This is a genomic window from Rothia sp. P5764, from assembly GCF_048512965.1.
Lineage (GTDB): Bacteria > Actinomycetota > Actinomycetes > Actinomycetales > Micrococcaceae > Rothia.
Genome location: NZ_JBLXXQ010000006.1, coordinates 1 through 57671 on the forward strand (window position 1 = coordinate 1; position 57671 = coordinate 57671).

At 53.4% G+C, this 57671-nt stretch carries 46 protein-coding genes (1 of these 46 running past the window's edge); 22 read left to right on the forward strand and 24 right to left on the reverse strand.

What is annotated here, in order from left to right:
* Window positions 1-172: 172 nt before the first annotated feature.
* The 7 genes from ACN08Y_RS08780 to glf form a co-directional block, all read right to left on the reverse strand.
* Window positions 173-1108 (reverse strand): type II secretion system F family protein, encoded by a 936-nt coding sequence (locus ACN08Y_RS08780; protein ID WP_419110610.1) that lies wholly within the window; start codon window positions 1106-1108, stop codon window positions 173-175.
* Complete coding sequence (locus ACN08Y_RS08785) at window positions 1105-1959, reverse strand: type II secretion system F family protein (RefSeq protein ID WP_419112434.1); 855 nt, start codon at window positions 1957-1959, stop codon at window positions 1105-1107. Before ACN08Y_RS08785 ends, ACN08Y_RS08780 begins: the two co-directional genes overlap by 4 nt.
* Window positions 1959-3200, reverse strand: coding sequence for a CpaF family protein (locus tag ACN08Y_RS08790; protein WP_419112435.1), 1242 nt, complete (start codon window positions 3198-3200; stop codon window positions 1959-1961). The genes ACN08Y_RS08785 and ACN08Y_RS08790 overlap by 1 nt, the downstream gene beginning before the upstream one ends.
* 318 nt (window positions 3201-3518) lie before the next feature.
* Window positions 3519-4274 (reverse strand): ABC transporter ATP-binding protein, encoded by a 756-nt coding sequence (locus tag ACN08Y_RS08795; protein ID WP_419112436.1) that lies wholly within the window; start codon window positions 4272-4274, stop codon window positions 3519-3521.
* Between the two features lie 26 nt (window positions 4275-4300).
* A complete protein-coding gene (locus ACN08Y_RS08800; RefSeq protein WP_419104283.1) occupies window positions 4301-5182 on the reverse strand; it encodes an ABC transporter permease in 882 nt (293 codons plus the stop codon).
* Window positions 5179-7167 carry a glycosyltransferase gene (locus tag ACN08Y_RS08805; RefSeq protein ID WP_419112437.1) on the reverse strand — a complete coding sequence of 663 codons (1989 nt, stop codon included), beginning with the start codon at window positions 7165-7167 and terminating at the stop codon, window positions 5179-5181. Before ACN08Y_RS08805 ends, ACN08Y_RS08800 begins: the two co-directional genes overlap by 4 nt.
* A 9-nt stretch (window positions 7168-7176) precedes the next feature.
* Complete coding sequence (glf, locus tag ACN08Y_RS08810) at window positions 7177-8364, reverse strand: UDP-galactopyranose mutase (protein ID WP_419104281.1); 1188 nt, start codon at window positions 8362-8364, stop codon at window positions 7177-7179.
* 731 nt (window positions 8365-9095) lie between these two features.
* On the opposite strand from glf, the gene ACN08Y_RS08815 reads away from it, so the two are divergent.
* Window positions 9096-12353 (forward strand): FtsK/SpoIIIE domain-containing protein, encoded by a 3258-nt coding sequence (locus ACN08Y_RS08815; protein WP_419112438.1) that lies wholly within the window; start codon window positions 9096-9098, stop codon window positions 12351-12353.
* Here ACN08Y_RS08815 and ACN08Y_RS08820 read toward each other — a convergent pair.
* The gene (locus ACN08Y_RS08820) at window positions 12340-12618 is read right to left on the reverse strand and encodes a hypothetical protein (RefSeq protein WP_419104279.1); all 279 of its coding nucleotides are present in this window, start codon (window positions 12616-12618) and stop codon (window positions 12340-12342) included. The genes ACN08Y_RS08815 and ACN08Y_RS08820 overlap by 14 nt on opposite strands.
* Window positions 12619-13003: 385 nt before the next feature.
* Between ACN08Y_RS08820 and ACN08Y_RS08825 the strand changes: the two genes are divergently transcribed.
* Complete coding sequence (locus tag ACN08Y_RS08825; protein ID WP_135013289.1) at window positions 13004-13252, forward strand: WhiB family transcriptional regulator; 249 nt, start codon at window positions 13004-13006, stop codon at window positions 13250-13252.
* 68 nt (window positions 13253-13320) lie between these two features.
* On the opposite strand, the gene ACN08Y_RS08830 is transcribed toward ACN08Y_RS08825, so the two are convergent.
* The 3 genes from ACN08Y_RS08830 to ACN08Y_RS08840 are packed head-to-tail and all read right to left on the reverse strand — an operon-like array spanning window position 13321 to window position 16913.
* Window positions 13321-14862: a sensor histidine kinase gene (locus tag ACN08Y_RS08830; protein ID WP_419104278.1), complete on the reverse strand. Its 1542-nt coding sequence runs from the start codon at window positions 14860-14862 to the stop codon at window positions 13321-13323.
* 30 nt (window positions 14863-14892) lie between these two features.
* Complete coding sequence (locus ACN08Y_RS08835; RefSeq protein WP_419112439.1) at window positions 14893-16272, reverse strand: AAA family ATPase; 1380 nt, start codon at window positions 16270-16272, stop codon at window positions 14893-14895.
* Window positions 16269-16913 carry an SAF domain-containing protein gene (locus ACN08Y_RS08840; protein ID WP_419100103.1) on the reverse strand — a complete coding sequence of 215 codons (645 nt, stop codon included), beginning with the start codon at window positions 16911-16913 and terminating at the stop codon, window positions 16269-16271. The genes ACN08Y_RS08835 and ACN08Y_RS08840 overlap by 4 nt, the downstream gene beginning before the upstream one ends.
* Window positions 16914-17131: 218 nt before the next feature.
* Here ACN08Y_RS08840 and ACN08Y_RS08845 point away from each other — a divergent pair, with 218 nt between their 5' ends.
* A complete protein-coding gene (locus ACN08Y_RS08845; protein WP_419100102.1) occupies window positions 17132-17365 on the forward strand; it encodes a helix-turn-helix domain-containing protein in 234 nt (77 codons plus the stop codon).
* 16 nt (window positions 17366-17381) lie between these two features.
* On the opposite strand, the gene ACN08Y_RS08850 is transcribed toward ACN08Y_RS08845, so the two are convergent.
* Complete coding sequence (locus ACN08Y_RS08850) at window positions 17382-17939, reverse strand: hypothetical protein (RefSeq protein WP_419100101.1); 558 nt, start codon at window positions 17937-17939, stop codon at window positions 17382-17384.
* Between the two features lie 306 nt (window positions 17940-18245).
* On the opposite strand from ACN08Y_RS08850, the gene ACN08Y_RS08855 reads away from it, so the two are divergent.
* Both ACN08Y_RS08855 and ACN08Y_RS08860 read left to right on the forward strand, forming a co-directional pair.
* Complete coding sequence (locus tag ACN08Y_RS08855) at window positions 18246-18953, forward strand: LysM peptidoglycan-binding domain-containing protein (RefSeq protein WP_419112440.1); 708 nt, start codon at window positions 18246-18248, stop codon at window positions 18951-18953.
* A 22-nt stretch (window positions 18954-18975) separates the two neighbouring features.
* Window positions 18976-19476: an Rv3235 family protein gene (locus ACN08Y_RS08860; RefSeq protein WP_419100099.1), complete on the forward strand. Its 501-nt coding sequence runs from the start codon at window positions 18976-18978 to the stop codon at window positions 19474-19476.
* Window positions 19477-19544: 68 nt separating this feature from the next.
* Here the strand turns inward: ACN08Y_RS08860 and ACN08Y_RS08865 are convergent, their stop codons facing one another.
* From ACN08Y_RS08865 to ACN08Y_RS08875, 3 genes are all read right to left on the reverse strand, one after another.
* The gene (locus ACN08Y_RS08865) at window positions 19545-20936 is read right to left on the reverse strand and encodes an RNA polymerase sigma factor (RefSeq protein WP_419110622.1); all 1392 of its coding nucleotides are present in this window, start codon (window positions 20934-20936) and stop codon (window positions 19545-19547) included.
* A 196-nt stretch (window positions 20937-21132) separates the two neighbouring features.
* Entirely contained in the window at window positions 21133-22551 is a 1419-nt protein-coding gene (locus ACN08Y_RS08870) for a DUF4192 family protein (protein WP_419112441.1), read from the reverse strand.
* A gap of 192 nt (window positions 22552-22743) precedes the next feature.
* On the reverse strand, window positions 22744-23697 hold the full coding sequence (locus ACN08Y_RS08875) for a proteasome assembly chaperone family protein (RefSeq protein ID WP_419112442.1): 954 nt from the start codon (window positions 23695-23697) through the stop codon (window positions 22744-22746).
* 320 nt (window positions 23698-24017) lie between these two features.
* Between ACN08Y_RS08875 and ACN08Y_RS08880 the strand changes: the two genes are divergently transcribed.
* The 4 genes from ACN08Y_RS08880 (at window position 24018) to ACN08Y_RS08895 (ending at window position 29645) form a co-directional block, all read left to right on the forward strand.
* Window positions 24018-25532, forward strand: a complete 1515-nt coding sequence (locus ACN08Y_RS08880; protein ID WP_419100095.1) for a leucyl aminopeptidase — start codon at window positions 24018-24020, stop codon at window positions 25530-25532.
* Window positions 25533-25884: 352 nt separating this feature from the next.
* Entirely contained in the window at window positions 25885-27261 is a 1377-nt protein-coding gene (lpdA, locus tag ACN08Y_RS08885; RefSeq protein WP_419112443.1) for a dihydrolipoyl dehydrogenase, read from the forward strand.
* 90 nt (window positions 27262-27351) lie between these two features.
* Window positions 27352-29058 (forward strand): 2-oxoglutarate dehydrogenase, E2 component, dihydrolipoamide succinyltransferase, encoded by a 1707-nt coding sequence (sucB, locus tag ACN08Y_RS08890; protein WP_419100093.1) that lies wholly within the window; start codon window positions 27352-27354, stop codon window positions 29056-29058.
* Between the two features lie 203 nt (window positions 29059-29261).
* On the forward strand, window positions 29262-29645 hold the full coding sequence (locus ACN08Y_RS08895; protein WP_419100092.1) for a hypothetical protein: 384 nt from the start codon (window positions 29262-29264) through the stop codon (window positions 29643-29645).
* A 100-nt stretch (window positions 29646-29745) separates the two neighbouring features.
* On the opposite strand, the gene ACN08Y_RS08900 is transcribed toward ACN08Y_RS08895, so the two are convergent.
* Window positions 29746-31371 (reverse strand): protein kinase domain-containing protein, encoded by a 1626-nt coding sequence (locus ACN08Y_RS08900; RefSeq protein WP_419112444.1) that lies wholly within the window; start codon window positions 31369-31371, stop codon window positions 29746-29748.
* A gap of 182 nt (window positions 31372-31553) precedes the next feature.
* Between ACN08Y_RS08900 and lipB the strand changes: the two genes are divergently transcribed.
* The 3 genes from lipB (at window position 31554) to ACN08Y_RS08915 (ending at window position 34212) form a co-directional block, all read left to right on the forward strand.
* Window positions 31554-32225: a lipoyl(octanoyl) transferase LipB gene (lipB, locus tag ACN08Y_RS08905; RefSeq protein ID WP_419100090.1), complete on the forward strand. Its 672-nt coding sequence runs from the start codon at window positions 31554-31556 to the stop codon at window positions 32223-32225.
* A gap of 82 nt (window positions 32226-32307) precedes the next feature.
* Entirely contained in the window at window positions 32308-33315 is a 1008-nt protein-coding gene (lipA, locus tag ACN08Y_RS08910) for a lipoyl synthase (protein ID WP_419100089.1), read from the forward strand.
* Window positions 33316-33474: 159 nt separating this feature from the next.
* The gene (locus tag ACN08Y_RS08915) at window positions 33475-34212 is read left to right on the forward strand and encodes a DUF4191 domain-containing protein (protein ID WP_419104268.1); all 738 of its coding nucleotides are present in this window, start codon (window positions 33475-33477) and stop codon (window positions 34210-34212) included.
* A 58-nt stretch (window positions 34213-34270) separates the two neighbouring features.
* Here ACN08Y_RS08915 and ACN08Y_RS08920 read toward each other — a convergent pair whose 3' ends face one another.
* Both ACN08Y_RS08920 and ACN08Y_RS08925 read right to left on the reverse strand, forming a co-directional pair.
* Window positions 34271-34951, reverse strand: coding sequence for a DedA family protein (locus ACN08Y_RS08920; protein ID WP_419112445.1), 681 nt, complete (start codon window positions 34949-34951; stop codon window positions 34271-34273).
* A 50-nt stretch (window positions 34952-35001) separates the two neighbouring features.
* Entirely contained in the window at window positions 35002-35463 is a 462-nt protein-coding gene (locus tag ACN08Y_RS08925; RefSeq protein WP_419100086.1) for an RDD family protein, read from the reverse strand.
* A 281-nt stretch (window positions 35464-35744) separates the two neighbouring features.
* On the opposite strand from ACN08Y_RS08925, the gene glnA (ACN08Y_RS08930) reads away from it, so the two are divergent.
* Window positions 35745-37169 (forward strand): type I glutamate--ammonia ligase, encoded by a 1425-nt coding sequence (glnA, locus tag ACN08Y_RS08930; protein WP_419112446.1) that lies wholly within the window; start codon window positions 35745-35747, stop codon window positions 37167-37169.
* Window positions 37170-37284: 115 nt separating this feature from the next.
* Entirely contained in the window at window positions 37285-38037 is a 753-nt protein-coding gene (gene budA / locus ACN08Y_RS08935) for an acetolactate decarboxylase (RefSeq protein WP_419112447.1), read from the forward strand.
* 88 nt (window positions 38038-38125) lie between these two features.
* Here budA and ACN08Y_RS08940 read toward each other — a convergent pair whose 3' ends face one another.
* The 3 genes from ACN08Y_RS08940 to glnA (ACN08Y_RS08950) form a co-directional block, all read right to left on the reverse strand.
* Window positions 38126-38374 carry a hypothetical protein gene (locus ACN08Y_RS08940; RefSeq protein WP_419112448.1) on the reverse strand — a complete coding sequence of 83 codons (249 nt, stop codon included), beginning with the start codon at window positions 38372-38374 and terminating at the stop codon, window positions 38126-38128.
* Between the two features lie 36 nt (window positions 38375-38410).
* Complete coding sequence (locus ACN08Y_RS08945; RefSeq protein WP_419112449.1) at window positions 38411-41584, reverse strand: bifunctional [glutamine synthetase] adenylyltransferase/[glutamine synthetase]-adenylyl-L-tyrosine phosphorylase; 3174 nt, start codon at window positions 41582-41584, stop codon at window positions 38411-38413.
* Between the two features lie 89 nt (window positions 41585-41673).
* Window positions 41674-43017, reverse strand: coding sequence for a type I glutamate--ammonia ligase (gene glnA / locus ACN08Y_RS08950; protein ID WP_419100081.1), 1344 nt, complete (start codon window positions 43015-43017; stop codon window positions 41674-41676).
* A gap of 216 nt (window positions 43018-43233) precedes the next feature.
* Between glnA (ACN08Y_RS08950) and panB the strand changes: the two genes are divergently transcribed.
* Window positions 43234-44124, forward strand: a complete 891-nt coding sequence (gene panB / locus ACN08Y_RS08955; RefSeq protein ID WP_419112451.1) for a 3-methyl-2-oxobutanoate hydroxymethyltransferase — start codon at window positions 43234-43236, stop codon at window positions 44122-44124.
* A gap of 57 nt (window positions 44125-44181) precedes the next feature.
* Here the strand turns inward: panB and ACN08Y_RS08960 are convergent, their stop codons facing one another.
* A complete protein-coding gene (locus tag ACN08Y_RS08960) occupies window positions 44182-44388 on the reverse strand; it encodes an SPOR domain-containing protein (protein ID WP_419100079.1) in 207 nt (68 codons plus the stop codon).
* A 266-nt stretch (window positions 44389-44654) separates the two neighbouring features.
* Here ACN08Y_RS08960 and map point away from each other — a divergent pair, with 266 nt between their 5' ends.
* The 7 genes from map to glgX all read left to right on the forward strand — a co-directional run bounded on the left by map (window position 44655) and on the right by glgX (window position 55887).
* Complete coding sequence (gene map, locus ACN08Y_RS08965; protein WP_419112452.1) at window positions 44655-45560, forward strand: type I methionyl aminopeptidase; 906 nt, start codon at window positions 44655-44657, stop codon at window positions 45558-45560.
* Between the two features lie 25 nt (window positions 45561-45585).
* Window positions 45586-46428 (forward strand): polyphosphate--glucose phosphotransferase, encoded by an 843-nt coding sequence (gene ppgK, locus ACN08Y_RS08970; protein ID WP_419100077.1) that lies wholly within the window; start codon window positions 45586-45588, stop codon window positions 46426-46428.
* Between the two features lie 243 nt (window positions 46429-46671).
* On the forward strand, window positions 46672-49077 hold the full coding sequence (locus tag ACN08Y_RS08975) for a glycogen/starch/alpha-glucan phosphorylase (RefSeq protein ID WP_419112453.1): 2406 nt from the start codon (window positions 46672-46674) through the stop codon (window positions 49075-49077).
* Between the two features lie 36 nt (window positions 49078-49113).
* Complete coding sequence (gene glgB, locus ACN08Y_RS08980) at window positions 49114-51249, forward strand: 1,4-alpha-glucan branching protein GlgB (protein WP_419112455.1); 2136 nt, start codon at window positions 49114-49116, stop codon at window positions 51247-51249.
* On the forward strand, window positions 51246-52544 hold the full coding sequence (glgC, locus tag ACN08Y_RS08985; RefSeq protein WP_419100074.1) for a glucose-1-phosphate adenylyltransferase: 1299 nt from the start codon (window positions 51246-51248) through the stop codon (window positions 52542-52544). The genes glgB and glgC overlap by 4 nt, the downstream gene beginning before the upstream one ends.
* A gap of 20 nt (window positions 52545-52564) precedes the next feature.
* Window positions 52565-54019 (forward strand): glycogen synthase GlgA, encoded by a 1455-nt coding sequence (glgA, locus tag ACN08Y_RS08990; RefSeq protein ID WP_419112456.1) that lies wholly within the window; start codon window positions 52565-52567, stop codon window positions 54017-54019.
* Window positions 54016-55887 carry a glycogen debranching protein GlgX gene (gene glgX / locus ACN08Y_RS08995; protein ID WP_419112457.1) on the forward strand — a complete coding sequence of 624 codons (1872 nt, stop codon included), beginning with the start codon at window positions 54016-54018 and terminating at the stop codon, window positions 55885-55887. Before glgA ends, glgX begins: the two co-directional genes overlap by 4 nt.
* Window positions 55888-55965: 78 nt before the next feature.
* On the opposite strand, the gene nrdR is transcribed toward glgX, so the two are convergent.
* Entirely contained in the window at window positions 55966-56442 is a 477-nt protein-coding gene (nrdR, locus tag ACN08Y_RS09000) for a transcriptional regulator NrdR (protein WP_419100071.1), read from the reverse strand.
* Window positions 56443-56453: 11 nt separating this feature from the next.
* On the reverse strand, window positions 56454-57671 hold the 3' portion of the coding sequence (hisD, locus tag ACN08Y_RS09005; protein ID WP_419112458.1) for a histidinol dehydrogenase. It continues 159 nt past the right edge of the window; only the last 1218 of its 1377 coding nucleotides appear in the window; its start codon lies off the right edge, out of view; it ends in the stop codon at window positions 56454-56456.

The following is a 57671-nucleotide window of genomic DNA, read 5'->3' on the forward strand; positions in this document are numbered from 1 at the left end:
GTCATCATGGTAACCATGACCCAGCCCGGAACGTCGCCGCGTTCAGTGTCATCCTTGGTGTCAAGGGGCGCAAATACTGCAAGCAGAGCCTTGATGTAGGTGTCGGTGAGTAGCTTCTTCATAGTGTTTCTCCTCTATGGGTCTGCCCTAATAGGCAACTGGTGGATAAGGTCTAAAAATTAAGGTTCAGGAGTGATATCCCCGGGAACATGGCAAAGAGTACAGTGAGGGGGAGGATAAGGAAAACAACTGGGGCCATCATGCCGATTTCTTTTTTCCCAGCTGTCTCCATGAGCTCCCGCTTGGCATTATCGCGGACATCTTGAGCCTGGGCTCTCAGCACATCGGCAAGCGGCGTGCCTCTCTCGATAGCGACAACCAACCCATCTACAAAACGGGCAAGAGCGGCTACTGAGGTTCTTTGAGAAAAGTTTTGTAGTGCAGAGACTAGAGGCTCCCCCGTACGAGTCATGGCAAGAATCTCTTTAAACTCCTGGGCAAGTTCTCCGTTGGAACTCCTCACCACTCTTTCAAGTGATCCTAGTGCTGATTCACCGGCAGTAACGGATAGGGCCATAAGTTCAGCAAGTGCTGGGAATTCGGCCAGCATCGCTTTTTCCCTTTTCTTAATTTGCTGACTTAGCCAGTAGTCCCGGCCAAGATAGCCACTCATCCCTGCCAAAGCAATAAGAATAAGACCGGGGATAAGTCCGATTTTCCCCTGTGCTGCCCCCAAGGCCACAAGACATGTGCCCATCATGAGAGCAGAAAGGCACCAAAGTACCTGCTGAACCCGGTATTCAGCGATAGTAAGGCCACCCCCGAGCTGATCTATTCGCTTTTCAAGACCGGCCAGGTCAAAGCTTGAGCTGCCGACAGCTTTATAGGCTTTCTCAACCCAAGGCCCCAGCAAGCTCATGCTTGCACCGTACAGCCCCTCAGGTAATGTCGCATAGGGTTCAGAGCCCCGGTTATTGCGTAGCTCGGCAGCCCGAAGTTGTGGCGCAATACGATCAGAAAAATCTTCAGTTCGGTGCCTAGTAACGCTTGAATACACAAGCCACATTCCGGTAGCGAGCAGCATAGCTAGAAGCAGTGCGGAGTTCATAGTAGAACCCTCTTTTCTTCAGGCAGAGCGCCAATCCTCATCATCAAGCGATAGGCAATAACTGTCAGAGTCAGGCCCCCACCCAGCACCGCAAAACCGGCAAAGCTGTTATAGATACGGATAGTGCTGGGCTGGGTTGCCATCAGACAAAGAATCACCCACGGAGCAACACAGGCTAGACGCGCCGCATTGATTGTCCACGATTGCCTAGCTTCAAGCTCAGAACGCGTCCTACTATTCTCACGTAAGAAGCTAGATAAAGTTCCAAGCAATCTACCCAGGTCGGTACCGCCCACCTCACGCGTTACTTTGAGTGCCTCGATAATATTGTCAGCTGTTGGGTCACTCAGCCGGTCTTTCAAACGGTTGAGAGCTGGCAGGAATTCACCACTTGCACGATAGTCAGAGGCAAAAGAAGCAAATGCTGGACGCAAAGGTTCTGGGCCTCGATACTGAAGCTGCATAAGGGCATCTGGTAGTGACATACCGGCGCGAATAGCGGACCGGAGATGATCCACAGCGTCGGGCCAGAGATCACGGAGCTGGGCCTGGCGCTTATTTGCCCGGTGCTTGACCATCATGCGAGGTGCAAAAAATCCCACAAGCCCTGCCAAGAGAGACAAGGGAATCAGTGAGGTGAGCGCAAAGATAAGAACAAGACCTAGAAATCCTGAACAGGTGGAGAGCGAGTAGAACATGCTCACCGTTACCTTTTCAAGATCAGCCTGCCGTAGGAGCTGCACGAGAGCTGGGATTGGACGAGGCTTTTTAGCTTTGGGCGGCAGATCCCAAAACGACATATAGGTTAGCAAGCCGCCAAACCCAAGGCAGATACCGAGAAGAACACCCATCAGTCTGCCTCCTCAAAGTTAAGAAGCTGGTCAGGCACAAAACCCGCATAGTGGAACTTCTCGGGTGAAGGAACCTCAGAGGCCACGCATATCAGTCTGTCACCATCACGTTTGAACAGAGTAGTTGTTTCGATAACCCCGTTCTCAACACGGTTACCAATTGCGATAATTTCCCGGACCTGCCTTTTACCATGCAGGTCTCGGGTACAGTGAACAACGAGGTCAAAGCAGGATGCAACGGTCGGAACGACAAAGGAACTTGAGATGTTCTCCCCCGCAAGAAGAGGTAACGTACACATCTTGGTAATTGCATCGCGTGCTGAATTTGCGTGAATCGTGCACAGACCCGGTAGACCTGAGTTCAATGCTATGAGCATATCGAGTGATTCGGCTTCACGGACTTCACCAATAATCAGCCGATCAGGTCGCATACGCAGTGCTTCCTTAACCAAACGTCTGAGCGGAATCTCCCCTTGGCCTTCGAGGTTTGGCTGGCGGCATTGCATATTCACAACATCGCGTAGCGGAATCTTTAGCTCAAAGATTTCCTCACAGGTAATAACGCGCTCGCGCATACCAATCGAAGCAGCCAGGCAGTTCAGCATGGTCGTTTTCCCAGACTGGGTAGCCCCAGAGACCAGGACATTAAGGCCGCTAGCAACTGCCGCATCAAGAAACTTAGCAGCGTCAGAGCTCAAAGACCCCAGCTTAACCAGGTCAGTCAATCTAGTCGCCCGGGCAATAAATTTCCGGATGTTGATAGACCAGTGTTTTCTGGTGACATCAGGAATAGCAACATGCAAACGGGAGCCATCTGGTAAAGAGCTATCAACAAACGGAGTACTAAGGTCTAGGCGGCGACCAGAAGTTTTAAGCATCCGCTCAACCAAAGCCCTAATCTGTTCTTCGCTGAGGATCAACCCGGTGAGCTCCGATTCGCCGGCACGGGCTACAAAGACCTCAGTCGGTGAGTTAATCCAAATCTCCTCAATGGACGGATCATCAAGATACTGCTGAATTTCACCAAAACCGCAGACACGGTCAAACAGGGTATTAACAAGCTGGTCAGTTCCTTCAATCCGGGGAACCAGCCCACGCACCATCTGTTGCTCATAAGACCGCAGCGCCTTGTAGATAAGCTCTTTCGCTTCATTCTGCTGGGCTAGCGGGTCGATACTGCTCTTGCGGATTAGCTCACGCACATCAGACTCAATCAGACGCTCGGCTTCTGTGAGACCCATGAGCCATCACCTGCGCTTCCTTGCAACTCGTTGCTACGTTCATCAACAAGATACAGTTGATTAGTGTAAACAACCAAAGCATTTCTCAGCTCACCTGTGGATAACCCGCATCAGGCACAGTCCTAGGAAAGCAATTAAAATTTGTAAGAAGTAGCTGACTAGGCGATACTCGCGGTTCAGCTAGTCAGGCCTCCCGCCCGCGCCCTCCCTTGTGTGTGACGTAACATTTGGGCACACAATATGTTACTCACTAGTAACAACACAGAAAGGTGCCCGCCGGACATAGATCCTGCGGGCACCTTTACCAGGGCAATCGAGCTACTGGTTCTTGGCTCTCATGAACTCAATAGCCTGATCAATCGGGCCGTCAAACTCCTTAGTACCGTGATCCAGCACGACACCGCGCTCACAAATCTTAGCCACCAAATCAAGGTCATGGCTGACAACCACCAGGGTCTTACCCTCGGCACTGAGCTCCTTAATCTTGGCAATACACTTCTTCTGGAAAGGCTCATCACCCACCGCAAGAATCTCATCAACCAAGAAAATCTCAGGGTCCGTATGCACAGCCACAGCAAAAGCTAGGCGCAGATACATACCCGAAGAATAGAACTTGACCTCGGTATCAATAAAGTCACCAATCTCTGAGAAAGCAACAATCTGATCGAATTTCTCTTCAATCTCTTCCTTACTCATGCCCAGGATAGCTGCGTTCAGGTAGACGTTATCTCGCCCGGTCAGATCCGGGTGGAAACCAGCACCTACCTCAATCAGGCCAGCAATACGTCCCCCAGCCAAGATGCTACCCTCATCGGGGTGCATCACCCCAGAGATCAGCTTGAGCAGAGTCGACTTACCCGAACCGTTATAGCCCAGCAAAGCTATGCGCTCACCCTCACGGACCTCCAGCGAAACCCCGTTGAGAGCATTAAACTTCTCGTTGAGGTCCCCTTTGCGCCCCTTAATCAGCCAAATAAAGGCCTCCTTCATGGAGCGGGTATGCCTTAAGACAAAGCGCTTAACCAGCGAATCAACTCTAATGACAACGGGTGCGTCCGGAGCGACCGGTGGCAAATCAAATTTCCTTATATCCACATGAATCAGAGCTCCTGGGCAAAATTACCCTCGAGCTTACGGAAAAGCGTATCGCCAATCCACAGGGTAACCAGTGATATAAGAAGTGCTATAGGAACCCAGAAAGTCAGCAGGTGCGGGGGAATCTGGGAAGTTGGCAGTAGCGCGGCATCAGCCGATAAGGTGGGAATCCAGAAGGCGTAGTGGAACAACTCAACCGCGACGGTAAGTGGGTTCATCATATACACATTGATAACCCAAGGATAGAGAGTATCGCGGACCATCGTCCAGGAGTAAAGCACCGGTGAGAACCAGGTCGCCACCATCAGGAGCATATCCACAATATTCTCTGAGTCGCGGAAGAACACATTAGCAACACCAAAGATAAGACCCAGGCCAGCCGAGAACAGCATGATGATAGCGATTCCCACCAAGGCGGCACCAATCTGCTTAAGGTCAGGGCTCCAACCGGCAGACAAACAGGCAACAAGAAGTACCACAATTTGGGGTACGAAATGAATTAGCGCGACCCAAACCGTTGAAACTGAGAAGAGTTCACGCGGAAGGTAAATCTTCTTGATCAGCGCCCCGTTAACCACCATTGCTTTTGCCCCGTTACTAAACCCCTCCGAAAAGAAGTTGATGATAACCATACCGGAGAAGAGGTAAATGGCGTAGTGCTGCATACCGCGCTCAAGGCCCAGGAAAAGGCCCATGGCGACATAGAAAACACCGAACTGTACACCGGGTTTGATATATGACCACAGGATACCGAGAACGGAGCCACGGTAACGAACCTGAATCTCCTTATCAACCAGGAGTTTGAGCAGATAACGGTTGTGGAAAACATCGCGTAGTCCTCTACCGCGCCCTGGGGGCAGTAGGGAAGTAGTCTTTACTGCGTTCATCGGGTCAGCTCAGACTCCGTATGCTTCTCAAAGGTCTTAGCCCAAGCTTCGTAAGAGGAAATATCTTTAGCCTTAGCACGATATATTTTGCTGAGCTCGTCCCAATTAGCATAAAGGGCGGCATGCAATTTAGTTGCCTCCAGCATTTTTTGTCGGAGCATCTCCGGGTCCCTCTTGTACCATGAAACTGCTGACCCATCCGCATTCGATACAATCGCGGAGTCATACTGCGATGTTCTCCACCAACGATTATCCTGATGCGCAATATGAACCTGAGGGCGCTCCCTCAGTTCAGCGTTTACAGGCACTACTGTCTGTCTAATTACCGTCTTAAGGGTCCAAGGCAACAAAGACCTGTAGCTAGGTGGGGCAAAGCCTCGACCCTTACGAGGTGGCCTGGTTTCCTGAGGCCGCGGTAAATCATCAATTTCTTTAACAAATTGTGTCTCGGAATATTTAGAAAGCATCTCCCTAATTTCCTTGATTCTTACATCAAGAATATCGTGAAGTTGTTCAGGACCTGCTAAGACATCCTGAAATGCCTTAATCCGCCCTTCCTGGGTCGAGTACTGCATAGATACAAGATGCCTAAAATCGGCAAAGACAGACTCTTTCAGAAGGCGCCCCCCCTTACGGTAGGGAGAATGCAACAGGGCAGCAATCAGTCTGTTACGCTCATGGAAATATGCTTGCCAACCGACTAGGTCGTCTTTATCAACCCATGAAACATGCCAAACTGCGGCACCTGGTAAAGAAACGGTGTTATAGCCAGCTTTCTTCGCACGGTAACCGTACTCTGCATCATCCCATTTAATAAATACAGGGAGCGAAAGGCCAATTTCCTTAATTACCTTCGTGGGTATTAAGCACATCCACCATGCATTGTAGTCAACATCAATACGGCGGTGGAGCCAGGGGGAATTTTTAAGGTTCTTATATGAAAAATTGAAACCAGGAACTAGCGAGTCGTGAGCAGGCTCCCAGAAAAAACGATAAGGATTAATCTTCTCACCATAAGTATGCAAAACAGTCCGGTTGTTAAGGTCAAACATATGACCTCCGACTAGAGTGGGATTCTTACAATAATCTCCAAATTTAATAGATCGGAGGATTGACTCCGGCTCGATTTTGACATCATCATCTAATAGCAGAACATAGTCGGATTCATTTTTAACCGCTTCGAACATCCCACGCGCGAATCCCCCTGAACCACCCAAGTTAGCCTGGTTGATGATTCGCAATTTACCTTGAAGTTTCGATGCTATTGATTCAAAGTCGGGGTGATCCTGAACTTTATCTGAGCCCTGATCTACTACCAGAACTTCCTTCAATACTTCCAAAACCTCAGGACTTTCGCCCAAAGATTTCAGATTTGATAGACAGTAACTGACTTTATTCATCGTTGTTATCTGAAGCGTAACTGTGCCAGCCTTTACCCGTTCGGTATCAGTAGTCCAACGAGCATAATTTAGCTGAACAGGAGTAGAAGAAGCAACGATCTCGAACCAGTACCACCCACCATCGCCAAAGGCATCTAAGGGTAGTTGTACAGACATAGTTGTCGCATCATGCAAGGGAAGCGACTTTACAGTTTGAACGTTTCCCCATGCATTAGATTTGTAGATAAACAGTACGCCATCGCCATCTGTAGAAAAATCTAAACATACATTTTTAATCTTTGTCCAGCGCTTCCAATAAGATGCTGGGAAAGCATTAAAATATGTAGCAAACGAGGTACGAGTATTTGGATTAATTTTAATCGAGTAGCGACTTGTCGGGTTACCTACTTCGCCGCTTTTGAAATCAATAGAAATATTTTCATGTGGAGATTTATTTTTCAGCTCTTGTTTAAAATCTGTTTCGCGCTGATAAAGAAAACTTGTATCAGCATCCGACTGAGCACCACCATAGTCTACATATAATGGTATTGTATCATTATTTTCGATTGTGGGGAAAACAACATTTAGCAAAGTTTCTTTAGTCATCATTACTCCTTAAGCCTCAATACCGCCGGAAACCATTTTTTCGCCCTTTTCAAAGTGAGGGCGTAGCTTATTATCAAACATCGAGAGAGCTGCGCCGATTGCCATGTGCATATCGAGGTACTTGTAGGTACCCAGGCGTCCGCCAAAGAGGACGTTCTGCTCGCCGCCAGCTAGTTCACGGTAACGCAGAAGCATATCACGGTCAGCGCTGGTATTAATCGGGTAGTAGGGTTCGTCGCCCTTTTCAGCGAAACGTGAGTATTCACGGTGGATGACGGTAGCTTCCTTGGTGTAATCACGCTCGGGGTGGAAGTGGCGGAATTCGTGGATACGGGTGTAGGGATAGGTTGCATCGGGGTAGTTCATCACAGAACAGCCCTGGAAGTCCTCAATATCGAGCACTTCTTCTTCGAGGTCAATAGTGCGCCAGGAGAGGTTGCCCTCTGCATAGTCAAAATAGCGGTCGACCGGGCCGGTATAGATAACGGGTACTTGGCCGAGTACCTTAGAACGTGAGTATTCGTGGCCTTCTTCAAAGAAGTCAGTATTGAGGTGAACCTCAATATTGGGGTGAGCTGCCATGCGCTCGAGCCAGGCGGTATAGCCGTCTACGGGCAGGCCCTCATACTTATCGTTGAAGTAACGGTTGTCGTAGTTATACCGCACCGGTAGACGGGAGATGATTGAGGCAGGAAGGTCAGCTGGGTCAGTCTGCCACTGTTTTGCAGTGTAGTGCTTGATGAATGCCTCGTAGAGGGGGCGACCAATCAGGGAGATGCCCTTATCGTTGAGGTTCTTGGGGTCAGTACCTGCTAGTTCGCCTGCCTGCTCCTGAATGAGGGCCTTAGCTTCTGCCGGCGAGTACGCTGCATTGAAGAACTGGTTGATAGTACCCAGGTTGATGGGCATGGGGTAGACGATACCCTTGTGGTTAGTGTAGACACGATGGGTGTAGTTAGTGAATCCAGTAAATCGGTTGACGTATTCCCATACGCGCTCGTTGGAGGTATGGAAAAGGTGGGCACCGTAGCGGTGAACCTCGATACCGGTACGTTCTTCGTTCTCGCTATAGGCGTTACCACCGATGTGGTGGCGCCGGTCTAGCAGGGCTACTTTAAGACCGAGTTCGGTTGCAGCTTGCTCTGCGATGGTCAGGCCGAAGAGACCCGAGCCTACGACTACAAGATCAGCGTTCACTTACATACTCCTTGTTAGGGGCTGCACCGTCTGGTGACGGTGGAACCGTGCTCTGCTACTACAGCGTAGAAGCTACTGGTCGTACCAACCCGATTATTGGGTAAATACAGTCACCTATAAAATTACCGGATAGCGGTCTGTCTCGCTCACAAACAGGCTGGGAAGTCTGTGTGATTATTCCCCATTCTCACCACATGTGCTGTGAGACTGTGATGGCTGGCTCCAAAAAAAAATTTTTTATGCCACGGGGAGTCACAACAATTGATGCGGGTTGTTTCTCTGTTTTCTTTCCTTGTCATGCCACATAATCTGGTGTTTGATACGGAGCCATGGAGCTTTTATTACATGTTCAGCAACCTCAGGGAAACAGATACAGAGTTATCCGTTTGCACTGCGAGGGGAAGGTGACTGGCGAAGATTGCCGCAGAGGCCTTGCCTCCCTTTGGGGGAGCTCTCAACAAGCCACCTGGTTCATTGCGGGTAAAGATATACGTGATCTGGTCCCTGGCCAGCCGCCCTTGATCAACCGAGCTATACTGACAACAGCACCCCATGCAAATTTGAGCGAAGTTACCCCAGATGCTGAAGCTCCTCTATTTGAGCTTAGGGTTCTGCACGGCCCAGATTCACAAACAGCTTTCCCTCTCACACGCGGGAAGTGGCCAGTAGGTCGCCAGGCTCCGCTCCTGAGAATCCAAGATCCTGCGCTCTCCCCTATCGAGGGATATTTTTTGGTTCAAAGTACCGGTATCGTCTACCGAGCCGATCACCTTGAACAGAAAATAAACCCCGGAGAAGTGTTTCAGCTGGGCTCCAGCATCTGTTCGATAGACCCCTGGGATAAGCAACCCCTATTATTCCGGGACCCGGAGGCAGTCGAGTTAGATGTTCCTGCCCCCCGTTCCAAACTAGCCTTGGTCCTCATGGCTGTTCTGCCCATCGGAATAGGTTGCCTCATTGCTTGGTTCACAAAACTCTGGTTTATTCTACTGATGGCCTGCGGCTCTTCGCTCCTTATGGTGATTCATGCCTTGTCACAGGGGAAAGAGAGCGGCAAGTTTCGCCGGCTAGTTGCCGAAGCGGTCACCAATGAGCAGGCAGCTATCCAAAAGTTTCGTGGCGTCAGGTACCTAGCCCAAGGCTCAGGTATCGCCCTGGGCAGAGGAACCAGGAAAGCACGTATTCAAGGAAAACACCGGGATATAGCTGCTGTTCCCCTCCTGTCGAGCACCCCCTGGCTATGTTCTGCACAAGAGCTCAGTGATGTAGCGGGGTCGCTACCTACCGCAACCCAACGCTTGGCTCTATGTCAGCTGATCAAGACAGGCCTACCGATCTATGTTCTGATAAGAGGACAAGAAAACTCTGAATATCTCCGCTTGGTTGAGCCCTTAGTTACCTTTGAACACGTCCAGCTCATCGATTCGGATCAGCTGCCGGGGCTACAGAATGGTTTGCTTATCTGTTCGACTCCTGTTCCTGATACGTCTGACGGTCTTATGCAATTTGTTCTAACGCCCCAAGCTAGCACCCGAATCCTACAAGTGCCCGGCTGGGACAAGCTATTTTTGGACGGGATTTCTACTGAAACCTATACCTCACTTCTCTCCCAATCCACTGGTAGAACTACTGCCTCACGGTCCGCTCAGACAGCTGACTCCGCAACCTCAGAGATACCATTTTTTGCGCCCCCTGCCTGTCAAAGAAATCTGCCTGAGAGCTTTCCGACTCATGACCAAGATTTATCCATGTATGTTGGTCAAGACCTCGATACTCACCAAGATATTGCGCTAGGCCTTACAAGACATGGGCCTCATTTTCTCTGCGCTGGAACGACGGGATCGGGTAAGTCTCAGTTACTCCGTACTATGCTCTGGTCCTTAGCCCTTGGCAATAGCCCACGACGCTTGTCTTTAGTCTTGATAGATTTTAAAGGCGGTGCCGGTCTTGGGCCCCTCGCATATCTGCCCCACACCAGCCTTTTTATCTCAGATCTAGAAACAGCGGCTCTCCAGCGGTCCCTCAAATACCTGAAAGCTGACCTCACAAAACGTGAGAAGCTTTTTCGTTCTCTTGGCGTGAGCTCATACGAGGACTATCAATCTTTACGGTTTGGGCAAAAGCAGTACCCAGAATTCCCGGAGGTCATGCTGTGTATTGATGAATTTCGAATGTTAGTGGACAGTTTCCCCGACATTATGAATGAAATAATGCGCATAGCCACCATCGGACGTTCCCTGGGTTATCACCTCATCTTGGCAACACAACGCCCTCAAGGCGCTATCTCACAGGACATCCGGACTAATATCTCAACGGTTCTTTGTCTCCGGGTGAATTCCAGTCAAGATTCTTACAACATTCTTGAGTCTGATGATGCTGCTACTTTGCCAGCCAGTAAGCCTGGCAGGGGCTTCATAAAAGATTCGGAAAATAGGCTCATCGCCTTCCAAGCACCGTTGCTGACCGGATTTTACAGCCCTGACAGTAGAGCGCACTGCTCAGCAAGTTTTGTGCTGGAAGAAAATAAGGGGGCATACACAGGAGCCTGTCCCATATCAGACCAAAACTTGAGTCAGTTCAATGCACAACTAGAGCAGGTCTATGGCTCTTCTGCCTATACACCGGTGCTTCCCGAACTTACCCCGACCACACCACCAGAAACCGATCACCAAAACCTTTTTGGTGTTGACCTGGGAACTTTCGAGATACCAGAGAGCAGTTACCAAGGCCGGTTCTGGTGGTCCTCAGAAGACGGCCCTCTCCTGATGGTGGGCAACCCCATTGATCGGGCTGAACACCTGAAAAGCACCTTGATCCAGGCGGCGGATAGAGGATACGCCATAGTCTGTTGCACTGCTTCTGAGCAAGGTGCGCAGGAGCTGCGTACAGCCCTTGGCTCATCTGAGGCAATCAGTATCTATTCGCTTCAAGATTTAGAGTTTATTCGGTTCATCTTGGCCGATATGGCCCAAAATTTCCCGCACAGAACCCTGCTCGTTATTGACGGGTTGGATAGCTTTCTTGAGAGTCTTATTCGTTACCCGCTCTCTGAATCTCATCTCCTTGAGATTCTGCAGCAGGCAGCACATCACCAGATTTTGACCTTGTGCACTTCTCTTGCTGTTCCTCGAGGAAAATGGCAAGCCCTCTTCCCCTACCTCGCTTTTACTCAATCTGCGGTAAAAAATGACCCTACCCGTTCCACCAGTAAAACATACAGCCTTCCAACCGCAGGGCAGTTTGCTCTTGAAGGGCCTCTTATTGAACAACACGGTGGTCCGAAAGTGGAAGCGGGGACGCTGTGCTGGTCACTGGCACCAAGTGGAAAGGAGAGGTTGGATACTGTCGCTTTATCAACCGGGCTTTCCTCCCGCTGGAAACAGCTCCCAACTCTTTGCACTGTCGCGGATATAAGTCTCAAAACCGATAAGCCCAGGAAGAGGCTTGCGATAGGTCTGGATCGTTGGGGAAAAGTCGCCACTCTACCAGAGACGCGAGGAGGTTTCATGACTATTAGCGGTCCTCGGGGATCAGGTAAGACAACCTGCCTCAAGGCCCTCGCTACGCTCAACCGTAGCTACCCCATGGTGTATATCCCCGCTGGACCAAGCATCAAGGTCGACATTCTTAGGGAGACCATCGATAGATTCGAGGACTCCAAGAGACGCCCAGTACTGCTCATGGATGACATCGACAAGCTTAGCCACGATGTCCAGCATCTCGTACTCTCACGAAAGGAAGATTTTGAGCTGGTACTCGTGGCCTACACGCCCTGGCCCCGATGGAGTAGTTCGCCCATCCTATCTGCCCTTAATGGCACTGCCACAGGCATCGTTTTACAACCCGAAATCGCTACAGACCTTAGCTTCTACCCTGGACATGACCTGCCTCTTGACCTCAAAACGATGGGAAAGGTGCCACCGGGTAGAGCCGTTATTATTGAGTACTCAGACTGCTACCCAGTCCAAGTTGCGTTTACCGAGGGGTAACAGTCACATAATCAACGGTGGATTTTGCGCATACCGCAAGAATAACCACACCGCTCAAGATAGCCGCCCCAGCCCCGATGAGTAGCTGACCGCCCAGAGCGGTTTGTATTCCGATAATAAAGGCAAACAGTTGCCAGACCAGGACGAGAGGTTGCCCGAATCTGCGCCCCTGTAGGAGAGCATATGCCCCTACTGCCAGCGCTAAGGTAACCATTAGGTAGAAAGCGGCGATAACTAGCGTGGTTCCCCTATCTGCTGAATCCATAATTCCTAGCCCAGTCCTAGCAAGAAAATAGATCACCTGTCCCAACGATATTGCAAGGGTAATTTTCACGCTCAAAGGTGCACCGTGAAGAAGCTGTTTCATGCTGTGAGACTTTCATGGCTGATCTGGTAAGTACTATTTCTATCTAGGATAGGCGGGCAGGAGTGTTTACCCTCACGCCGCAACACCAGTTCAGAGCTCTCTGTGAGATTTACCTCAGCTCATCACTGTTATTTTCGCCAACAACCTCTTGTCTGACGGTCTATATCGTGGGAAAGTTATTGAGGTTCACGTTTGGCTCCTTAACCTAAGGAGCCAAATTTATTGTTTAGTAGCTGGTGGTTCAACCAGCATATTCCGGTACACCCTGTAGGAGAGCATGCTAATGGATTGGCGAAGCCGTGCTGCTTGTCTCGAGAAAGATCCCGAACTCTTTTTCCCAGTAGGAAATACCGGGCCCGCTCTACTTCAGATTGAAGAAGCCAAGAACGTCTGTCGCAGCTGCACTGTCATGGATACATGCTTGCAGTGGGCTATCGAGACTGGCCAGGATTCTGGTGTCTGGGGCGGTATGAGTGAAGACGAACGACGTGCCATGAAACGTCGTGCCGCCCGGGCCCGCAGGGCATCTTAGCGGTTCTGGCACTCAAGAAAACCTATCAGGGGAAGCCTTTGACGGCTTCCCCTGAATTTTTTGGCCCGCTAGGAGATGAGAGCGGTGATAGTCACCTGTGTCCCTCCCTCAGGTAGGCACGACCAGTGAATCGAACCGTTTAACTCACTAGATACCAGAGTCTTCACAATCTGTGTTCCCAGCCCCGTTGTGCTGGCCCCTTCTTCAAGTTCCCTAATCTTTGCGCCGCTGATACCTGCACCCGTATCTGCGACAGTTACAGTTAGCCGGTGCTCCTGGTTATCGCTGTAGTGATGCTGGCAGCGCAAAGTAACCGTTCCAGTTTCTCCAGCCAGCCCATGCTCGACGGCATTTGCTACTACTTCGTTGATAACCAAGGCAAGCGGAGTTGCGATCTGGCTCGGTAACCGCCCAAAGGGCCCTTTGACAAGTGTTTCTACCTGTTGTCCGGGGGATGCCAGCTCAGCGGCCAGCCGGAATTGACGACCAATGAGATCATCGAAGTCAACGTCTTGCGTAAGCCCCTGAGAGAGGGCTTCGTGTACGAGGGCAATAGTTGCCACGCGACGCATAGCCTGCTCCAGCCCCTCTTTGGCTTCTTGGCTGGTCATTCTACGAGCTTGGAGACGAAGCAATGCAGAGACGGTTTGGAGGTTATTTTTTACCCGATGATGTATCTCTCGAATAGTTGCGTCCTTTGACATCATCTCTAGCTCACGGCTTCTTAGCTCGGTGACGTCTCGGCAGAGCAGAACCGCCCCATAACGTTCCTCTCCCAGCCGTGAAAAGCGCCGAAGGGGTATCGCCCTGAAACTGACATTTTTTCTGTGCGCTTTAATTTCAGCCCGCCAGGGCATTCGGCCGGTAAGAACCAGAGGCAAGGTTTCGTCTGCTTTTTCTCCTGCTGGTAAGAGCGAACGAGTAACCTCTAGAAGGCTTTTACCAATCATGTCGCCCGAGAATTGGAGTCTTTTGTATATCGAGAGGGCGTTAGGTGATGCGTAGCTTACCCTCCCGTCGGTATCAAGCATCATGAGCCCATCGCTGACTCGAGGGTTACCGTGTGCAGTACCGACCGGGGCTGAGAACTCCGGCCAGGCACCTCGCGACACCATCTGGAGTATATGGTGCGATACGTCACGATAGGCCCGCTCAGCTTTTTGGCGTTTGCGGGTACCCAGGCTTTCCCTGTGGACAGAGAGCAAAGCCACCGGGCGGTTATTTCTAATCAGTGGGATGAACTCAGTCTCAAGAACAATATCGGTCAGGTTGTTTTCATCGTTTAGCGTTTTGGGGGTCTGGCTATTCCAGCTCGCTATTGCCCGTTCACAAAGTGACTTGTGGAGGGATCTGCCTACCAGATCTGAATGAAAGACGGTATGCGTGGTGGATGGTCTGATTTGAGCGAGGCTAACAAAGCTTGCTTCAGATGGTAAAGACTGTGAGAGCGCAAAGAATCCTTCAATACTCTCGGGATCGGGGACCCACAGCATGAGGTCGCAGTAACCGGTATCAGCGATGATTTGCCACTCGTTTGTGAGCAGATGAAGCCACTCAATATCACCTGGCCCATAGGCACCACTCCGTTCAAGGGTTTCTGTCAATGACATGCTGTGTGGCCTCCTGGCTTGGGTCAAAGCCTACGAGCTGGAGCGCGAACGGCTTGGGAACCTAAAAGATAATCTCTTCTTTTCTACCACGTTCTGTGAGGAACCCCCATTTTCGTCAGGGTTAGGCCCTGGTTTAAGCCCCAGGCGTGCCCGTGTAATTGCTTGCAGGTTATGGAGCTCCTTGGCGAGCTGAGAAGTCGGGGCAACCTCAAGAATCGTTTTGCCGGAAAGACGGGCCTTATCGGCTGTGCCAGCATCCTCAGAAATCACAAGGTCGATAGGGTGTGCTGGCCCAAATCGCTGCCATGAATGGTCTAACGCTAGGCGCGCAGAAGGTCCTATGGCTTCTGAGCGAACACGGTTGAAGACGATAGAAATATCCTGAGGATTTTCTGGTTGAACAGTTTGGATGAGCTGGTCATAGGCCTTAATCAGTCGGGGTACACCCACAACATCTGCTAAGCCAACCAACACAATTCCGTCAGAGTCTTGAAGGCTTACTAGGCTTGCTTCGTTGCGTTGCGGAGCGATGGAATCGAATGAAAGCGCTTCGTCTTCTTCCAGGCAAAAGGCTGTATCGGCGATGACCAAGTCATACTTCTGCAAGAGGGTTTCGTAGACCTTAGCAAGGCTGGTTCTTCTAATTTCAGCCCACCGGTCTGCCCTGTTGATGCCGGTAACAATGTCGAAGTATGAATCTTTGTGGCGGACCGTTTGGACCAGTTCCTTGAGATGCCTTTCTTTAACGGGCCCTCTCTCTGCCTGGTGGCAAAGCTGAGCGAGACTGGAGTAGTCATCGGTGAGCCCTAATACTGCACCGGCTGAGGCACCGTAGGTATCGGCGTCCACAAGACAGGTCTTATAGCCAGCTTCTGCGTAGGCTGCTGCCAGGTTTGTGGCAAGCATTGTTGTCCCTGGGGCACCGAGCGGGCCCCAAACGGTGAGAAGCTTCCCTGGCAGGCTCTCGCTACCCGCCTCCTCCCTTATCTGAGCCTGTGCCCCTGGTGCCTGGGTCAAGTCTCTGACTTGTTCAGGGGGGCAGTCAGCTTGTGGGGTTTCGGTTTCTTCCAGCAGGATTTTGACAGAACGCTCAATTGCTTCAACTATTTCTTGTGTATCTGCCAGAGAGTCAACGATAGTTACATTATCTAGGGAGGGCGGCGCATGAGTATCTGCAACAATGCACACTGATAGTTCCATCTGATGCAATGAGCTGATCAGGGACTGGGTCATCTCATGAGCCTGGGTAACGACTAAGACAGCGCGAGCTATTCCACTTTGTGCAATGCCCAGCATCTCGCCCATATCATGAACGTGTCGCACCACACTGACGTGGCCTCGCTGGGATTCGATGGCTGAGATAAACCTGCCGCCCTCATCCGCTACGACGATAATCGGAATCTGCATCATTGGCGACCGCTTTCATAGGCCGAAGGAACCAGGTTAATGACAGAACCATCGTTTGAGGCTCCCAGCACCTGCGAGAGATATTCGTTATTGACCCATACTTCGACGGCAGAGCGACCGGTGCCTCCGATAATTGATTCTTGGGCTGTGACAGAATGAATCTCAGCCCCCTCGACAATAGGTTCCGGATCACCAAAAGAGTTTGAGCCTTCTTCTTTGCGGGATACCCAGATATCAACTCTGTCGCCTGCAGAAAAGCCAGATACAGCGTACTGATCGAGCAAAAGGGTCACGAGTCGCCGCCCCTCACTGACTTCAGAGGAGACGGCATTGGGCGAAAGGATTTCACCGGCTTTCAGAGGGCGTGTGGCGACAAGCCCCTCAGCCAAATCTTGCTCAGCTGAAATATATTGAGGTGCGGCATCGCCCAACCGAACTTGAACGACTTGCACGTTCTCCCTACTAATCCGGTCACCTATGCCCAAGTCTTTACTCACGGCATAGTAAGGTTCAGTCTGGTTGGTAGCACGGATAAGGCCTACTGTAGCTAGAATTGAAAGCACTATGATGAGCACACCAACAAGTAGCCGGGGATCTCTCAAGCCAGGTTTCTTAAAACGCGGAGCGGTCTGTTCATGAGCCATCTGGCCACCTCCGTCAGCTAGGTACGAAATCTATTGATGACAGTAGTTTTACTAATCAGAGGTATAAAACAAAGTTCAGGAGGGTTTTTACCTCAAAGTTACGCAGAAAATAAGATGTTTTCCACAGCCTTTGCTTTTCACCCCTAGATACCCCAAAATGCACTAAAATTTATCAAAGACATCATTCTGTTGACACCTAGCGCAAAGGTTTCTCTTCCATGGCTCAGCAACGCTTTCTCACCCTGACCGATGTAGGCGAGATTCTCAACATCACCCCTAGTCAGACTCGCGCGCTGGTTCGCTCAGGGGAGCTTAAAGCAATTCAGATTGGTGGGCGAAACCAGTGGCGAGTTGAAAAATCAATGCTGGAAGAGTACATCAAGGAACGCTATGCCATGACGGAAGAGTCAATACGCTCCGGGCAACCGGCCCAGGAGGACCAGCTTCTCTAAAGCTTGCACTAAAGGGTTAGCTACCAGCAGCTACCCTCACTGCCGCAATTGATGTAAATGGAATAGTCCGCACAAACGAGACTTTCTTTCCTGATGCCTGAGTCCTTGTAGCAAAGAGCTCGCAGTAATCTGCCCCCACAGCTGAAATGTGCCCCTCCGTGGTCAGACCGGCAGATCCGTTGTGTATCACGATAACCTCACGATGCCCTTTAGCGAGAGCCCGCAAGGCTGAACCGATTGTTAGTTTTCGAGAAACAGATTCAGCCTCAACATAGGACTTATTATCGCCGCCTTCCCACCAGACAATTTCCTGAGTGCGAATTATCAGATCACCTGTGTCGGTTGATAGCTGAATCCACCCCAATCCAAGCCCGATGAGTTGCCCTCGCCACGTATCTCCCGTGCTACCGTGCACAGACAGGGCAACCCCCAGCTGGGCAGCCAATCTATCTGCGCAGGTAACTTTTGAGCGCTCCATCATGCTCAGTTCACGCGCATCTGCCTCGTAGTCGCGCACTCTTTGTGCCTGTAGCTGCACTTCAAAGTCTCGGAATAAACGATCCAGGCTGTTCATGTACCGAGGATATCCCGAAGTCAGGGCATAACAGAAATATAGTGAAAAAATTTGCGAATACTCTTGCCTGAACATAAAACATCAGTAAGATAAATCATAATTCATCAAATGACATCAAATGACACTATTTGGGGTGTAGTGATGAGATCCTATGGTTTTCGCCATCTGCTGGCAGCGGCGGTACCTCTACTCTCGATGACAGGGGCACTGACCGGTTCCTACCTGTTTTTCACATTTATAGAAGCGGCCGAGGTACCGGCAAAAGCAGTTACTGCAGAGACCTGGTCCCAGATATTCATAACCTTGATGAGCACTTTTGCCTGCGGCTTGATTGCTCTGTGGTGGTCTAGTAGCTATTTTCTCTACATTTACCGGCTCATACTTTTTAACTTGAGAATCAGCACTCGAGTCCCCTCCTTTCCTCGGTGGGCACCCTCAGCGCTTAAGGTACTCATCAGTGGCTCACTCAGCGTCAGCCTCATCGCTGGTCCCCAACAGGCGCAGGCTTTAACAGCCGATGACTCAAGCACCAGTATTAGCCAAACCGCTGAAACCACACCAGCTATTATCTCCGCTGAAGGGCAGGACAATATTCCACCTATGCCAGAAGAATATGGGGAAGGCGCATACTCAGCATCTGAGCACGGCGCTCCTTCATCATCGATAACACCGCTGTTTGCCTCTTCAACACCCCCAAAGCCTGTGGCGGTTACCCTGGCCAGTAGTCACTCCAGGCAAACAATCTCACCGCTCTTCGGTGGATTGACATCGACCAGCCAGCAAACTGAGACCTCCCCACCAGAACAAAACGGCAAGGCAAATGCTGGCTCTAGCCACTACAGGGTCAAACCGGGTGACTCGCTATGGTCAATAGCAGAAAACCATATGCCAAAGACAGCAAGCGGAGCAGAAATTCTCCACTGCGTTCATGAGATACAAGGCCTCAACAGCAATCTGATTCCAACCCTTGACTCATATATCTTCCCAGGCCAAGAGATACTACTTCCCCGATAACCCTCAGCTAAGGAGTAAGACCATGAAAACAGCATTCCCAGATCGTGAACGACCCCAATTCATTGTGCTTGAGGCCAGCGATTACGCAAAAAATTATGCTCACTACTTTGAGAAAGGTAGAGCCGCTACACCCTCCCAAGACCTTCCCTACATCAGTGAAGAAGAATCAGCCGTTGAACGATTAGGCGTTCGCATCGGCACAGCCTGTGTTGAAGTGTTCATGGGCAGGCGTCCGCTACACCATCTTTCACCGTGGATGACAGCAGGATGCTACCGAACCATCTCTCAGAATCTTTCCAGAATACAGCCTGCAATAGCTCAAAAGCTTAAGGACTACCCTCCCATCGAACCCCACCGCGCTCCAGCTTTGATCCGCCCCCGGAGAGTTATCGTCCAGAAAGTATCTCCACAGGCTTACGAGATTAGCCTCCTGGTAACCGATGGCTGCCGCACAAGAGCAGTTGCACTCAGGGCGGAACGGAAACGTGGACAATGGAAGATTAGTACCCTGCTCATTGCCTAATATATTTCCCCTATAACAAAAGCCCTGGTACTCCTTGGAGTGCCAGGGCTTTTCAGTAGGCCTGAGTGTTAGTCGAGGTAGTCCCGCAAAACCTGTGAACGGGAGGGGTGGCGGAGCTTGGACATGGTCTTAGACTCAATCTGGCGGATACGCTCACGTGTCACACCATAGACCTTGCCAATCTCATCAAGGGTTTTGGGCTGCCCATCAGTCATGCCAAATCGCATAGCAACAACGCCAGCTTCGCGCTCTGACAGGGTATCAAGCACAGAGTGTAGCTGCTCTTGCAAGAGGGTAAAAGAAACAGCATCGGCGGGTACCACAGCTTCGGAGTCCTCAATGAGGTCACCAAATTCCGAGTCTCCGTCTTCACCCAGAGGGGTGTGAAGCGAGATAGGCTCACGGCCGTATTTCTGGACCTCGATGACTTTCTCGGGGGTCATATCTAGCTCAGTTGCAAGCTCTTCGGGGCTGGGCTCACGGCCCAGGTCCTGAAGCATCTGACGCTGAACACGGGCGAGCTTATTGATGACCTCAACCATGTGTACAGGGATCCGGATAGTACGTGCCTGGTCAGCCATAGCGCGAGTAATAGCCTGACGAATCCACCAGGTTGCGTAAGTCGAGAATTTAAAGCCCTTAGAGTAGTCAAACTTCTCTACCGCACGAATCAGGCCCAAGTTACCTTCCTGGATGAGGTCCAAGAAGAGCATGCCACGCCCGGTGTAGCGCTTAGCCAGCGAAACAACGAGACGGAGGTTAGCCTCAAGAAGATGGTTCTTGGCACGACGTCCGTCGTGGATAACCCAGCGCAGTTCTTTCTTAAGCTGGGGGTCCATATCGGGGTTCTCTTTGAGCTTGTGCTCAGCGTAAAGACCAGCTTCAATACGCATGGCAAGATCAACTTCTTGCTCTGCATTGAGCAGAGCGACCTTACCGATCTGCTTAAGGTAGTCCTTGACCGGGTCAGCTGTAGCACCGGGTGTTACGACACGGATTGCCGGGGCATCGTCTTCGTCGTTGTTGGTCAGAACGAATCCGGACCCCTTAGCAGCAACTTCTTCCGCTACCTTTTTCTCTTCTTTAGTCACTGAATCGGTATCATCCTCGTCGTTCTCTTCGTCGAGGTCATCACCGAGGGCGACATCGTCAAGGGCAATATCATCATCCAAGACAAGGTCATCATCGTCAGCAGACTTCTTGCCCTTTTTTGTTGTTGCTTTTTTAGTTGCAGTTTTTTTGGGCTTTGCCGTGGTGGTAACAAGAACATCGTCCTCGTTATTTTCTACGGCCTCTGCTTGCTCATCAGCCTTTTTTGCCTTGGCGCGAGTAGAGGTTTTTTTAGCGGTGGCCTTGGTTGCAGCGGTGTCGCTGCTTGCTTTCTTGCGTGCGGCTGGTGACACAGAAAACCTTTCTGAGCTAGTTGACCGTAGCGAGTGTGATGCGGTGTTCGCGGTCAAAACACCTAAGACCCTGTCAAGTAGGTCCGGTAGATTTACAAAAATATCTCTAGCTTCAACAGAATGCCTTTGGATTTTATTCCAATATATTTTCTTGAATCATGCGGCCACACTACAAGCGGGGTCAATAGTCAAGTATGACATGTTTTAGCCCTACTAGCTAAGCGGCGCGATACTTACCAGCAGATTTCTTGTATTAGCGAACAGGGGGTGCTCCCCCAGGCTGGGTAAGCCACATAGGAATAGTGCTGCTGCCCAGCAGGCTCTTCAAAAGAAGCGGGGAAGACTCCAGGTATTTTTGATCTGCACTTTCAAGAAGGTAAGAGGCTTCTGTCGAGTTCCCCCGGAGCCATTTAACCCAGGCTTGGCTCGCAATCAGCATAGATTCACACTTATGGCAAGCGATATTTTCGAAAAGGGCGCACAGCCGCTCCAGAGCTTCTAGCCTGCACCAATGAGGGGGCCTTTCAAGGGATCCTGAAAGCACCCCGGCAAAATGGGCCCCGGCTTCGTTGCTGTCGGCAGGCTCACGCATGCCTTGAGCGCTGAGGGTAGGGCTTATTCTCTCAAGATCAAAGGCTGACAGAGTCTCCGCCGAGGGTAACAGCCTTCTGCTACTCTTGCCTGCATCATCAAGAAAGAATTGAATATATCCCTCCATCAGACCCAGTGCTGCGAGAGTGTGCGATAGATCTGTGCAGGCAAGGTAGACCAAGTAATGCAAGGTGGCTGAGTTCGTCAGCGAAGCTACAAGATAGCCGGCTGCATCAGGCGGAACCGTTGTTCGAATACGATCGCCTAAAGTGGAGGGAAGTAGATTGTTCTCTTTCTCTAAGCGGACAGAATCAGCGACAGTTCCAAGCAGGCTATCCCAGAGCATCAGCTCTGCTTCTGCTTGAAAAGGCTCCAGCGGGTTAAGGGTTTGCTTCATCTCGACATACCGCACAGCAGCAGCCTCTGCAGAGGCCAGCCACAGTTCTGTTGTGTGTGGATGCTGAGTATCTAACGGGTTCCATTTTTTGAGGCTAAAAGCTTCATGCGAGCTACTGGATACAAGGGATCCTCGTGAAACAAGTTCTGCATAGACCGGGCTAGAAAAGATATCGTTTGCCCACCCTACAGGCTCCAAGCCACCGGTTTCAGGGTTGACCGACCAGTAGACGGTTCGCCCCACCGCGATGACATCAAGTACCTCAAGATTATGCCTCGAGCCAGTGCTCTGAATGGGTTCTAGGTAGTAAATAGCTCGCTCAAATAATTCTTGATCACTCCCAGTTATCGGGCCAGCAGGCTGGGTTAAAGGAGTGCTTGGGCATGTGCTAAGCAAGCCCCCGAACATCAGAACAAAGATCCTCTGAAGGCACTCGTTGAGACCATTCAGCCTTGGAATAGAGCTGAAGAGAGTATCTAAATAGTCCTCCGCTGGCATTTCAAACGGGTCGGCCATATCGACCCTTATCAGCGGTCCGACCCCTGAGCTTTCGGCAACCATGAGAACCAGGGAGTCCTTAGGCCAATACCCTAGAAGGTGAACACAGGTTGCAACGACGTCTCTCTCAGTCCGAATACGAGAAGTTAAGGCTGAGGAACTGCTTATGTGAGAAAAACTGTTCATGCCCCCAGTGTCAGTGTTAAATATGGCACAGGAGAAGCCTTAAACAGTCTGTGGAAAGCTCATCGAGGGTTTCCCCTGCACTGCCCCGATGTACAAATAAAGAAGTCACAGAAAAAGAATGGATCAATGTCGCGCCTGTTAAGAGCGTGGACATCGCAATCCACAGCTCGCACAGTACCTGACATAAGTTCCCTAGAGAGGCCCCAGCTGGCCTTGACCTGGTTCATGACCAGAATCATTGCTCAGCTGCGCGAGGTAGGCCTCGATTTCTGCGCCAATTTCATCCCGGGGCGGAACGCGCCCGGCCGCTCGCTCAGACAAAGGTAAAGCGCTGAAACCCCTGGACGCGTTGGCATCGTAAGATTCTTCTAGGCGGTGAATCATCATTTGAATTTCAGGGTTAGCACTTGCTTGTTCATCAATCTGGCCCTGCACATTAAGTGAAAGCTCCCGCAAGCGGTCGGAGGGCAGGCTCAGCTTGGCGGCAAGCGAAAGGTGTTCCATAGCGACCAGAGCAGTCTGGGGAAGCTCAGATTCAGAAAGGTACTGGGGAACATTCACAGAGAAGCCTGCTGTACCAATACCGGCTTCGGTCAAGGCTACCTCGAGCAGACTTGACACCGAACCCGGGACGAGAGCTTCAGGCTGGAAGGAGGATATGCCGGCAGTCAAATCTTTGCGTGAGCCATGGGCTGTCACAGGAATCGGGCGTGTGTGAGGGACCGGCATAGGGAATGCAGTCACAGATAGCGCGACCGAAACATCGAGTCGTTGAGCAAGGTCAACGATATTTGAGGTAAACCTCTGCCAGAGAAAATCAGGCTCGGTCCCGGTCAGCAGCAGGAATGGCTTACCCAACCGGTCTTCTACAACATAGAGCTTGAGCTCGGGCAAAACAGGGTTGGTATAGTGGTCCTTCTTAAAGGTGATGCGAGGTCTGCGGGAGCGGTAGTCGTGGAGCCTGTCAGCGTCAAACTCGATGACGGGAAGGCAATCAAGTTCGTGCAGAAGGACTTCGCCCAGGTGCCCCGCTGTTCCACCGGCGTCCTGAGGGTGTGATAGGGCAACCACCAGGGGGAGGCCTTTAAGGCGCTGGTTCTCAAATACTCCAGCGTGGGCTATGTATAGCCGCTCATCGTGTCTCATGCTCTGCCCCCTTCGCCTAAAGGTCCATTCTTGTGTTGAGACTCTATAGTACTCCAGCCTCTCTAATACCGGCTGTGTATCTTGCAGTAATAACTGTTGTCGGTGAAGAGATATTCCTCATCCACACCAGCATTTCACAAAAATGTCACAAATCGCCCCAACCGACAGAGCTGTTAGCCGGCTCCACGGTACCTCCAGCATGTTATCCACGGTACACATTGACGGTTTTTTTGCCTACCCTTATTAACTGAAGGAGCACAAGAAAAGTCGCTTTTCCCGCGGCCTCTATGTTCTCACCCCAATATCTAAAGGAGAATTCTGTGAGCCAATCACATGATTTGTCATTTTCCGTTTCCTCAACCGACCTTGATGGGCTCGAGGCAAATGTTCTAGTTCTCGGCGTCTATTCCTCTGAGGAAGGCCCGGTTCTTGCATCCAACCCTCTTGGCGAAGAAACCGCTGAGGGTCTCGAAGCAATCCTTGAGGACCTGGGGGTGACCGGGGGCCAGGACGAACTCGTTCGCCTACCCGGTTTTGATGAAGCTGGAGCAGACCTTGTTGCTCTCATCGGGCTTGGGGTAGAAAACGACCAGCTCGCTCAAAAGCTGAACAGCCTCCGCTATGCCGCAGGTTCTGCAGTTCGCCAGCTAGCTGGCAACGAGAACGTTGCCCTTGCCCTAGGCGTCACCACCCCTGATGAAGTTGCCGCCGTGGCTGAAGGTGCCGCCTACGGAGCCTTTTCAGATGCTCAGTTGAAAGCAAAAACAGCAGAATTGGTCAAGGCACCGGTAGAGGACATCACCATTGTCACCGATCTTGACCCTGCAGAAGCCGAGCCGGCACTCACCCGTGCCCTGATTCTAGGCGAAGCTGTAGATCATACCCGCCGTCTGGTGAATACTCCCCCATCCCACCTCTACCCCGCAACTTTCGTTGAGCGAGCCTTAGAGCGTATTGAAGGGCTGGAAAATGTCACCGCAAAGGTCTGGGACTACGACCAGCTGGTAGCAGAAGGCTTTGGCGGAATCGCAGGTGTAGGTCAGGGCTCAGAACGCAAGCCTCGCCTGGTTGAGGTCAAATATGTGCCACAGGGCGCTACTCAAACCGTAGCAATAGTAGGCAAGGGTATTACTTTTGATACCGGCGGTATTTCCCTCAAGCCCCCCACATCTATGACCACTATGAAATCAGATATGGCAGGTGCAGCTACAGTCCTCAACGTGGTTGCTGCCGCATCAGAACTCAACATTCCGGTGGCAGTCAGCGGTTATCTCTGTCTGGCCGAGAACATGCCCGGTGGCAACTCGATCCGCCCCGAGGATGTCCTGACCATGCGTAGTGGCCACACCGTTGAAGTCATGAACACCGATGCCGAAGGACGCTTGGTCATGGCAGATGGCCTTGCCCTGGCATCTGAATCTGAGCCCGACGTCATTCTGGATATTGCCACCCTAACCGGCGCCCAGCTTATTGCTCTCGGTGTGCGTACCGCAGCAGTTATGGGCCACGATAATATCCGGGCCAAGGTAGTTGAAGCAGCTAGCGCCGCTGGCGAAGACTACTGGCCCATGCCCATGCCCGAGCATTTGCGAAAGTCCCTCAAGTCCCCCGTTGCTGACCTTCAGAACATCGGTTCCAGGTACGGCGGAATGCTTGTTGCAGGCCAGTTCCTTGAAGAATTCGTGGGTGAGAAAGATGGCGCCAAGATTCCTTGGGCCCACCTCGATTTTGCTGGGCCTTCTTTCAATGAAGAAGCACCCTATGGGTACACACCTAAGGAAGGTACAGGCCATTCCGTTGCAACCCTCATCAAATTTATTGAGGCCTACGCCTAAGCGGTAAGTATCGTTGAGCATCCCGGTTACCCTTCACAAAGGTAACCGGGATGTAATCGTTAACACCTCATGACGTGGCGTCCACCATAATATGAACATGAGCCTTTACCCCTGCCCCCAGAGATTCATAGCCCATTCAAAGGCTCAGCAGAGGCCCGAAAGGCTATCTACAAGGGGTCCTAGAGTGAAAGGCTAGCTCCCTGGGTGCATCAGGACCCTCAGTTTTAGTCACGGGGCACATAAGTCTCATCGGCGCAATAGTGGAGCTGTGCCCCGACAAGCGATAAGCTAGAAAATGACAGTAGATAAGGGGGCATTGTGTCTCCGCAAACCCATGTAAGGGAGCGTCAACGTGGCCGACTCGGCAACAACAGAATTCGATATCCTCATCCTCGGTGGCGGTAGCGCAGGCTACTCAGCTGCACTTCGAGCTGTACAGCTCGGTTTCTCCGTAGGTCTCATCGAAAAAAGCAATCTGGGTGGCACCTGCCTGCACACCGGTTGCATTCCCACCAAGGCTTACCTGCACGCAGCAGAGCTCGCTTCTGAGGCAAAGCACGCCTCACAGTACGGTGTTAACACCACCCTTGAATCCATTGACATGGCCAAGGTTCGTGACTACAAGGACGGCATCGTTGCCGGTAAGTTCAAGGGCCTAACCGGTCTTCTCAAGATGAAGAAGGTCACCGTCATCGAAGGTGAAGGTAAGCTCACCGGCCAAGACACCATCAGCGTTAACGGCACCGCCTACAAGGGTAAGCACATTATCCTGGCCTCCGGTTCTGTTTCCAAGACCTTCGGTATTGAGATTCGCGATCGCGTTCTGACCTCAACCGAAGCGCTGCAGATGGATTACCTCCCCAAGAGCGCAATCGTTCTGGGCGGTGGCGTTATCGGGTGTGAATTCGCCTCCATGTGGAACTCAATGGGCGTTGACGTCACCATTATCGAGGGCCTACCCCACCTAGTACCCAACGAAGATCCCTCCATCATTAAGGTTCTTGAGCGCGAATTCAAGAAGCGGGGCATCAAATCCTCACTGGGCAAGTTCTTCAAAACTGTTGAGCAGGACGCCAACGGCGCTAAAGTCTCCCTCGAAGACGGCACCACCTTTGAAGCTGACATCGTGCTCGTTGCTGTAGGCCGTGGCCCCAACACCGAGGGCTTTGGTTACGACGAGCAGGGCCTGACCATGGACCGTGGCTTTGTCATTACTAACGAGCGACTGCACACCGGGGTAGGCAACATCTACGCTATTGGCGATATCGTCCCCGGTGTCCAGCTAGCTCACCGTGGCTACCAGCAGGGCCGTTTCGTTGCTGAAGAGATTGCTGGCCTGAACCCACAGGTGGTTGAGGATCTCCATATCCCCAAGGTCACCTACTGCGAACCCGAAATTGCCTCAATCGGCTACTCACAGCCCAAGGCTGAAGAGAAGTTCGGCAAGGAAAACATCGCGGTTACAGAGTACAACCTGGCCGGTAACGGTAAGTCCTCTATCCTTGGTACCGGCGGTCTGGTCAAGGTTGTCCGTGAAAAGAACGGCCCTATCATCGGTGTTCACGCTGTTGGCAAGCGCATGGGCGAGCAAATTGGTGAGGCACAGATGTGGGTTGTCTGGGAGGCTTTCCCCGAAGACGTTGCACAGTTTATCCACGCTCACCCCACTCAGAACGAATCACTCGGTGAAGCAGCAATGGCCTTGGCTGGCGCACCGTTGCACGGCTAAATAAGCTTCAGGTAGGTGGTCGCTCCGCACCTGTGAAGCACCACCTACCCTTTCAATATTCCATCACGTACAAGGAGACCACGAAGGACTATGTCCACTACCGTTGAACTGCCCGCACTGGGCGAATCAGTAACCGAGGGTACCGTTACCCGCCTACTCGTTGAAGTTGGCGAAACAGTTTCTGTCGACCAAGCTATCGTCGAAGTTTCAACTGACAAGGTTGATACCGAAGTTCCCTCACCCGTTGCCGGTGTTGTTGAACAGATTCTCGTTGAAGAAGACCAGGATGTCGAAGTAGGTGCTCCCCTGCTCGTCATTGGTGACGGCTCCGGCGCAAGCGCATCTGCTCCTGTAGCTGCACCTGCCCAGGAAGCTCCAGCAACATCCGCTCCCGCAGCTGAATCCGCTGCACCTGCACCCACTCCTGCGGCTCAAGCCCCTGCAAGCTCCGCTGAAGGCGTTGAGGTTACCCTCCCCGCGCTGGGCGAATCAGTTACCGAAGGCACCATCACCCGCTGGCTCAAAGAGGTTGGCGAAGAAGTAGCCGTTGACGAGGCTCTGGTTGAGGTTTCCACCGATAAGGTAGATACCGAAGTTCCCTCACCCGTTGCCGGTACCCTGCTTGAAATCCGCATCCAGGAAGACGAGGATGCCGAGGTCGGCCAGGTTCTGGCCATCATCGGTAGCGCTTCATCTGCTGCCCCCGCCGCCTCAACTGATGCGCCTCAGGCCCCTGCAGCCGACGAAGCCAAGGTAGCTGATCAGGCGCAGGCACCGGTAGCGGTTTCTTCACAGGATGAGGCTGCTGAGGCTCCTGCTGTCGAAATTCCCTCCGGCGAGAACGGCGAAGCCTACGTCACTCCCCTTGTACGCAAGCTGGCGAAGCAGGAAGGTATCGACCTTTCAACCATCAAGGGAACCGGCGTTGGTGGCCGCATCCGCAAGCAGGACGTTTTGGCTGCTGCCGAGGCTAAGAAGGGCTCTGCTGCAACCCCCGCCGCAGCACCCGCTCCCGTAGCTGCGCCAGCTGCTGCTCCTACGGCCCCTGCTGCCCCCAAGCCTGCAGTCTCCTCAAAGCGTGGCACCACCGAGAAGACAGCTCGTATCCGCCAGACCGTTGCCAAGCGCATGGTTGAGTCGCTGGCAGTTTCAGCTCAGCTGACCACTGTCCAGGAAATTGACCTCACCCGTCTGGTTGCTCTGCGCAACAAGGCTAAGGCTGGTTTTGAGGCTCGTGAGGGTACCAAGCTGACCTTCCTGCCCTTCTTCACCAAGGCAGTTACCGAAGCTCTGCAGCAGTTCCCCCAGTTCAACTCCTCAATGAGTGATGACTTCAAGGAAATTACCTACCACGGATCCGAGAACATCGGCCTAGCAGTTGACACCCCCAAGGGTCTGCTTGTCCCCGTTGTTAAGGATGCCGGTGACCTCAACATTGCCGGTATCGCAAAGAAGATCAATGATGTAGCCAAGCGTGCACGCGACGGTCAGGTTGCACCTGAGGAGCTCTCCGGCTCAACCTTCACCATCTCATCAACCGGCCAAACCGGCGGTGTCTTCTTCACCCCGATCATCAACCAGCCCAACGTAGCTATCTTGGGTATCGGCTCAACCAACAAGCGCCCCGCTGTGATCCAGGACGCTGATGGTAACGATGTCATCGCAATTCGTTCGCTAGCATACTTCTCACTCACCTACGACCACCGCGTCGTGGACGGTGCAGATGCTGGTCGCTTCCTGGCTTTCCTCAAGCAGCGACTTGAAGAAGCCGCTTTTGAGGCTGAGGTCGGCCTCTAAAAACAGGTGGTGACTGAGTAAGGGACATCTAACCCCTTTACTCGCCCAGCTATTGTTTGAGGGTGCTCCCCCATCACATGATGAGGGAGCACCTTTTGTGTACCCCCTGTTTGCCTGGGGTAACTGACATAGGTGCCGACCAACACACCCCTTGCTGTGACATACTGTCGATAAAGAGCCCGGTATTCCGTAGACTAAAGAACATGTCTATTGCTTTTTCAATTCTTCTGTTTCTGCACATTATTGGTGCTTCACTAGTGTTTGGCCTTTGGGTAGCAAACTTTAAGAAAGCTGTCGTCCTGCCCGGCCAATTCCATGCCGCGCTCTTGCAGCTTGTTACCGGTTTCGCTCTCTACTTCATGCAGATGGCAGAAAATATGCAACTCAACCACATGATGATTGGCATAAAAATGGTGATTGCCCTGGTGATCGCTGCCGCTGCATTCGTAGGTCAGAAGAAGTACAAGGCCGCTCTTGCTCTTGGCACTCCTGAATCAGGTAAGAACATTGCTCTTGCCCACACCGTTGGCGGTCTTGCGCTGATTAATATTGCTATCGCAATCTTTATCCAGTACCCACAAATCTAAATCGCTGCCTGTAATCTAAGGGCATATCGAATTCGCCACTAGAGCGGTAGGCATCAACTGCCTACCGCTCTATTTCTTATTCGCTTACAGTGCTTGAAGCCTAGCCTTGGTTGGCAGTAATAGGTTTTGCTGATTCTATTCTTAGCCCTAGGCTAGAGGGCTGTAGTGTCAAGCTGACTTTCTGCATAATGCGTTCTCCATCTCGGGTCATGCCTAACCGCGCTAGTTCCTCGTCGCTCCCCTTAGGGTTGTAGCCGCGAGCTTCAAGAACCGCTATTACTGTGTAGCTACCCTCCTGACCGGCAGAAATTTCCTCAACGGACACTACTTGGGACGACATCTGGCTGAGATCTCTTGCTCCTTCTTGAGTCAGCATATTACGGTCATTGTGTTCTAATTCAGAACCGGGTAAGGCATAGTCCTGAACGCGATCGCTATTGCCAGAAGATAGAACTTGGCTTCGCAGGCGGATGAGTTCGGCTGTTTGTTGGGTAATTACTTCCTGGTAATCACCGCTGATACCACTCACCGGTTCGGAAGGTTTCTGTAATTCTGGCTCCTTTGTTGGTGATAGCGTGGCTGGGCTAGTCGGTAGTGACATTTCCTGTGACTGAGTTTCCTCTGCGGCTTGTTCTTGCGGGCTAGCGCTGAAACGCTCCTGGATCCACGGTAAGAAAACAGATATACACGCCCCCAGCGCAAGAACGATAGCCGCCAGAAGCGCTATAGCAACCCCCTGCTTCCCCGATTTCCATAAGGAGATACCAGCCCTTGATGAGGACCGTCTATTCAGTGTTTGGGGCTGCCCGTAGACTTTCGGTGCCCTCCTCATGCGGGTTTTAGGCTTGTTGGTCATCGGCTCAGTCTCAGTCGCCGTGTAGGCAGGGAGCCGGCTTAAGACGCTCTCGTTGGCACTCAGATGGAGCTCTAAGGGGGCAGAATCCGCAGTCAGGTCAAATAGGGCGGCAAGATCGGTCAGGCTCGGCTGATTTGCTCTCAGGTCAATAGCATCTTCAAGTGTTTGAGCAAGAGCGTCGCTGGCCTGAGGTAGGCTCAATAGAAGCGGCGCCCGGAGCCTTTGTGCCTTAGGTTCCTTGCCCGTAAGACAGAACCAGAGAATAGCGGCACAGGCGGCAATATCCTCTGCCTTTTTGGCTTCTTTGGCAGTATCGGGTGAAGTTCTGAGATCAAGGTCGGGCGCTAGAACTTTAAGCTCCCCCTTAACAGTGAAAACGCAGTGCTCTAACCTAAGGTCTCGGTAGGCAAGCTCTTGCTGGTGGAGGTATGTTAATGCCGCAGTCAGGGCCTTAGCTACGGTGGTAACTTGGGCAAGTGGAAGCTGGCCCCGGGCTCTGCAATAATCCGCTAGAGTACCTGCTTCAGCTGCCTCATACCAGATATGACCTGCACTAGGTGAGCTGGTTACTGCATCTACTCTCAGGACGGCAGGGTGGGTAGGTAAAGAGCAGAGCCGTTCAGCTGCTTTCATTGCGGCGGTTGCGCTCTTTGAATATTGAGTCAGTGTGTAAGGCCCTGCTTGTATCTCAAGCTGTCCTGCTGCCTGATAGCCACAGTCAGCAATCCAGGTAGAGTGGGTCGGCCCGCTTTCAAGGCGATATCGGAGGATGACATCGGTCAGGCCCTTGAGCGCGCTGTCAGATGCAAGGGGTTCCTGCTCAGGGTGAGATGGTGCGTCTTGTGGGTGAAGAGATGCTTGGCTTTTCATGTTCTAGACATACCTCACATGCAAGAACCCATTAAAAAGTTATCCACAGAACAGACATTTCTACTAGTCAGAGATACATTAGTTAGTTGTGGATAAAAATTCACAGTTGGTCACCAAAAACTTAAAGCCACACTTAGGCTAGCTATTTTTAGAGTCTGACTAAAAGGACTACCCTAGAGGGTATGGCACTTTTGTTTGAGCGGGTCGGCTTTGCACCCCAGTACGTTGACTATGAGACGGCGCTTCAATACCAGCGCAAGACACACGAAAAAGTCGCTACCGGCCAACAACAAAACACCGTCCTGCTCCTAGAGCACCAGGAAGTTATTACCGCTGGGAAAAGAACCGAAGACCATGAGTACCCTAGCGACAATCGAGTTCCTGTGATCAAAATTGATCGTGGTGGCAAACTGACCTGGCACGGCCCCGGCCAGCTCGTTGGATATCCCATTGTCCAGCTGCCCGAACCCATTGACGTGGTCAGGTACGTGCGAGTCTTAGAAGAGGTCCTCATCAAGGTCCTTACCGGGCTCGGTATCACCTGCCAGCAAGTGGAAGGTCGCTCTGGTGTCTGGGTCCGGGGTGACGGGGCACTGCTACCAGATAAGAAAATAGCCGCCATTGGAATTCGAGTCTCAAAAAACACCACCATGCACGGCTTTTCCATCAACTGCAATAACCCCACTGACCCTTTCGGGGCTTTCATTCCCTGCGGAATTACAGATGCCGGGGTCACCACGATTAGTGAACAGCTCGGGCGGAATATTTCTCCAGCAGATATTGTTGAGCAGGTTGAAAAGGAACTCGACCGCTACGCCAACCAGCTAGCGGCATCTTTCGTTCCCGCCACCTAGCCCTCAAAGGGGTTCCCCTCAAAACCTTAAGCCCCCACATAGACTTAACGATGAGACCAATCTACAAAGGAGATTCCTCCACATGAGCGCCCAGCCTGACGGCCGCAAGCTACTGCGCGTTGAAGCGCGCAATGCAGAAGTACCTATCGAGAAGAAGCCCTCATGGATTAAAACCAGGGCTAAAGTAGGCCCTGAATATCAGGAGATGATTAACCTCTCCCGCGGTTCAGGCCTGCATACAGTATGCGAAGAAGCAGGTTGCCCCAACATCTATGAGTGCTGGGAAGATCGTGAAGCGACCTACCTGATTGGCGGCTCTGAGTGCACCCGTCGCTGCGACTTCTGCATGATTGATACAGGTAAGCCGATTGCTATTGACCGCACGGAACCAATTAAGGTAGCCCTCAATGTCAAAAAGATGGGCCTGCGCTACGCAACTGTCACCGGCGTTGCCCGCGATGACCTTGAAGACGGTGGTGCCTGGCTCTACGCCGAGACAATCAGGCAGATTCACAGGGTATCGCCCACCACAGGTGTCGAAATCCTGATCCCTGACTTCAAAGGCAAAGAAGAAGACGTCCAGCAGGTCATTGATGCCCAGCCCGAAGTCTTTGCTCACAACCTTGAGACAGTACCCCGTATTTTCAAGCAGATTCGTCCCGCTTTCCGCTACGAGCGCTCACTCGATGTCATAACCCAGGGCAAAGAAGCCGGCCTGATCACTAAGTCCAACTTGATTTTGGGTATGGGGGAAACTAACGAGGAAATCTATGAGGCCCTCTGCGACCTACACGATGCAGGAACAGACCTTATTACCCTAACGCAGTACCTACGCCCCGGCCCGCTCTTCCACCCCATCGAGCGTTGGGTCAAGCCGACCGAGTTCCTTGAACTTTCCCAAATGGCCGAGGAAATCGGTTTCTCCGGTGTCATGGCTGGGCCCATGGTTCGTTCTTCCTACCGTGCCGGTAAGCTCTGGGCCCGCGCCATGAAGAAGCACGGCCGCCAGATACCTGAGCACCTCTCGCACATCGACGATGAAGGCTTTGCCATGCAAGAAGCAAGCTCACTAGTAGCAGCTGGCGCGTAAACCAGGCTTCAGGGTCTCCCCAGCCGTTAGCTTTATCATCCCATTTGGGTGCCTGCCGGCTTTATCGGCGGGCACCTGCCGTATAGAATGGGTAAGTTACGACGCTCTCATTACTTAGATAGCTAGGGCGCCCGGTTCTCGACTCACGAAGGATACACAGTGGCTGAATCTCGTGGCAACACCCGCGAAGAAAAGAAAAAGGCAGGCGCAGAGCGCCGCGCTAAGCGTGGCCCCGGCATGTTTGCCCAGATGAAGCAGGTCTATGGTGTGACCCGCCAACAAGACCCCAATATCCCCTGGATTTTGGCGCTGGTTTTCTGTGCAACCGTCCTTGTTTTCCTGCTCATCGGTATTCTGCTGAAGAACTGGATTACTTTCCTTCTGATCGGTATTCCTTTCGGCATCCTCTTCGCAGTGATTGTTCTTTCTCGCCGCGCAGAAAAAGCCGCCTTTGCTCAGCTTGAGGACCGCCCCGGCCGCGCAGGCGCTGCTCTCTCAACCCTGCGCCGCGGCTGGATTTTTGAGCAGCAACCCGTTGCAGTGAATAAGTCACAGGATGTTGTCTTCCGCGCTATTGGACGCCCCGGCATCGTTCTGGTGACCGAGGGCCCCACTAACCGCGTCAACGGCCTGGTTCAGAAGGAAAAGCTCCGCTATAAGAAGATTGTTCCTACCGTACCCGTTCACGTTATCAACACAGGTACCGCGGAGGGTCAGGTAGAGCTCAAACAGGTCACTAAGGCAATGAACAAGCTACCCAAGCACCTGACTCAGCAGGAGATGCACCAGGTTTCTAACCGCATTGATTCCATCTCCAAGCACAACAATATGCTCAGTGCGATCCCCAAGGGCGTTGATCCCCTGCGTATGCGCCCCAGCCGTAAGGGCATGCGCTAGCACCATTTGGCTTGATATATAAAGGCCGGGTTCTTTAAGAACCCGGCCTTTACCGTACCTACCGATCTTCTTTCTGCTTCTTGGAGCCCTTCCACCAGTTGACCACAAAGACATAGAGCAACAGCGCCAGGGTTATCTGCATCATGTAGCGATCAATGGTTTTGAGAATAGGCTGGATTCCCTCACCAAAGGTAACGCCCAGGTACAGGTAGAAGCACTTATTCAGCAGGGCGAGAATATAAATATAGACACCGATGACCATACCCTTGATCTTGCGGATACCGGCTATAGCTACCAGCAAGGTAGCGGGAATAGGCGAAAAAGGGATAAACCCCAGGAGAAGGCTCACCAGTAGGTGTCGTTCCACAAAGCCCTCTAGCTTGCGGTACCAGAGCGGTGTATGGCTGGCGAAAATCCAATTGATAAAGTCTTGCCCCCAATGCTTACCCATAAAAAAGTAAACGGCCATGAACTTGATGTGGCTCAGAGCTGCCACCGTAACCAACACAGCCCATAGAAGGTACTGGTGGGGATTCTGGGCGGCGGTAATCAGAACTCCCAAACCGGAGCCGGTCAAGAGCGACAGAACCCAGGGATGCTCAACCAGCAAGAAAGCCCGAGTGGGTATAATCGCCAGGGAGAAAATCGTCATGAATCCCAGTAGGGACAGCAGAATCTTATCGACCTTGCCTGGGGAAGTCAGGAAAGGGGGCAGAGCTGGGTCATGTTCTCTTTGCATGCTAGGGTTTTTGTCTTCCCTTGTGGAATCATCTGACATATCTACACCATCTAACGAATAAGAACCAAAATGGTATGACGTGCACGGTCGTGAAGCCCCCGCTGGTCAGCGTCCATGATCAGGACAGGAAGAACCAGCATCACCATGCTCTGGCGGACGAGAGCAGAGAGCCACCCGGCAGGTTTACCGTCAAGGCTCTGAACCTGCATTCCCATGACAAAATGACCTATGCTATGCCCCATGAAACCAACGGCAGAAACCATGTAAAGCCAGAAAAAAATGAGCTGGGCAATATCGAGAGAGGCTAGGTTCGCACCGGGGAAAACAAACTTCCCCAGGAGGAAGAAAATACCTTTAATGAGGTACCAATCCATACAAAACGCAATCAAGCGGCTCAAAGGGCGGGCAATTGCTCCCCTGCCAGAACGGGGGCGCCCCATATCCTGCCCCGGGTAATCCATATGGGTGGGGGCACCGTCAAGCCATGAACCTAAATCTTTTCTTGATACCACAACATCTAACCTTACCGGCTTAAGAGCAACTCCCCTACCCAGAAAAGTCATCTATGAGATACCACGGTCACCCAAGAGCACTGACCGCTTTCCTAGAATGAAAGAGAGCTTAGCCAGCTGCAGGAGCCCTTAACACGCCTGCAACTTGGTGCTCAGGCTGTTACACAAGCGAAACAAAGGCGACACTTGAGGGCAAAAAACTAGCTCTAGGCTAGAAACAACATCCAGGTGCCCACCCATAGGGCCCCGGGGTCGATATATCTCAAGGAGAACACCCAATTATGTTCACAACCTCACAGGAAGTCCTAGACTTCATCACCAAGGAAGACGTCAAGTTTGTTGACATCCGCTTCACCGACCTTCCCGGTGTCCAGCAGCACTTCAACATGCCCGCAAAATCCATTGATGAAGATTTCTTCACAGTAGGCCAGATGTTTGATGGGTCCTCTATTCGGGGCTTTCAGGGTATCGCTGAGTCCGATATGCAGCTCATTCCCGATGTAGCCAGTGCCTATGTTGATCCCTTCCGTCTTGAGAAGACCCTGATCATCACCGGCTCCATTGTCAACCCACGCACCGGAGAGCCCTATCACCGTGACCCCCGAGGTGTTGCTGAGCGTGCTGAAGAATACCTCAAGTCAACAGGTATTGCCGATACCGCTTTCTTCGCCTCAGAAGCTGAATTCTTCGTCTTCGAGAACGTCCAGCACGAGGTGACCCCCCAGTCTGTTTCCTTCAAGATCGACTCCGATGAAGCTCCCTGGAACTCAGCTAGGACCGAAGATGGCGGTAATCTGGGTAACAAGACACTGACCAAGGGCGGCTATTTCCCTGTCTCTCCAGTCGATAAGCAGGCCGACCTACGCGATGCCATGTGCGTAGCCCTCGATGAAGTTGGCCTCGAAGTCGAGCGTTCTCACCACGAGGTTGGCGCACCCGGCCAGGCAGAAATCAACTACAAGTTCTCCACCCTGACCCAGGCTGCAGATGACCTGCTCAAGTTTAAGTACGTCATCAAGAACACCGCCGATGCCTGGGGCAAGACCGTCACCTTCATGCCCAAGCCCGTCTTCGGTGACAATGGTTCAGGTATGCACTGCCACCAGTCACTCTGGCTGGGCGGCGAACCCCTTTTCTACGATGAGCGTGGCTACGCTGGCCTCTCCGACCTTGCCCGCTGGTACATCGGTGGTCTGATTGAGCACTCCTCATCAGTTCTGGCTTTCACCAACCCCACCGTAAACTCCTACAAGCGCCTGGTTCCCGGTTACGAAGCACCCGTGAACATGGTCTACTCGCAGGGTAACCGTTCAGCCGGTATCCGCATCCCCATCACCGGTTCAAATCCCAAGGCTAAGCGTCTAGAGTTCCGTGCACCGGACCCCTCTTCAAACCCCTACCTGGCTTTCGCTGCCCAGCTCATGGCTGGTCTAGACGGTATCCGCAACCGCATTGAACCCCCAGCACCGATTGACAAGGACCTCTACGAGCTGCCCGCTGAAGAAGCAGCAGATATCAAGAAGGCTCCTGCCAACCTCGAAGAAGCCCTGGCCGCTCTTGAAGCAGACCACGACTTCCTGCTCGCCGGCGATGTTTTCACCGAGGACCTCATCCAGGCATGGATTGACTATAAGCGCACCAAGGAGCTGGAGCCCCTCTCACTGGTGCCGCACCCGCTGGAGTACCAGCTGTACTACGGTGTCTAATCTGCCGTAAACTGGTGCCATAAGCCCAGGGTCGCGCTCCCACATCCACAGATTCTGTGGGTGTGGGGCGCGGCTTTTGAGTGTAAAGACCCATAAGTTCAGAAGAGATGAAAACATGAGCAAGCAGAGTTCAATTCTTGAAGGACGTAGCACCATCTACCGGAACGAAGTCTTTCAGACCGGCCTCATGAGCCAGCTATTAGACGGTATCTACGACGGCGATATGACAATCGGTGAGCTCCTGGGGCACGGCAATTTTGGGGTGGGCACCTTTGACGGTCTTGACGGTGAGATGGTTGTGCTCGATGGAACCTGCTACCAGATGCGCTTTGACGGCTCTGTGTCCTTAGCGGACCTGGACCAGAAGACACCCTTTGCGGTGATTACTAACTTTGTTCCGGCAATTAAGCGGGATTTACCCCGCAATCTTCTCCGTCAACGAGCAGCCCAGGTGCTTGATGATTTCACTCTCTCAGATAATTACATGTATGCCATCAAAATTGTGGGCGACTTTGAGTGGGTACGCACCCGAACCGTCAAGAAGCAGTCCAAGCCCTACCCCAAGATGGTTGATGCGGTAGAAGGCGAGGACATCGTCCAGTTTGATGATGTTACCGGCACTATCGTTGGGTTCCGCACCCCTATTTACGAGCAGGGTATCGGCGTGCCCGGGTGCCACGCGCACTTCATCAGTGACAACCGAGATAAAGGTGGGCACGTTGTAGATTTTAAGCTCCGCAGTGCGCATGTAGAAATCTGCCCGGGCACCGGGCTCCGCCTGCACCTGCCGCTCAACGAGGCTTTCTCAAATGCAGATCTCTCCCCCGAAGATTTGGCAGACCAAATCTCGAAGGCAGAGAAACACTAGCTACCCCTGCTTCTCGACTATCTGGCATAGCTCCAGGCTTTGATAGCCCAGTTGCTAGTTGATAGCTCGCATTGCAAGGTTATTGCGATCAACCCAACTCCACCAGCCCCGTAAAATCGGTGCCCTTAGGCTCAAGCTGACGGTGGTTGGCTATCTTGAGAGCAAGGCCCAGTCCGTTACCCCGGTAGTCGCCCAGAACGTAGGTGTCATCCTGCTCAACTGTATCGCTCCCCTGAAGCCGGTACATTAAGGTGTAGCCTGCCAGTCGGCCATCCGGCGCGTAAAACGCGGTCATCCATAGAGTCAAGACGGTCAATGCGTACAGTAGCCACTCCATTGTGCTCAGTCATTATCTTCTCTTTTCTCGTGATATCTAGGCCGGGTAGAACAGCTTCTCGTAGACAGCCCGGGCCTGACGGGTGATACGCAGGTAGTCATCTTCGAGTAAGCGTGCCGAGTTCGGTTCATAGCCGCACCAACGCGCAATGGCTTCTAGGTCAGAGCGGGTTGTTGTTAAAGTATCGGAAGCCCGTCCGGTCCTCAAGACATTCAAACCGCGAATCTTTGAGGCAAGCGTCCAAGCCGAACTTAGAAGCTGAGCATCGTCCTGCTCAACAATTCCGGCCTCAACGGCGGCAGCCAAAGCCCCCAAGGTTGAGGTCGTTTGCATACCCTGAACCCGGTGTGCGTGCTGAAGCTGAAGAAGTTGAACCAGCCACTCAACATCGGTCAGACCTCCCCGGCCTAGTTTAAGCTGACGAGTTTTATCGGCCCCACGAGGCATACGTTCGGTTTCCACACGCGCTTTCATACGCCGAATCTCAGTCACCTGTGCAGCCCCAAAAGTAGACGGGTAACGGTAAGGAGCGATCAGCTCTACAAAAGCCTTACCCACCGTCTCAGAACCAGCAAAGGGGCGGGCACGCAGTAGAGCCTGGAACTCCCAGGTATCGGCCCAACGTTCGTAGTACTCCCGGAAAGAGTCCAGTGAGCGCACCATAGCCCCCTGTTTGCCTTCAGGCCGCAAGTCGGCGTCAATCTCGAGCACTTTCTCGGCACGAATCGGCGGCTTGGTCGGCTGTTTGAGGAGCTGAACCATGCGGTTAATGAGTTCGGTGGCTTCTGCTTGGGCTTCACGTTCGTCTGCTCCTGGGCACGGAATATGAACGTACATGAGGTCTGAGTCTGAGCCGTAGCCAATTTCGGCCCCGCCTTGACGGCCCATTGCGATGACTGCTACATGGGTGAGCGGTTCTCGGCCCTCAGCGTAGAGTTCGCGTTCGGCAATAGCGAGCGCTGACTGGATAGCCCCTCGATCGATGTCGGACAGACCGTGTGCGACTTCCTCAGTGGTGGTCAGTCCTAGCGCTTCACCCATAGATAACCGGAGGATTTCACGGCGTCGTGCCATGCGGACGGCACGGATGGCATCCAGGGGGTCGGTGTGCCGGGTGAGCTGGGAGCGTAGTTCACCAATGATGACCTCGGTGTCTCGCGGTTTGAGGTCCTCGTCTCGGTCAAGCCAAGCAATGGGTTCGGGGGTATCTTCCAGTAGGTCAGTGATAAAGCGTGAGCTGGAGAGTAGGGTACATAGACGCTCTGCTGCGGCGGGTGAGTCTCGGAGCATACGCAGATACCAGGGGGTACCGCCAAGGGACTCACTGATACGGCGGAAACCCAGTAGGCCAGCATCGGGGTCTACTCCCTTGGCGAACCACCCCAAGAGTACCGGCATGAGCGTTCGCTGAATTTCGGCAGAGCGGCGTAGGCCTTTGGTCAGGGCCTCGATGTGCCCCATAGCGCGGCGGGGGTCCTTGTAGCCCAGGGCTGCCAAACGGTCTTGTGCGGCTTGGGGGCTGAGGGCTACCTCGTCCTTGGATAGGTGAGCCACCGCGGCAAGAAGCGGACGGAAGAAGAGCCTTTCGTGGAGTAGCTTAACCACCCGTTTGATTTTTGCCCACTGTTTGAGCATGTCGGCTTCGGTCAGCTGGTTGGGGGCTAGTGGCGAGCTCATACCCCTAGCTAGGGTGCGTCGGTCCTTTTCTTTGGCGGGCATGAGGTGGGTCCGGCGCATATAGAGCAGCTGAATACGGTGTTCCATGACCCGGAGGGTGGCATAGTTTTCGGCGAAGTCAAGGGCATCTTTGCGGCTGATGTAGCTGGCCTTTGCTAGTGCACTCAGAGAGTCGGTGGTTGTCTGAGTTCGGACGCTCTCATCGGTTCGACCGTGGACTAGCTGGAGTAGTTGAACCGTGAACTCTACGTCGCGCAGCCCTCCGGGGCCAAGCTTAATCTGACGGTCAACTTCAGCGGCAGGGATATTATCTGTCACCCTGTGTCTCATGGCCTGGACGGATTCCACGAAGGAGTCCCTGGCCGCTGACTCCCAGACGAAGGGGCGCATAGCCCTCGCCCACCGTACCCCCAGGGCAGGGTTGCCCGCTATGGGGCGGGCTTTCAGGAGGGCCTGGAATTCCCAGTTATCCGCCCACCGTTTGTAGTAGCTGGTATAGGACTCTACGGTACGGACAAGCGCCCCGTCTTTACCCTCGGGGCGGAGGTTGGCGTCGACCTCCCATAGGGCTGGTTCTGGCGCTGGTGCCATAATTGCTTTGGATAGAGCCTGAACGAGCTCAAGGCCCACCTGTGTCAGGGTGTTCTCATCTAGGGGGGTGAATCCCTCTGGAAGGTCTGAAAGCGGTGCGTGTGCCACTGCATAGACCACATCAACATCCGAGATGTAGTTGAGTTCCCGTGCACCGCACTTACCCATACCGATGATCGCCAGTTCAACTGCGGCAACAGTGTCCTCTCCTCGCGCGGCCGAAACCTCGGCGCGAGCAACGGCCAGTGCTGCTTCAAGAGCGCCCGTTGCCAGGTCAGCTAAGACATGCCCCACAGTAGGCATAAATTTGACCGGCGCGTAGCTGGTGAGGTCGTGGATAGCTAGCTCGGTGATGTGCCGGCGGTAGGCTACGCGAAGCGCGGTGTAAGCCTCTTTTCCCGTCAAGCTTGCTTTGGGTGTATCAGAATCAGGGTCCGCTCCTACGGCCTTGAGCAGGTCCGCCCGGTACACGGTGTCAAGCGGTGCAATGGGGGTCAGGAACTCATTATCAGTTTCCGGTAGCAGTGACCGGGGGAAATCTTCATAGGCTAGCTGCTTATCCTCAATCTCTAGCAGGTCTGTGTGCTCTGGGCGTCGAACAAGAAACTCCCCCAGTGCTTCTGAGCCGCCAAGTAAGCGGTAGAGAGCGGGGGCATCAGCACCTCGCCCTGCAAGTTCTGCTACCTTCGGCGCTCTCTCAATCAGCCTCACCAGCGCAGGCAGAGCAATGTCAGGTGAAGGTGCCAGCCTCAGACCCTCAAAAAGTTTATTACGGTCGACCCTTGCCAGTTCTGGTGAATCCAGCCAGCGAGCGCTCTTGGCAGCATCGTAGAAACCCAGTGCTGCCATCTCACTGATGAGGCGCACATGTGCCTTGCGTTCTTCTTCTGCGCGGCGGGTAACGTCATCGGGGTGCGCTGAGGTAGTTTTTGGGGCTGTCACCGTGTCTTGCTCCTTGGGCTGTTGGGGTTCTGCTAGATACAACAAGGCAGGCGTAGCGCCCTAGTAGGGGCTACGCCTGCACAGCCTTGTTAGAGGATACCGAGGCTGGTCTTGAGCTCGTAGGGGGTTACTTCGGCACGGAAAGCGTTCCAGTCACGGCGCTTGTTACGCAGGAACTGCTCAAAAACCTGCTCGCCCAGTGTTTCGGCCATAAATTCTGATTCTTCGGTGCGGTGGATTGCATCGTAGAGAGATGAGGGCAAGGCGTGGTAGCCCATGGCACGGCGCTCCGCGCTGGTCATTGCGGAGATATCTTCCGTAACCGCTGCCGAGGGTAGCTCGTACTCGTTCTCGATTCCCTTCAGGCCAGCCGCCAGGATAACGGCGTAGGCCAGGTAGGGGTTGGTCGCCGAGTCGATACCGCGGTATTCCATACGGGCTGACTGCATCTTGTTGGGCTTGTAGAGCGGCACACGGACCAGGGCCGAGCGGTTGTTATGGCCCCAAGAGACATAGGAGGGTGCTTCGCCGCCGCCCCACAGCCTCTTGTAGGAGTTGACGAATTGGTTGGTGACCGAGGTGAATTCGGGTGCATGCTGCAAGACACCGGCGATGAAGTGCTTGGCGGTGCGTGAAAGCTGGTACTCGGCTCCTGCCTCAAAGAAAGCGTTGGTATCACCTTCAAACAGGGAGAAGTGGGTGTGCATGCCGCTACCGGCGTGTTCGGTAAAAGGCTTGGGCATGAAGGTCGCATAGATACCCTGGGACAGGGCGACTTCCTTGATGACGGTGCGGAAACTCATGATGTTATCTGCGGTTTGCAGAGCATCGGCATGGCGCAAATCAATTTCATTCTGCCCCGGCCCGGTCTCGTGGTGGGAGAACTCTACTGAAATCCCAATTTCTTCAAGGGTGCTGACCGCTTTGCGGCGGAAGTCCTGCACGACTCCCCCGGGGGTGTGGTCGAAGTAGCTTTCAGAGTCCACAGGCTCGGGGAAACCATTGGGTCCCAGTTCCTTGGATTTGAGAAGGTAGAATTCGATTTCAGGGGAGGTGTAGCAGGTAAAGCCCATACCTGCGGCTTTGGAAAGAATTTTCTTGAGGACACCGCGGGTGTCCGAAGCACTGGGTTCGCCGTCGGGGGTGAGAATGTCGCAGAACATGCGTGAGGTGGGTTCGTCGTCACCGCGCCAGGGCAGCACCTGGAAGGTTGAGGGGTCAGGCTGTAAGAGCATGTCTGACTCGTAGACACGGGAAAGGCCCTCAATGGATGAACCGTCAAAGCCGATTCCCTCGTCAAAAGCGCTCTCAACCTCAGCCGGGGCAATCGCCACCGACTTGAGCTGGCCTACAACATCGGTGAACCAAAGACGAACGAAACGCACGTTGCGTTCCTCAATAGTGCGCAGAACAAACTCTTGCTGACGATCCATGTAACCTATCCGTTCGTGTCGCTAGCGCTACCTGCACCCCGGTGGGCAGGTTCTTATTCGCTACCTTCCAACTCTAGAACTTTGTGTTTCCCTCTGCCTACCTGGCACGCGCACAAACTAAGGAACCGTAACCAGTTTTAAACATTTCTTTCACCGACTGAGAATATGCGCCCTCAGGTCGTTTGCGCGGTCGATCCTGCCACTAAAGTTAGGGGTATGCTCAACGAAGAAAGTTCTCCCTACGGCTCACAGGCTTCCGCCCCGGCCGCATCTGCTCAGCAGAATTCAGCAGGTAGTGTCCTCGATGTTAAAAAGGTGCGGACTGTTCACCTGCGCCAGGCCAAAGAGGCTGGTGAAAAGTTCGCTATGCTCACCAGCTACGATACGCTCACCGCTACTATCTTTGACCGCGCCGGTATTGAGGTTTTGCTGGTGGGAGACTCCGCTGGCAGTAACGTCCTGGGGCATGATTCCACGCTCACTATCACTGTTGATGAAATGCTCCCACTGGTGAAGGCTGTATCGTCAGCCGCCCAGCGCGCCCTGGTGGTAGCTGATTTGCCCTTTGGCTCCTATGAACAGTCACCGCAGCAGGCGGTTGCTAGCGCAGTGCGTTTTATGAAAGAGGGCGGTGCGCACGCCATCAAGATGGAGGCAACTAGCTATCACACCGAGCATGTTAAGGCCCTGGTTGCGGCGGGTATCCCTGTCATGGCGCACATCGGTTTTACGCCCCAGTCTGAGCATGCCCTGGGTGGCTATCGAGTGCAGGGGCGTGGTGATAGCGGAGAAGCGCTCATAGAGAGCGCGCTTGAGCTTACTGAGGCCGGTGCCTTCTGCTTACTCATTGAGATGACGCGGTCAGACATAGCGGCACAGATTGACCGCGCAGTCCATATTCCGGTCATCGGCATCGGTGCAGGATCTGATGTAACAGGTCAGGTTCTGGTCTGGCAGGATGCTTTCGGGCTACGCCAGGGCAAGATGGCTCGGTTTGTTAAGCAGTACGCCAACCTGTACGACACTCTGTTGGAAGGTGCCCAGGCCTACCGCCAGGACGTACGCTCAGGGGCCTATCCCGCACCCGAGCACAGATTCGACCAGTGATTTCACTTAAAGTGTAGGGGCCGATAGCACAGGCTACCGGCCCCTACTTTTATGGTTTTACTTGCCCCAAGAATTTTTGCCTTCATCCCAGGCTTCGTTACGTTTTTTAGCTGTTTCCATAGCGTGCTCGGCTTCTTCGCGTGTAGCAAAGGGGCCCCACAGCTCAGTGATTTTTGACTGCTGGCCCTCTTCTACTTGTCCGGTACGCAGATTGTAGTAAAACTCCGTGGCATGGGGACCAGGTGTTACATTCTCAAGTGACATGTCTTCCTCTACATATAGTGACAGACGAGAGCATCGTTCTGCTTCCCAACCATCCTATGAAGGCCCTGGCCCCTTGGCAAGAGTCACACTTCTTTGAAACACCATGGAGTAAGCCACCAAAGCGGTTTAAGAGAAAGCAAGGAATGCCAGTAAGCCCTCCAAGAGTGAAGAGAAAAGCTTGGACGCGACCTAGTGTGGCAAAAGTTTCCTTGCCTGGCACCCATCAGACCCCATTGAGAATCAGGAGAGGGACTACGATTTATAACATGTCGACAAATTCTTCTAGCCATAATCTTCCCGCTCAGCCCGGCAAAGCACCTCTTGGTTGCCTGGTTCCCGGCACAGTTACCCCCATGCGCTCGGTACCGGCAGGCATTGAACGCCCTGAATATGTAGGCAAGCCTGAAGCCGATGAAGGTAAAGGCTCCAACTTCTACACGCCCGAAGAAATTGAGCGGGTGCGAGCCGCTGGCAAGATTGCCGCCGGGGCAATCGTGGAAGCCGAAAAAATTGCGGTTCCCGGAACCACCACAGACCACATCGATGTTTTAGTGCACGAGTATATCTGCGACCACGGTGCCTACCCCTCAACCGTTGACTACCGTGGTTACACCAAGAGTGTCTGCACCTCATTAAATGAGGTCATCTGCCACGGAATCCCCGATTCAACCGTTCTTGAAGACGGAGACATCCTTAACCTCGATGTCACCGCTTACCTCGATGGCATGCACGGCGACACCAACCGTACACTCTTGGTCGGAAATGTTGATGAAGAATCGCGTCTGCTTGTTGAACGCACCGAAGAGGCCCTCAACCGTGCCATGAAGGCTGTCCGCCCGGGACGAGAAATCAATGTTATTGGGCGAGTGATTGAGAAATACGCAGCCCGCTTTGGCTACGGTGTAGTCCGGGACTTTACAGGCCACGGTGTGGGCCGTGAGTTCCATTCTGGCCTAATCATTCCCCACTACGATGCCGCCCCCGCATACAACACCCTTATCGAAGAAGGCATGATTTTCACAATCGAACCCATGCTGACTTTAGGCACCATCGAGTGGGATATGTGGGATGACGACTGGACCGTCGTCACCAAAGACCGCAAGCGCACCGCCCAGTTTGAGCACACCATGGTTGTTACCGCCGACGGTATCGACATTCTAACTCTTCCCTAGCCTCATCACCTTCAAGGAGTAGGACATGGCAGAAGCAGGCCACCAGATTCCCGAGCCCACCCCGGCTGACCTGGTCATCGGTATCGATATCGGTGGTACCGGTATGAAAGGCGGGATTGTAGACATTCGTACCGGTTTACTGGTCGGTGACCGTTTCCGGATCCCGACTCCCCAGCCAGCAACACCAGAGGCCTGTGCAGGTGTAGTAGCCCAGATCGTTGAAGAGTTACAGGGGCGCGATCTGGCACCGCTCTCAGATTCGGCAATCGGAATTGATTTCCCTGCCATCATCAAGAACGGTCTTGCTCTCTCGGCTGCAAACGTTGACCCCAGCTGGGTTGGAACCAACCTCGAAGAAACTATGAGCAAGGCCCTGGGGGGGCGTCTGGTCTATGCCCTCAACGATGCCGACGCCGCCGGGCTAGCAGAAGCCACTTATGGCCAGGGACGGGATAAGGACGGCCTGCTTGCCCTGATTACTCTGGGTACCGGAATTGGTTCCGCGCTCATTAACAACGGTCAGCTTATTCCCAACACAGAACTCGGTCACCTCGAGATTGATGGGCAGGATGCTGAGACCCGTGCATCAGCACGTGCTCGTGAGGTGTATGAGCTCTCTTGGAAAAAGTACGGCAAGCGGTTGCACCGCTACTTCTCACACCTTGAGATGCTCTTCTCACCTGACCTGTTCATTATCGGCGGGGGCATTTCTAAGAATCCTGAGAAGTTCATGCCCTATCTTGAGGGGAAGCTGCGTACTCCCATGGTTATGGCAGCCCTCCGCAATAACGCTGGCATTGTTGGGGCTGCGCTGTGGGCTGGTGGCATGCCCAGCGAGCACAAGCGTAGAGCTTCCGTGAAAGCCTAATACTGCCCCCTAAAGCAGTGGTAGCAGGCAGTGGCCACCGGCTGAGATATGCAGCTGGTGGCCTCTTCTTTAGACAAAACTATCTGTGAGCATCTCTCAGGAAGCACCAAGATTGCGTCAATTTAAGTCGTACCATGCCGCTGGGAAACTCATTCTGTCTCAAAAAAAAGAATTTTTGATATCGGTATCGGCGGTTCGTGCCATTTTTGCCTCTACCCGCGAATTTGAAATTAGTATCGAAGTATGGCACAAAACGAACGTCCTGAAATTTCAGTAGCAAACTTCCGCGCTTCTTTGTTGGAACATCTTCAGTTCACAGCAGGAAAAGATCCGCAACATTCAACTATCTTCGATTGGCGCATCGCGCTTTCGCACACTTTGCGTGACAGGGCCGTTGAGCCCTGGTTTGCCTCCACACGACGCACCTGGGACGAAGACCGTAAACGTGTCTACTACCTTTCAATGGAATTCCTCATCGGTCGCCTGATGGAGGACCTTGCAATCAACCTGGGTCTGCGTGAGACTGCTGAAGAAGCACTCAGCGAGCTTGGGCTTGATTTTGAAACCGTGGCCAAGGCTGAGCCCGATGCGGCACTTGGCAACGGTGGTCTTGGCCGCCTGGCAGCCTGCTACCTTGAATCAATGGCAACTGTTGGTTGCCCCGCTTACGGTTACGGTCTGCGCTACGAACACGGCCTCTTTGAACAGAGCTTCCTAGACGGTCGCCAGCAGGAGAACCCCGAGAACTGGCTCGCTAACGGAAACCCCTGGGACTTCAACCGGCCTGAGTCAGTCTACGGCGTTGGCTTTGGCGGCGAAATGTACGAGGAAAATGGTCTTCTGCGCTGGGAGCCCGGTACACATGTGCAGGCCCAGGCATTCGATACCCCCGTTGTAGGCTACGGCGGCAAGTGGGCTAACACCCTTCGCCTCTGGGCCGCAGCACCCAACGCCGACCTTTTTGACCTGGGTAAATTCAACTCCGGTGACTTTGTAGCCGCCGCTGAGCCCGAAGCTCTTGCTCGTAGTCTCAGCAGGGTGCTCTACCCCAATGACACCACCGACGGCGGCAAGCAGCTCCGCCTGTCACAGGAATACTTCCTGACTTCAGCATCTGTTCAGGACATCGTGCGCCGCCACCTAGCAGGCCATTCCTCCCTGGAGAACATGGATCAGCATGTAGCAATCCAAATGAACGATACGCACCCTGCAATCGCAGGCCCCGAGCTCATCCGTATCCTCGTCGATGACCACGGCTTCGGTTTCGACCGCGCCGCAGATTTGAGCAACCGCGTTCTGGGCTACACCAACCACACCCTTCTGCCCGAAGCGCTGGAGCGTTGGACCGTTGGCCTGATGCGTAACGTGCTACCTCGCCATCTCCACATCATTGAGCGTCTCGATCAGCAGTTTGTTGAGCTCCAGTCAGGCTCACCCCACCCAGTCCGCCTCATCTCAGGCGACCAGGTCAATATGGGTGACCTAGCTTTTACAACCAGCCACCGTGTCAACGGTGTGTCTGCCTTACACACCGAGCTCGTCCGAACTGAGCTCTTCCCCGTGCACAATGCTCTGCACCCCGATCGCATCCTGAATATCACCAACGGCATTACTCCGCGCCGCTGGCTCAAGCTAGCAAACCCCGCGCTGGCTGAGTTGATCACCAAGACCGTCGGTGAAGGCTGGGAAACTGATCTCGAGCGTCTCAAAGAACTTGAAGCATACGCAGATGACCCCGAGTTCCTCCATGCCTTCGGGCAGACTAAGCTCGCAGCTAAGGAGCGTTTCACCCGCTGGATGCGCGAAGAGCACGGCATTGATTTACCCACTGATGCTTTGTACGACTCACAGGTCAAGCGCATGCACGAATACAAGCGCCAGCTCCTGAACATCCTTTGGACTATTGCGCATTACCAGCGCATCAAGCGTGACCCGAACGCTGGCTGGGTACCTCGCGTCAAGATCTTCGGTGGTAAGGCTGCCCCCAGCTACCAGACCGCTAAGGACATCATCAAGCTCATCAACGATGTTGCGGATCTTGTCAATAATGACCCCGAGACAAACCACCTGCTCCGTATCGTGTTCCCGCCGAACTACAACGTTTCCATGGCAGAACGCCTCATTCCTGCTTCTGACCTGAGCGAGCAGATTTCAACTGCTGGCATGGAAGCTTCGGGAACAGGCAACATGAAGTTCGCTCTCAACGGCGCGCTTACCATCGGTACCCTCGATGGCGCCAACGTCGAAATCCGTGAGCATGTTGGTGCAGAGAACTTCTTTCTCTTTGGTCTGACCACCGAGGAAGTAGCTCAGCGCCGTAGCCAGCCCGGTCACTCACGCCTAGCAATCGAGAAGAGCCAGGCTCTTAGGGACATCCTTCAGGCTGTAGCAGAAGGCACCTTTAGCCCCGGTGAGCCTTACCGTTTTGGTCAGCTGGTCGATGATATGTGGAACAAGGACTGGTTCCTCGTCGCCTCTGATTTTGATGACTACGATCGTGCTCAGCAAGAGGTTGAGGCCGCTTACCGCGATTCAGCTCGTTGGAATCGCATGGCGGTATTGAACATTGCCCGTATGGGTTACTTCAGCTCCGACCGTTCTGTGCGCGAGTACATGAGCCAAATATGGGGAATCGACCCGGCCATTTAGGCTAGACCGTTACTTTAAGGAATCTGGAGAAGCCTTATGGCGATCACCGAAGCAGAAGCTCTAGCCCTCACCACAGGGAGGAACCGTGATCCTTTCAAGGTTCTTGGCCCCAGTGAAGATGGCAAAGAGCTAGTTGCACTCTTCCCTGGCGCTCTGAAGGTCTGGGCAGTCAACGATACAGATCAGAACGAACTGATCCGCCCGTGGGCAGATATGCCAATCTTTGTGGGGGAGCCTCTCCCCTACTACCGATTACGCATTGAGTGGACCGGTGGCCATATCGAAGAGCGTCAGGACCCGTACCGCTTTGCACCCGTACTGGGTGCACTGGACGAGTACCTTATCGGCGAAGGCCGACACGAGCAATTGTGGAAGGTACTCGGAGCGCACCCCCTGGAGCATGAGAATATCCCAGGCCTGCATTTTGCGGTATGGGCCCCGAACGCTCACCGCGTCTCCGTAGTGGGTTCCTTTAACAGCTGGAACGGCATCACACACCCCATGCGCCCACTGGGATCTTGCGGTGTATGGGAACTCTTTATCCCCGGTCTTGGCGAGGGAGAAGTCTATAAGTACGAGATTCTAGGCCACGACAATGAGCTGTTACCGCTCAAGGCCGACCCTGTCGGCTTCGGGGCCGAGGTCCCCCCGGGAACTGCCTCTATCGTACGAAAGCTCGGCAAGCACACCTGGCAGGACGAAAAGTGGTTGCAGAGCCGGGCGCAGCTGCACGCACAGGATTCACCAGTCAGTGTCTATGAGGTTCACCTTGGATCCTGGCGGAAGGAAGGCTGGCATGATCTCATCGACTATGTAGCTGACCTAGGGTTCACCCATATTGAGGTACTACCCATTACCGAGCATCCTTTCGATGGTTCCTGGGGCTACCAGCCCATCGGCATGTATGCCCCTACCTACAGGTACGGGCTACCTGAAGATTTCCAAGCTTTTGTAGATCAGGCCCACCAAAAGGGACTCGGAGTTATTGCTGATTGGGTACCGGGTCATTTCCCCACCGATGAACACGGCCTCGGCCGGTTTGATGGCACAGCCCTCTACGAACACGAAAACCCCCAAGAGGGTTTCCACCCCGACTGGAACACTTTCATCTACAACTATGGTCGCCCAGAAGTAGCCGGGCATCTGCGTTCTAACGCCATCTACTGGCTCAAGGAATACCATCTTGATGGTTTAAGAGTGGATGCTGTGGCGTCGATGATTCACCGCGATTACTCCCGTAAAGCAGGTGAGTGGGTTCCCAACAAAGACGGTGGACGAGAAAACTACGAAGCTATCGATTTCGTACGCCAAACAAACGATGCCGTAGGTCGAAACACCGAAGGCACAATGATGATTGCGGAAGAGTCCACAACCTTCCCCGGCGTCACGCGAGAAACCCAAGACGGTGGACTCGGGTTTGACTATAAATGGAACCTCGGCTGGATGAATGACTCTCTCAGGTACTTTGGGCTAGACCCCAGTTACCGCAAGGACCATTCTGATTTGCTGACCTTTGGCATAACCTACGTATTCAGCGAGCGCTTTATGCTCCCCATCAGCCACGACGAAGTTGTCCACGGTAAGGGTTCGCTCTATGGGCGGATGCCCGGAGATCATGCATCCAAACTTGGAAATATCAAAGCCTTTTTAGCCTATATGTGGGCTTACCCCGGCAAAAAGCTTCTCTTCATGGGCCAAGAATTTGGCCAACCCGGCGAGTGGAACTACCAGAGCGAACTTGAGTGGAAGGTCCTAGAGGACCCAGGCCATCTGGGGGTTCAGTCACTGGTACGAGATCTAAACAGCCTTTACCGGCAACAGCCTGCCCTCCATCGCAGTGATTGCGACCCGCACGGTTTCCAATGGCTCCTTCTTGATGCTCTTGATGAACAGGTTTACGCCTGGCTACGCCGCGGAGCACCCCAAGACCCCCACATTGTGGTTGTTATGAATATGAGCCCGACTGAGTATGACGGCTTCAGGGTTCCCTTCCCAATAGCTGGACGTTGGCTTGAGGTTCTCAATACCGACTCGGCCCACTATCACGGTGGCAACCGTGGCCATGATGGTGCTATTGAGACAGAACCCGTCCCCATGGGCAACGAAGCTCAATCAGCTCTGGTCAAACTTCCACCCTTTTCAGTTATCTATTTTGCAGAGGAACAATCATGATTCCCAACACCCCTCCCAACAGCCCAAGGACCGGCAACCACCGCCTCTCAAGTCAGGCCATGGCCTTCGTGCTAGCTGGTGGCCGTGGCAGCCGTCTTGAAGAGCTCACTGACCGTCGCGCCAAACCCGCAGTCCATTTCGGAGGAAAGGCGAGAATTATCGACTTCCCTCTCTCGAATGCCTACAACTCAGGTATTCGAAAGATGGCTGTGGCAACCCAGTACAAGGCTCATTCACTGATTCGCCATATGCAGCGCGGCTGGGGTTTCTTCCGTGCTGAGCGTAATGAGTACCTTGATATTCTTCCTGCTAGCCAGCGTGTCTCTGAGCATCAGTGGTATTTGGGCACTGCAGACGCTATCTACCAGAACATCGATATCGTTGATGACTACCAGGTAAAGTACATTGTTGTTCTTGCAGGTGATCACATCTACAAGATGGACTATGAGATTATGTTGCAGCAGCATGTTGATAACAAGGCCGCTGTCACCGTTGGTTGCTTGACTGTCTCGCGTGAGGAAGCCAGCGCATTCGGTGTTATGGCTGTTGATGAAAATAGCCGAATCGTTGACTTCTTGGAGAAGCCTGCTAATCCTCCGAGTTCACCGGATAACCCGGACGAGTCCTTAGTGTCTATGGGGATATACGTGTTCGATTGGGCTTTGCTGCGTGAAATCCTGATTGCCGATGCGAATGACCCCGATTCCACGCACGACTTTGGCCATGACATTATCCCGCAGATCGTAAAAGACGGAAGGGCTTACGCGCACCGGTTTAGCGACTCATGCGTCATGAGCGGCCTTGAGACTGAGCCCTACTGGCGCGACGTGGGTACCCTGGACTCCTTCTGGCAGGCTAACCTGGATTTGACCGCCCACATTCCGCCGCTGGACTTCTACGATCGCACCTGGCCTATCTGGACCTATGGTGAGATTACTCCGCCCGCTAAGTTTATTCATAATGAGGGTGCCCGCAAGGGTACAGCGGTTCAGTCCCTGATTTCTGGTGACTGCGTGATTTCAGGTGCTCAGGTATCTAACTCTCTGCTCTTCACAGGGGTCAGGGTTCATTCTTTCGCTGAGCTGGATCAGGCTGTGGTACTCCCCCATGTAGACATCGGTCAGTCCGCTAGCCTATCCCGTTGTGTCATCGACAGCGACGTGCGCATCCCTGAAGGTCTCGTTGTAGGTAAGGATCCTGAAGAAGACGCCAAGTGGTTCCGCGTCACCAAGAACGGGGTAACTTTGATTACCCAACCCATGCTTGAGCGCCGTGCTGCGGCGCTGGAAGGTTAGTGGTAGGTATGGCTGGGCGCGTGAAACGTATACTTTCAGTTGCTTCCGAGTGCGCACCGCTGATTAAAACTGGCGGACTCGCAGACGTTGTGGGTGCTCTGCCCGCAGCTCTGGAGCCCCTTGGCTGGTCCTCCAGGGTACTCCTTCCGGCCTACCCTGGGCTATTGGACCGTATCGAGCGGGGGGTTCGAGTCTGGCATGATGATGACCTGTTCGGTGGCCCTGCAAGAGTGGTGCGAGGCAAGATTGACGGGTTAAAAGTGCTCTTGCTCGATGCGCCGCATCTTTTTGCACGCCAAGGTGGCCCCTACTCGGCGCACGGGCATGACCACCACGATAACCACATCCGTTTTGCTGCCCTCAGCTGGGCGGCAGCACAGATTGCCATGAATGGCACCACCGACAGCTGGAAGCCTGACCTTGTGCATGTTCACGACTGGCAGGCTGGGCTGGTGCCTTCCTACCTCAAGTATGCGGGGGCCAATATCCCCACGGTCATGACGGTACACAATATCGCCTTCCAGGGTGTTGTGGGTGCTGATCAGCTAGACGCTATGCGGCTGCCGACCTGGGATTTCACACCTGATTCACTTGAGTACTATGGTCTTCTTTCAACTTTAAAAGCAGGCATGGTTCATGCGTCGCATCTGAGCACTGTCAGCCCCAGTTATGCGCAGGAGCTCACCGACCCAGATTTCGGTTTCGGCCTTCAAGGTGTTGTTACGGCCCGCCGTGACCGCGGTGAGCTCTCCGGCATTATCAACGGTGTGGACACCACAGTATGGAACCCCGAGACTGACCCCGAAGTTGAGCCCTATTCCGCTACTCAGCCGGAGGGCAAGGCCCTTAACCGTCAGAAGCTACTCAAAGAGTTCAATCTGCCGGAGCCTACCGGGCCCTTGGCTGTTGTGGTTACCCGTTTGACCTACCAGAAAGGTATTGACCTGCTGGTAGAGGCTCTCCCCAGTTTCTTGGATCGGGGGGGCGCGGTGGTTGTTCTGGGTTCTGGCGACGCGGAGTACGAGAGTGCCCTGATGGATTTGGCAGCTCGTTACCCGGATCGTGTGGGTATTCGGATCGGTTACGACGAGGCTTTAAGCCACCGTCTCTACGCCGGTGGGGATATCGTCTTGGTTCCCTCACGCTTCGAGCCCAGCGGTCTGACCCAGCTCTACGGTATGCGCTACGGCACTGTACCTGTTGTTGCGGCAACCGGTGGCCTGCGCGATACTGTGAGTGATGCTACTCCCGAGCGTCTGGCTGACGGTACCGCCACCGGCTTTACCTTTGGTGATGCTTACCTGGGTGGCAGGATTGATGCCGGTGCTTTGAGCTTCGCTCTAGGTCGCGCTTTAGACCTCTATGCAGATCCTCAAGCCTGGTCAAAGCTGCGCTCAACTGCCATGGATCAACCTGTTGGTTGGGAGCACTCTGCCCAGAAGTACTCGGAGATGTTTGATAATCTCATTGCATGAAGGTAGAAATTTGGGCACCTGGAGCGAGCAAGATATGGTTTTGTGTATTCGATGAGCAGGGGCTTGAAACCCGGCATGAGCTAACTCATCGCGACGGTGAGTACTGGGTAGGCGATATTGCTGGTTTACAGCCCGCAGACCGATACGGCTTGAGGGCTACCGGCTGCGACCCCATATTCAACCCGGATAAACTTCTGCTTGACCCGTGGGCTCAGCATCTTGATGCTCCCCTGCGCTGGCACCCTCTGATGGCAGTCGATGCCGAGGGTGACAGCGCAGCTGTCATGCCCAAGTGCATCCTGGCTGATCCTCTGCCTGAAGGACCGGATCCAAGGCTCAACCGCCCCGGCCATGCCTGGGAGGACCTGGTGATTCTTGAGGCCCACGTTAAAGGTCTCACGGCTAAGCACCCCGATATTCGGCCCGAGATTCGTGGCAGCTACGCTGCTTTAGCGGATCCGGCAGTGCTCAAGCACTTGGGCGATATCGGCGTTAACGCCCTTGAGTTGCTGCCTGTCCAAGCTTTTATTGACGACCAATATCTTGTTCAACGTGGCCTAGTAAATTATTGGGGCTACCAGCCGGTGGCTTTCTCTGCACTTGAACCTCGTTATGCCTCTAAACACCCCAACGGGCTAGAGGCAGATGCAGAGTTCAGGCAGGCAGTGCATACTTTGCACGAGCACGGGATTGAAGTAATTCTTGATGTTGTTTTCAATCACAGTGGTGAAGGCGATCAGAGGGATTCCGTGCTGTCGATGCGCGGGCTCAACGATGCCGGTTACTATATGCGCAACCCCGATGGGTCCTATGCCAACGTCACCGGCACCGGCAACACCTTGGCGGTTCATAACCCTCAGGTACTGCGGCTCGTACTCGATTCGCTTCGCCATTTTGCTCAGCGCTACGGTGTGGACGGCTTCCGTTTTGATCTTGCGAGCACCCTGGGCCGTGATGAGACTGGGTTCTCCTCTCAAGCGGCTTTCTTCCAGGCTATCGCCCAAGACCCAGTGCTCAGGAAGCTCAAGCTGATCGCTGAGCCTTGGGATACCGGTTCAGATGGCTATCAGGTCGGAGGTTTTCCTCATCCCTGGCGTGAGTGGAATGATACTTACCGTGACGGAGTACGTCAGGCTTGGAGAGGAAACGGTGAAGCTGTAGGCCAGCTCGCTTCAGCTGTCATGGGTAGCGCCAGGCAGTTTGACCATTATGGGAGGCCAGCGACATCATCGATTAACTTCGTATCAGCGCACGATGGGTTCACCCTAGGCGATATCGTCAGTTATTCCCAAAAGCATAACGAAGCAAACGGTGAGAATAACAAGGACGGCCACAGCGAAAACTACAGTGACAACTTCGGTGTAGAAGGACCTACCGACAACCCAGATATTGCATCAGCCCGTCAGCGTCGCATTAGGGCAATGCTTGCTACCCTATTCCTTTCGCAGGGGGTGCCCATGCTGCTTGCCGGTGATGAGCTGGGGAATACACAGTTTGGTAATAACAACGCCTACTGCCAGGACAACGAGATCACCTGGATTGATTGGGAATCCGCTGATCGCTCCTTGATTGAATACGTTGGAAAGCTCACTAGCTTAAGGCGCCGTTTCCCTGAGCTGCGTCAGCGGGACTTTCTGCACGGTGAAGAGGTTAGCTGGTGGCGTTCAGATGGTGTACCCACTCAGGACCATGACTGGCTCAGCCCAGACTTTAAATGCTTCCAGGTGATGATAGAAAACATCCTGATGGTCTTTAACACCGGTGGTGAAATAGACCTGAAGTTGCCTCCACACCCTGAAGGCAAAGAGTGGCACCTTGAGCTTGCATCGGATGAATACCTACCGCAATCGGTTAGGGTCTACTCATAAGGCAAGGCTTTGGAGATAGTTTGATGGATTCATTTAGTGAGGCACACCGAGTATTGTCGGGTGTGCCTCGTTCTGTGTTTACAGCAGGGTGGGTTGTTGGCATTCTCCTGCGTCTGCCTCGCGGAGGTTAGCGATAGCGCGCTCAAAATCATCAAGGCTCTCAAAGGCCTGGTAAACGCTGGCAAAACGGAGGTAGGCTACGGTGTCGAGCTTTGAGAGTGGCTCAAGGATAGATAGTCCAACTTCGTGCGCGTCAATCTCAGCTAGACCCTTGGCTCGGATGTTCTCTTCGACCTCTTGAGCTAGCTTAGCCAGGTCATCCTCCCCTACAGGCCTGCCTTGGCAGGCTTTTCGGACACCAGAAATAATTTTTTCTCGGTTGAAGGGCTCGGTCACACCTGAGCGCTTAATGACCGAAACAGCCGTTGTTTCTACGGTAGTAAAGCGTTTACCGCAATTGTTGCACTGGCGGCGGCGGCGGATTGCTGAGCCGTCGTCGGTGGTGCGTGAGTCAACCACACGTGATTCGGCTTTGCGGCAGAAGGGGCAGTTCATAGTGGTGCCTCCTAACGGTTAGTTCCCGGTTGGGTACGGACGGTAATTGCCTCACCGTGGGCAGGTAGATCTTCATCGATAGCTAGGGCAACGATATCGTCGCCAATTTCGGCCAGGGCATCTGAGCTATAGTCGATGAGCTGTACGGCCTTCATGAAGACTGAGGTGTTCAGGCCGGATGCGAAGGAGGCTGAGCCACCAGTAGGTAGCACATGGTTAGAACCTGCCGCGTAGTCGCCCAGCGGTACCGGTGAGTAGGAACCAATGAAGATGGCACCAGCATTGCGGATACGACCGGCCACTTCAGCGGCGTTCTCGGTGTGAATCTCCAGGTGTTCAGCGGCATAGGCATCGGCCACCGAGATAGAAGCTTCAAGGGTATCGGTGAGTACGATCCCCGATTGAGGGCCCGAGAGTGCCGTAGCCACACGCTCGGCGTGCTTGGTGGCTGCCGCACGGCGGTTGATAGCCTCTTGGACGGCCTTGGCAAGAGCCTGGGAATGGGTGATGAGGACCGAACCGGCGTTGGGGTCGTGTTCTGCCTGTGAGATGAGGTCAGCTGCTACGAATTCGGGGTTTGCGGTTTCGTCGGCAATCACAGCAATTTCAGTTGTACCGGCTTCTCCGTCTACCCCAACAACGCCTTGGAGCGCACGCTTAGCCATGGCCACAAAGATGTTGCCGGGGCCGGTGATGGTGTCTACAGGGTCAAGGTAGTCCCCCGCGTCGTCTAGACCGTAGGCCATGGCAGCAAGGGCGCCGGCGCCACCAATCGCCCAGACCTCGGTGATGCCGAGCAAGCCTGCGGCGGCCAGGATAGTGGGGTGAGGTAGGCCGTCAAATTCTTTCTGGGGCGGGGTGCAGAGCACAAGGGACCCCACTCCTGCGGCCTGGGCCGGGACGGTGTTCATGATGACCGATGAGGGGTAGACAGCCAGCCCACCCGGGACGTAAACGCCGGCGCGGCGCACGGGGGTCCAGCGGTTGGTCAGAACAGCGCCGGGTGCTACCTCAATGGTCTGGTCGGCGGGGCACTGGGCTGCGGCAAAAGCACGGGTGCGTTCGATAGCAACTTCCAGGCCCTTACGGACGGCAGGGTCCAGGTTTTCCAGGGCCCGGTCGATAGCTTGCTGGGGTACACGCAGCGCGCCCTGTTCTACACCGTCAAAGCAGGCGGCAAGCTGGCGCAGGTAGTCGGCACCGTCTGACTGAACCTTCTGGATAATCTC

Excerpts from the sequence above, each read along its gene's own strand:
- nrdR (WP_419100071.1), bottom strand. The coding sequence starts at position 56,442 with ATGAACTGCCCCTTCTGCCGCAAAGCCGAATCACGTGTGGTTGACTCA.
- ACN08Y_RS08960 (WP_419100079.1), bottom strand. The coding sequence starts at position 44,388 with ATGTCACTTGAGAATGTAACACCTGGTCCCCATGCCACGGAGTTTTAC.
- glnA (WP_419112446.1), top strand. The coding sequence starts at position 35,745 with ATGTTCACAACCTCACAGGAAGTCCTAGACTTCATCACCAAGGAAGAC.
- glgB (WP_419112455.1), top strand. The coding sequence starts at position 49,114 with ATGGCGATCACCGAAGCAGAAGCTCTAGCCCTCACCACAGGGAGGAAC.
- ACN08Y_RS08850 (WP_419100101.1), bottom strand. The coding sequence starts at position 17,939 with ATGAACAGCCTGGATCGTTTATTCCGAGACTTTGAAGTGCAGCTACAG.
- sucB (WP_419100093.1), top strand. The coding sequence starts at position 27,352 with ATGTCCACTACCGTTGAACTGCCCGCACTGGGCGAATCAGTAACCGAG.
- ACN08Y_RS08940 (WP_419112448.1), bottom strand. The coding sequence starts at position 38,374 with ATGGAGTGGCTACTGTACGCATTGACCGTCTTGACTCTATGGATGACC.
- ACN08Y_RS08800 (WP_419104283.1), bottom strand. The coding sequence starts at position 5,182 with ATGAACGCAGTAAAGACTACTTCCCTACTGCCCCCAGGGCGCGGTAGA.
- ppgK (WP_419100077.1), top strand. The coding sequence starts at position 45,586 with ATGGCAGAAGCAGGCCACCAGATTCCCGAGCCCACCCCGGCTGACCTG.
- lipA (WP_419100089.1), top strand. The coding sequence starts at position 32,308 with ATGAGCGCCCAGCCTGACGGCCGCAAGCTACTGCGCGTTGAAGCGCGC.
- ACN08Y_RS08835 (WP_419112439.1), bottom strand. The coding sequence starts at position 16,272 with ATGATGCAGATTCCGATTATCGTCGTAGCGGATGAGGGCGGCAGGTTT.
- ACN08Y_RS08785 (WP_419112434.1), bottom strand. The coding sequence starts at position 1,959 with ATGGGTGTTCTTCTCGGTATCTGCCTTGGGTTTGGCGGCTTGCTAACC.
- ACN08Y_RS08875 (WP_419112442.1), bottom strand. The coding sequence starts at position 23,697 with ATGAGACACGATGAGCGGCTATACATAGCCCACGCTGGAGTATTTGAG.
- ACN08Y_RS08975 (WP_419112453.1), top strand. The coding sequence starts at position 46,672 with ATGGCACAAAACGAACGTCCTGAAATTTCAGTAGCAAACTTCCGCGCT.
- ACN08Y_RS08790 (WP_419112435.1), bottom strand. The coding sequence starts at position 3,200 with ATGGGTCTCACAGAAGCCGAGCGTCTGATTGAGTCTGATGTGCGTGAG.
- budA (WP_419112447.1), top strand. The coding sequence starts at position 37,285 with ATGAGCAAGCAGAGTTCAATTCTTGAAGGACGTAGCACCATCTACCGG.
- ACN08Y_RS08920 (WP_419112445.1), bottom strand. The coding sequence starts at position 34,951 with ATGCAAAGAGAACATGACCCAGCTCTGCCCCCTTTCCTGACTTCCCCA.
- ACN08Y_RS08805 (WP_419112437.1), bottom strand. The coding sequence starts at position 7,167 with ATGACTAAAGAAACTTTGCTAAATGTTGTTTTCCCCACAATCGAAAAT.
- glgX (WP_419112457.1), top strand. The coding sequence starts at position 54,016 with ATGAAGGTAGAAATTTGGGCACCTGGAGCGAGCAAGATATGGTTTTGT.
- ACN08Y_RS08845 (WP_419100102.1), top strand. The coding sequence starts at position 17,132 with ATGGCTCAGCAACGCTTTCTCACCCTGACCGATGTAGGCGAGATTCTC.
- map (WP_419112452.1), top strand. The coding sequence starts at position 44,655 with ATGTCGACAAATTCTTCTAGCCATAATCTTCCCGCTCAGCCCGGCAAA.
- ACN08Y_RS08830 (WP_419104278.1), bottom strand. The coding sequence starts at position 14,862 with ATGTCATTGACAGAAACCCTTGAACGGAGTGGTGCCTATGGGCCAGGT.
- glnA (WP_419100081.1), bottom strand. The coding sequence starts at position 43,017 with ATGGATCGTCAGCAAGAGTTTGTTCTGCGCACTATTGAGGAACGCAAC.
- ACN08Y_RS08820 (WP_419104279.1), bottom strand. The coding sequence starts at position 12,618 with ATGGATTCAGCAGATAGGGGAACCACGCTAGTTATCGCCGCTTTCTAC.
- ACN08Y_RS08780 (WP_419110610.1), bottom strand. The coding sequence starts at position 1,108 with ATGAACTCCGCACTGCTTCTAGCTATGCTGCTCGCTACCGGAATGTGG.
- glgC (WP_419100074.1), top strand. The coding sequence starts at position 51,246 with ATGATTCCCAACACCCCTCCCAACAGCCCAAGGACCGGCAACCACCGC.
- ACN08Y_RS08855 (WP_419112440.1), top strand. The coding sequence starts at position 18,246 with ATGAGCACTTTTGCCTGCGGCTTGATTGCTCTGTGGTGGTCTAGTAGC.
- ACN08Y_RS08825 (WP_135013289.1), top strand. The coding sequence starts at position 13,004 with ATGGATTGGCGAAGCCGTGCTGCTTGTCTCGAGAAAGATCCCGAACTC.
- ACN08Y_RS08860 (WP_419100099.1), top strand. The coding sequence starts at position 18,976 with ATGAAAACAGCATTCCCAGATCGTGAACGACCCCAATTCATTGTGCTT.
- ACN08Y_RS08870 (WP_419112441.1), bottom strand. The coding sequence starts at position 22,551 with ATGAACAGTTTTTCTCACATAAGCAGTTCCTCAGCCTTAACTTCTCGT.
- ACN08Y_RS08840 (WP_419100103.1), bottom strand. The coding sequence starts at position 16,913 with ATGGCTCATGAACAGACCGCTCCGCGTTTTAAGAAACCTGGCTTGAGA.
- lipB (WP_419100090.1), top strand. The coding sequence starts at position 31,554 with ATGGCACTTTTGTTTGAGCGGGTCGGCTTTGCACCCCAGTACGTTGAC.
- ACN08Y_RS08900 (WP_419112444.1), bottom strand. The coding sequence starts at position 31,371 with ATGAAAAGCCAAGCATCTCTTCACCCACAAGACGCACCATCTCACCCT.
- panB (WP_419112451.1), top strand. The coding sequence starts at position 43,234 with ATGCTCAACGAAGAAAGTTCTCCCTACGGCTCACAGGCTTCCGCCCCG.
- ACN08Y_RS08895 (WP_419100092.1), top strand. The coding sequence starts at position 29,262 with ATGTCTATTGCTTTTTCAATTCTTCTGTTTCTGCACATTATTGGTGCT.